Raw genomic sequence first — 55404 nt, 5'->3', positions numbered from 1 at the left:
CCCGCCCGCCAGGTCTACACGAAAACCCTTTGTATTTATCCGGCTACTATCCGAAAGGGTAAAATCTTTCTCGGTCTCCGGGGTTTCTTTTTTTTCTTTTTCGTCCATTGTTTTACTCAATTACACCGCAAACTTACCGCCCTCGAAACAGCTTGCAAAAAAGCTCTGTTATAATGGCATAACTTTTTTATTATCAGTATTTAAACCCTCAATTTTGCCCTATTAATTAATGTGCTGATGTGCCATGAAAATAATTTGCCGATAATTGGCAAATCGGCACATTAGCATATTGGCATATTGTAAACGATGGGTAAAACTTCAAAACAGGACACAAAAAAAAAGAACGCGAAAGCGCTCTTTCTTACAGGTCAGTATCAGCAAAAAGAAATCGCCGAGTTGGTGGGTGTAAACCCTAAAACAATTACACGCTGGGTAAATGCTGAAAAATGGGATTTAGAACTGGCGAGCCTGACAATAACCAAAGAAAAACAGCTCGCCCGATATTACGCTCAGATAAACGAAATAAACGATATTATCGCCAAACGAGACCCAGGGCAACGCTTCGCAAACAGCAAAGAGGCTGATGTACTCAACAAGCTATCCGCCGCCGCTCAGAAACTGGAAAGCGAAACGGGCATACGCGATATTGTCGACGTATCTATCGGCTTGCTTGAATGGGTGCGAGGTTTCGACGTAGACAAAGCAAAAGAGTTAAGCGACCTTTTCGACGGGTATATCAAAACTAAATTGTAGGTATGGCAAAAATAGCAGACAAACAAGCTTTTAGTAACTGGGAGACGTACCGCGAAGCACTCAAACGAGCTACAGTAATAGATATAGCCGAAACTTACGCCCAAAAGCAAGCCCGCATTAAACGCCTGGAGGCTGACCCCGAGGCATGGTTTGCCTATTACTTGCCTATGTACAACGCTTACGCGCCCGCCCCGTTTCACATACGCTCTACAAAGCGCATACAGGGAAACCCCGGGAGCGAGGTAAAAGGCGAAGCGCGTGAGCGTTGCATACGAGGCGAGTGGTTCGAAGTCGACGCCTGGGCGCGCGAGCTGGCAAAATCCACACAGGCTATGAAAAACGTTTTAATGCTGGTACTCACTGGTAAAAAACGTAACGTTATTATGGTCTCTAACTCCGAGGATAACGCTAAGCGGCTTTTAGAGCCTTACCGCGCCAACCTGGATAGCAACCAGCGTATTATAAACGATTATGGCGTACAGCGTTCATTTAAGTGGAAAGATACCGAATTTAAGACCCGTAAAGGCGCGTCTTTCCGTGCCGTTGGTGCAGACCAAAGCCCGCGCGGAACGCGGAACGATGCAGCCCGACCCGACGTTATCCTGATTGACGATATAGACACCGACCAGGATTGCCGCAACCCCGATATAATAACAAAACGGGTTAATTGGATTTTCGGAGCGTTAATACCTACGCGGGCGGTCAATGTGCCGCTGCTGGTGCTGGTATGTGGCAACATCATAGCTGAGTATTGCTGTGTTACTGAGTTAATGAAAAAAGCCGACTATGTGGATATAGTGAACATTCGCACAAACGGCAAGAGCTCATGGGAGGCGAAAAACAGCGAGGACGACATCGACCGCGTACTCAGTACTATATCGTACGCGGCGGCGCAAACCGAGTATTTCAATAACCCGCAAACCGAGGGGCGCGTATTTAAAAAATTAAACTGGGGCAAAGTGCCGGCACTTCGCCAGCTGGAGCAATTAATCGTTTATGCCGACCCAAGCCCCTCCAATGCCGACGTAAAAAACAATTCTTACAAAGTAGTCGCCCTGATGGGGCGCGACAAGCTCGGCGTAACATACGTTATAAAGGTGTTTTGCGAGCAAACCACTAACGCCCGCTTTGTACAATGGTTTTACGATATTTACGAGCTTACAAAGGGCGTGCAAGTGTATTACTACATCGAAAATAACAGCCTGCAAAACCCATTTTACGAGCAAGTATTTATACCGCTTTTTAAGGAGATAGGACGCACAAAGGGCTATATCGTGCCTATACGCCCCGACACACGCAAAAAACCCGAAAAATTTACCCGTATAGAGGGAACGCTTGAGCCCGCTAACCGCTTGGGCTTACTGGTATTCAACGAACGCGAAAAGGACAACCAACACATGCAAACGGTTGTAGAACAATTCGGGGTTGTTTCGCCAACCTACAAAGGAGCTATCGACGCACCCGACTGCATAGAGGGCGGATACAAAGTATTAGACGAAAACCTGGCGCGACGCCAGGGAACATACAGGACACAACAACGGGCAAACCGCCGTTTTTAAACAGTAAATAGCGAATAGCGAGAATAGAATTTATAGAATTTACGGAAGTTAAATGAAGTTAGTAAATTCTGTAACTTCTGTAACTTCCAGATAAATAGTAAATAGATAAATCGTAAATTAAAAAAGCATGTTTGTAGAAATTGACGAAATGCGCTCGGTAATGTACAGCTACCAAATGGGCGAAATAACCGAGGGCGACGATACAATAGTCGTGATGGCTATAAAATCGGCTGTGTCCGAAATAAAAAGCTATCTAAACCCGAGCAACCAAAAACAATGGCAAGATGGGCGACCGCTTTACGATGTTGCTAAAATTTTCGGAGCGGTGGGCGACGACCGCGACCCCCTTATTTTGGAGATTTGCAAAGATATAGCCTGTTACCGTGTTTGCCGCCTGGCAAATGTCGATATTATACACGAACACGTAAAGGAACGGTACGACCGCGCTATCGACTGGCTCGGCAAAGTAGCAGGGATAAACGGAGCGCCTACACTTACGCCCGATTTACCAACAATAGACCCCGACGCCCCGGGCGGCGACGCAAATAAGAAGCTTTTCCGCTATGGTAGTCGCCCAAAATTTAACCACGAGTAAAAAAAACAGTAGAAAGCAAAAAGGTAAAAGTATAAAGTACTTTTTCCTTTCTCTTTTTTCCTTTAAACTTAAAAGATATGAACTTTCACAACATAGCACTTCGCACCCTGGCAACACTCCAGGCTAAAATAAACAACGGGGCAAACTTACGGGACAAAAGAGGAAATTACGCCCCCATGACTGTACGCAAGTCGGTAAGCATGACACGGCGAGACATCGCCGACCTGCAACGGGCGCGCGAGCTGGCACTTACAGCCAATAACCCAAAGCAATATCTTTTACAAGATATTTTTACTATTGTTTCGGACGACCCGCACCTAACGTCGCAAATAAATAACCGAAAAGAACAAACCATCGCCGCGGGATTCGAGATGCGTACAGCCGACAAAAAAATCGACTCCAAAATGACCGATATACTTTCTGAGTTCGATTTTATACCCGATTTGTTAGGTTATATGCTGGATAGCGAAAATTTTGGCTATTCCCTGGTTGAGCTATCGGTCGAGGACAATCGCCCTAAAGTAGAACTAATACCGCGGCGCAATGTAGTTCCCGATTTCGGACGTTTCTATCCCGATGCGTCGTACGACAATTACCTGGAATATCGCCAGGCAAAAGAGTACAAACGCTGGTTGCTGGAATTTAATTCGGGACACTTAGGGATGCTAAACAAAGCCGTTCCCTATGTGCTGTTTAAAAAATTTGCTGAGAGTTGCTGGTCGGAACTGTGCGAGATTTACGGTATACCGCCCCGTGTGCTAAAAACAGACACGCGCGACCCGCAAATGCTGGATAACGCCGAGGCAATGATGCGAGACATAGGCGCGGCGGCGTGGTTTATTATCGACTCTACGGAGGAATTTCAGTTTGCCCAGGGAGTAAATACGAACGGAGACGTTTATAGCAATCTTATCGGACACGCCAAAAACGAGATAAGCATGTTATTCAACGGCGCTATCATAGGGCAAGACACAAAGAACGGCAACGAGTCGAAAGAAAAGGTAAGCATGGAAATAGCCGACCGGCTGGTACAAGCCGACCGCCGAATGTGCGAGATTTATATGAATAGTCTTGTTATACCCGCTTTGTATCGTATCGGCTGGATTCCGGCGACGACCTCGAAATTTAAGTTTACAGCCGCCGAGGATTTAGACAAGCTTTTCGATATGACGGTACGGGTTATGCCGCATAAGAAAGTATCGGACAAATTTATAAAGGAGAAATTCGGCATCGAAGTGGAGGGCGACCGTTTCGACACACCACAACCATCAGAACCAACAAAGGAGGATAAAAAACTAAATTTTCGCTAAGCCCCTCCCCTGCGGGGAGGATGGGAGGGGCTATTGCTGAGTATTATAATTGTACATGTCCCGATTGTGGAGGCTATAAGGAGCGTGTCGCATTGTCAGCAACCGAAAATAATAGGTTACTTAAGGCGTTTAACAAAATAGCGCGCTGGGCGTACACCGAAAAAAAAACCGTCATTACTGCAGACGACCTGGACAATAAACACATACAGGCATTAACCGGTGAGATAAACAGCATTTTACAGGGTGCAATTTCGGAGGGTATCGCTTACGAAATACCCGCGGCTATGCTACAGCACCTCAGGCAAAACGTCTATGTCTTTTCGGGATGTAAAACATTTGCCGAGCTGCGCGAGATAAGCGATTTGCTTGTAGACGATAAAGGCGAGATAAAGCCCTTTTCGCGCTTCTTTAAAGACACCCGCCGAGTGCACAACGATTATAACGGCGCATACCTCGAAAGCGAATACCTGTTTGCTACCCAGTCGGCGCAAATGGCGAGCAAATGGGCGGATTTTGAAAAAGACGGCGACGAATATAATTTACAGTACCGTACGGCAAACGACGACCGTGTACGTTATTCGCACCAACTGCTACACAATATAACCCTACCACCGAGCAACCCGTTTTGGTCTAAGTTTATGCCACCCAATGGGTGGCGATGCAGGTGCAATGTAGTACAAGTGCGAAAAGAGCGTTATCCTGTGTCTAATAGCGAAAACTCCGCCGACCTGGGAAATAAAGCAACGTACACCATAGGAGCTGGAGGAAAAAACACAAGCGAAATGTTTCGCTTTAACCCGGGAAAGAGAAAAACAATCTTTCCTGAGACACACCCGTATTTTAAGGCAGCAAGCGCACTTGTATTAAAAAAAATAGAGCAAAACGAGAAACGGGAAACACCCGACAAAATAGTAAGCAAGAAGTATAAAAGCGGGGGCGAAATACAACAACCCGAACACCTGATACAAAACAGCCAGGAACAAGAAAAAAACACAACGGCATACACTTACTTGGCTAAAAATTACGGGGCGAAATATCGCCTGCTAAGCGTAGTAAACAAACACGGGCTTAAAAATCCCGATGCGCTCAACCTGGTTACAAACAAGTTTTCAGATGCTAAAATACCAACGAGCCCGAGCGGCAAAAACGCAGTACAAAACGCCATCAAAGAAGCATCTAAACAAGGGGTATCGGAGGTATATATTTATCTCGAAAATGAGTACAAAATGCAGGAAATATGGGCGGGCTTGAAAGCCGCGTTACAGAAAGGACGCGCAAAGCCCATCGAAACCGTAATAATAAAAATGAAAAGCGGCGAGGTGAAAAAATACAAGGTAGAAAAACTCCGAAAGGTATTTAAAGGCTCAAAATAAAAAAAGGGGCAAACGCTGAGCGCCTGTCCCTTTCTGGGGGAGTGGCGTACTGACGCCTCTCCAATGTTGAGACAAATATACAACTTATTTTGATATGAACAAAGCAATAGATAAAATTTTGAGAAACGTAAGAGTTGATTTAACAGAGGCTTACGACCGCAACTTTGAACGTAAAGCGTTTTTTAGCGGTGCGCCCTGGCTACCAACCAAACGACCCGTATCGCGCGGCTCGCTATTACTACGCAGCTCAGCTATGCGTAATTCTATCAAATCGGAGGTAAGAGGCGAGAGCATCGTTTTTACTTCGTCCAAACCATATACCGAAATACACAACGAGGGCGGAACTATTAACATGCCTGCGCGTAAGCAAGTGATACATTTTAATCAAAAGGGACGCTTCAGTAAGAATAATAAAAAAGCTTCTTACGCACAAAAAGCAAGCGTAGGGGCTCATACTGTGAAAATGCCAAAGCGCCAGTTTATAGGAGACGCCCCCGAGGTGGAGCAAATTGTTAAAGAAAATATAGACGAAGTACTGCCAAGCTCAATAAACGACTTTATGACCAAAATATTCAATATATGATTGCTGATTTAATACAAGATTTTCAAACGCGCCTGATGGTGCAAGTACCCGAACTGTTATACATAGACGAGGACTGGGGGCAACTGGATTACTACGATAAGTTTCCGCTTGTAAAATTTCCGTGTGCGCTTATCGACATACAAAACGCCACCTTTACAAACGACGGCGAACTTGCCCAACGGGGCGTTTTAACGGTAGTGGTTAAGCTTTATTTGCTCCGCCTGAGCAACACCTCAAATGCAGCCCCGCAAAGCCAAAAAAACAACGCAAAAAAGGGCTGGGCAATATATGAGAAAGTAAACCGAGCCTTACATGGGCAAGACTTCTTGCCCGTGGGATTCGCCGCACCCATACGCCAAAGCATGCAACGCGTAAAGCGTGCCGACGGTGTGTACCAGCGCGATATAACTTACACCATCGGTTTCTCCGATAATACCACCGTACCCGTGCGCCCCATCACGCCAGCCCGACCAACAATTAAAGCAGCTATTGAAACAGTATAGCAACAGAAAAGCCCCGCTAATTTTAGTGGGGCTTTTCTGTGTTTAAACGGTGTTTAAGTATTACTTAACATATTCCTTGTAAGCAATAACCCATTTTGGCGAGTCTCCATAATTTTTATTATAAAACTGTATTGAACAATCTGTATTATCAGAATTTAGCCAAAAAAGCTCCTCGCTTTTTTTAGGTAGCTTATTTACAATTATTTCTTTACTCTCAGGCGTAACACCTAAATCTTTGCAAAACAACTCCCAAAAGACATATAAGTCCAAAAAAGTACCCTCTATTTCATTTATTCTAAACACTCTTTTACCAACAATACCTAAATCTTTGTTTGCTCCAATAGTTGGTTTAAAAAATGAGAATGATACAAAAGGGACATCAGAACCTCTTTCAAATTCATCAGGATAAAAGGCAACTATATAATGATTAGCTCTATTGCTGTAATTTTCTCTTATATAAGACTTGCTTAACACTGAAAATAAACTATCTGATAATTCATTGACTGTTTTATAGTCGGTATTTGAGAGTTTATTTAATACAGAGTTTGAAGCTAAATTATGATAATCTCTATTTTGTGCGTTAATACAAAATGAGACACATACAGTTATTAATAAAATTATCTTTTTCATATCTATTAAATTTTTATCCAAAAATACAAAAGCCCTGCATTTCTGCAAGGCTTTTGTTAAAATTTATTTTCTTTCGGCTTAATTAAAATCAATTGCCAGTTGCCCTTTCTGGGCTTCGTGCATTTCTTCTTTTACATTGATACTCATATAGCGCCAAAACGTCCGCTCACCCATTGGGTAAAGTTTGTTTATATGCTGACGGTACGCCTGAGCCCTGGACTTACTCTGATTGCCGGGTTCAAAATTTTCAGCTACTATACTCTGTATAATCTCAGCGCGTTTCAATACGTTCATACGGCGGCTTTCGCGTCTTTTTTCTATAGTTCCTTGCATAGTCCCGATTTTTTAGTTTATCTTTGTAACAGTCAGCTACAAAGCCTCTAATTGTTTCAGGACAATGCGAGGCTTTTATTTTTTTGTGTTAAAGTCTCCCATTACTTCGTCAGGCATCCAGCGTATAACAATGTTGGCACATAGCCGCCCGGTACCGTTACATCGGTGGCAATCCGTTATATCTATATCGTCGCCCGCCGAGCCGTGATACTCGTTATTTTTTGTAAAATATCCGCGCCCCTGGCACGATGGACACTTGAAAGCGTCATATCTAAATACTTCGCTGTCGCTCCTAAGCCCGGTAATTGGAGGCTTTATCCTTAATATCACTTCTTTTTTACTCATTTGTTAGCTCTTTTAAGTTGTTTTTCCAGTTTATCCAGTTGTTGGCGTGCCCGTTCGGGTGTTACATTGTCGCCCTTATCCCATACGCGGCTGTTTTGGCTCATATCAGCCGCCAGCTCGCACCGCTCATTAAAATAGGTGCGAAACCAGCTCATTATTTTAGGCATATCCAGACTTTCGTAAAACTCGCCCAGCTCGCCGTTCTTTGCCCTACGGAACACTACCTGCACATCGGCAATAGTCAGATTGCAATAGGTAGCCACCACCTCGCGGGCAATGTTGTCTACCTGGCTATCGCGTAGCGGGCGTTTCAGGTTTACGTTTTCGCAAAGGTCAATAATATGCAGTTTGATAACCGCCTCTACCTTTTCCGCTCCATAATCGCGGCGCAATACTGCCAGGCTCGGATATTTATCCCTATCGCCGGCGGCCATTGCCAGGGCGTCGCTTACCGTACGTACATGCACCAGCTCGCGCCCCAATACGTCAGGAGATAAGGTCTTTAAGGACGCGAGCTTTGTAGTCGTTTGTAATTCCTGTTTTTTCGCCATTTTTTCGTATGCTTGCTACTATTTCGTTAAACTTGTTGTTAATTACAGTAAGAGAGAAAGCATTTTGTTTGTACCACTCGGGCAAATTACCAATAAGCGCCTTAAAGGTTACGAGGCTTTCCGTATCGTTGCCATCGTGGGCGTTTCCTATCTTTTCTATAATGCAGGCTAACGCTCGCCCGTCTTTTGCTCCAAAAGAGTAATCTAATCCCGTATTAGCCTTATACGTTTTCAGGAACACGTCGCGGCACTCGGTAAAAATCGTTACCACTTTCTCGCGATTTGCCCGCTCATACCGTACGCCCAAAGCCGCGGCGAGCGCTTCGCGTAATTGCTCTTTGCTCGCCTTTGTGCTTTGTAGGGTTTTAAGTTGTTGTTCTCGTGTCATTCGTAAAACTCGTTTTTAATGTTTTCTACGTTTTGAGATAGAAAGTATAACAACATTTCCAAATCGCCGTCGTAATGGAATAGCGCACCATCTACATACGCCTCCCACATTCCGTTTCTTTGTTTTATTTCAATCATTGTCTTAAAAGGTTATTAATCTCTGATTATTTTTACAATAACTATAATTAGGTAAATTATAAAAAAGAAAGCCAAAGGCAACCAGATAGGAGAAAATACCCACCACCACGACCATTCGGCAACCGCCGAAACACCTACAAGCTTTAATACTAAAAATACGATGAAAATAGCGCCCAAAATACTAATGCCGCCACCTGTTGAACTTGATTTGTTACTCATTATTTAAATACTGTTTAAATGGTTATAATTCGCTTATTTTATTAAGCCTGTCGGCTTCGTTTTGCGCCTCTTTTCGTGTATGATAGCTACTTATTTTATTGCCGTAACTGCTTGACCCGATATATTCCATTTTGAATACACACCAAAGCCCGTTACACAGGTCGACAATATATTCAGGCTTATTCATTTTCCTTTTTCAACTCAATATAAAAAGCCTCGTCTTGCACCACCTCAATACCACATTCTCGCATCGTTTCAGCCATACCCTCTTTTTCTCGGTCTGCAATTAGTTTTTCTTTATCAACCTCCACCGTTTTGCGTACGTAATCAGGATTTAGTTTTTCCAAAATTTTGGCAACCGCTTTTAGGGTATAGCCTTTAAGCGTTTTTATTTTGGGAGTACCCATACGGAAACCGATAACCCCATGCGTAAGCTCCAGGCTCTTTTTCTTCGAAAATTGCGTTTCTTTATTTTCCAGGGCGTAAGCCTTTATTAGCTCAAAGGCTTCGCTTTTCTCTGCCTCCAGTTTTGCCAGCTCGTCAGCCTTTGAGTCGCGTAACTTGGTAAATTTAACGTCTAAATCGGCGTTTATCTTTACTATTTGCGCGTCAGCGTTTGCGTAAATGGTCAATGCCTCATTCATTTTTTCGTCCGAAATGTTTGTCATAATGGTTGCTTTTACTCTTTTTGCCATGTTTGTTATTTTTTAAATGATTAATTCAAGTTTACTTTATTGATTAAATTGTCTAAAAATGCTTTGTAATTCTTATGTGTGAACTTGTTGTAGAGATTTTTAAGTGAGCGCAACGTTATGTTGTTGAACTGTTTTACTTTAGCAGCACAGCAAGCCACCCGCTTAACGTAGTCCATGTCGGGCGTATATCCGTTGCCCTCCAGGCTGGCAAAAATTGCCGCTATTAGTCGTTTGCGTGCCTTGTCGAGTTCGCCGTCGTGCTTTTTTGTCTTTACCGACAAATCGTTACGCATACGCTTATACGCTTGCGGGTATTTCTCGTAAAGCTCCTTTAAGCTTTCCGTTTTATGATTGGAATACTCCAATATGATAGACTCTTTTATCACATCATCATATCCCAGCCCGTAGCCCTCTATCGTTTTGAGGTGGGCAAAAAACCAGGCATGAGGGTTAGTTGTTTTCATATTAATGGATTTTTGTAATTTCTATTATTTTGGACATGTGAGCTCCATCATCAATTTTTGAGGGCGTACCGTCTTTTTTTACTTTATAAAAGCAACTCCATACATCTAAACCATTGTGATAAACAGAGACTTTAAGATGACGAAAAAAGCCATAAAAGCTTTTGCCATCTACTGTTTTTACTTCATACATACAGCCGATTTTCAAATCGTATTTCTCTAGAAAGTCGACTAGAACAAAACCTATTGTTTTGTTTAAGTCTTGTAGTCTATTATAAAAATCGTGTTTATAATTTTTTTTCATATTTTAAAAATGTTATTCTTTTTCTTTCTTTTTTGCCATTGCCCAGTATTCTCGTGCTTTTTGTTCGCTTATGGTTATTTCGCCGGCACCGCCGTAACGCGTTTTTGTTACATTGGCGATAAAGCCCTGAACCCGGATACAGACAAAAGCGTCGTAATAAATTGCCTGAGCCAGTGCGCCTTTGGGTTCTCCATTTTTTTCGTGTGATATAAAAATGAATAGCTTGTTAGGAAAATCGTCTATAAGTTCTTTGTATTCTTTTGTTTTAAGATTTGTATATTGCACTGAGTCGATAATTATAACCTCGGGCGAACGGCGTTTTTTTAGCCGCTCTTTAAGCTCGCTTATCGGCTCTTTATCCAGTAGCAGGAATTTACCCGACACATCCGACATGCCTGTACGGAGAAAAGCATCGCGCATTGAGAGCGACAAACCCTCTTCAATAGAGTCGTAAGCCGTGCGCTTTCCCAACTGAGCAAAGTATTTACCTAATTTCAGCGCAAAGCTTGTTTTTCCGTGTCCCGAATCGCCGAAAACTATCCACGCACCCTTTAGCTCAGGCAACCCGATAGCCCCCCGCCATTCGCCCGTAAATGCTAATACCTCGGGTTTATAGGTCGCCACCTCGTTAGGCGAAAGGGCTCGTTTGTTTTTCCGTGGGGTTACCTCACTCATTATACACTGTTTAATTACTGTTTAAAATCGTTTTTAAGCCACTTTCTTTGTTTTCTTGATATTTGCCTTGGTTAGCTTCTTTACGCGCCTTAAATCGCATTCGCTATTGTCTATTATTTTCTCAATAGAGCGCGAATCATTCAAGCCGTTAGCCTGGCATATTGCCGCCTGGTCGTCGTAAGTATTACCCTGCAAAACAATGAAGCGGCGACCTATCCGGCTATAAATCTCATTATAACCCTTTCGTTTGTTTTGCACGCCTCGCTTAATGCGTTTTTCGAGGAAATCAGTAGCCAGCAACACAAGCCCGCAATAGTCCTCTAACTGGTTGTACATAGTGATAAAGAAATAAAGCACCTGGTCGCTCAGTTTGTCGGCTTCGTCCATGATGATAAGCGGGCATTGCTGGCTTTTTAGCTCTTTTACAATGTATCGCACCATCTCGTTAACCGTATAGCCCGACGAGTCCAAGCCCATAGCCTCCATAAGTTCCAGCAAAAAAGTTTTACGATTCCAATACTCGGAGCAAACCAGGTGATAAGCGTTTTTATTTTCGGCGGCGTATTTCTGAGCCGTTGCCGTTTTTCCACAGCCTGCGTGCCCTACAATGGCGTGTACTTCGCTTTCGCCTTGCTCGGTTGCCTGAGCATCGGCAAGTAAATGATACAGCGTGTTGCTTACACTAGTTTCGACAAATACCCAGCCCTCGTTCGCGAAACCGATTTGAGCCGCCACACGCCGCCACATCTCGTTGGCTATCAAATCCCAATTCCCGTTAAGTATCTGCGAAATAGTCGCACTCGACACATTTCTCAGGCTATTAGCAGCTTTATTTATACCCTTTTCTTGTGGTTTCAGTGGGTTTTTGTATCGGTTACAATACATCTGCAAGGCTTCTTTAATTTGTTGTTTAATTTGCTCGTTCATAGTGTTTTATTTTTATTGTTTTACATTAAATCGTATATCGTTTCTACTTTTTGTTTTTCAGTTTTTTTGTTTATTATCTCGGTGGGGCTTACCTTAGGCTTTCTGCCCGCGTCGATATTGCGGTTATCTTTGTGTTGCCCCCGGCTGTCAGTCAGCATCAGGCGGGCAAGCGTGCCGCTTAGTTGTCTCTCGCGCTCCTGTAGGAAGTCGCGCACCGTTTCGCCTGTATCGGCTCTGAAATCGGTTACATACTCCACCATTTCACAATTAAACTGGTTTACGCGGCTCAGCGCCTCGCCGTCGCCCGCCTGGCGGTCTTTCAGCGCCATAGGCTGTACATGCTTTTTCTCCAGTATAAAACGGAGTGTACCGTCGTCATTTATAGCCAGTATGCGCGTAGTGTCGTCAGGGTCAAACAGTACCGCCCATTGCACCGAGGCGTGTTTGCGAAAATTCAGGTCGAAACAATCAAAATGCTGCTTAATACCCCGTATTGTAACATTCATACCGTCGCCCTGCAACATATTTTTATAGCCTGTACTTTCGCCAAAATGATACAAATAGCTTTCGTACGACAATGGTATTTTGTCAGCCTCAGCGGTTTTGCTCCAAAGCTCCAGGTATTCGTCGCGTTTCTTTTGACGCTCCATTTCGATAACGAGCTCCACTTGCTCGCACACGCCCGCGAAGTCGGGAAAATGCGTTTTATATTTATTCAGAAATTCGCTGTTTGGCTGTTTGTCTTTGCCGGAGGTAATACCAAAGCCCGACCAGTTAGGCTGCGTTTGGCAGTATGTTTTATTGATATACCCAAAATACGGCTCAATAACCTTTGCCTTAGCGTTCTTTGCACGGGCTGGCGTTACGTGCTTACCCATAGCTGCATAAAGCGGCTCTAAGGTATTGTAGGCGTATCTGTCTGATTGTATTTGATGGGCTCGGTACATCGAGCCGAATAGCCGGGCGGTATGTTGCGCCGCGTTGCGCAAAGCCGCTTTTATCAATTCCGGCGTTTCGTGCGTGCCTACCGCATAGCCTATAGGATATTTACAACAAGGGTCGAGCACTACAACCACCGTGGGGCGGTTATGGTAGGTTATTGTTTTACCGTTGTGTTTTTGGTAGAGCAATTCTACATCCCAGCCGTCGAGCGTCCAGTAAAAAAGCGGGCTTGTGGGAGCTGAGCGCTTCACCTGCATAGCCTTTTTGTTTGAGAAAGCAACCGAACCACGCCTACCGGCGTATATCTCCATTTCGTAGCGGTCGCGCCAGTTTGCCACCGTTGCGCCTGTTATCTTACGCCAGCCCATCGGCTCGGCTATTTGGTTATACAAGCGTGCCACTTGCTCATTATCCAGGTTGCGCGGGTCGGCAAGCAATTCGATTACAAGGCTCTCTTTTACTTTGTCGTTTATGCTTGCCGCGTTTCTTATACCTTTCAGAAAATTAGCGTGTATTAGCCCTGTGTAGCTTTCAGCCTTGTATTTGTCATATTTGCGTTGTAGAGACTCCGAGTTTTCGGGCAAGGTGTGCGGGTACTGCGTGCGGTCGAGGCTTTGCACCGCCTCGCTTATGTACTTCCACGCACCGCCCGTTTTTTGCCCTTTTGCCTTGCGTGGTACCACCTGTGTAGCGATAAACACCCCAATAGCGTCCAGAACAATAGCATTTGCATAGTATTCGCGGCGCGTTTTTATAGGCAGGTACCGCCCGTCGCTTAGCTTGTAACCCTCAAAAAACACACTCGCCTCAGTGTTGTGCTCTATCAAACCCTCTAAAATGTTTTGTTTAGCCATTTTATAGGGGTCGCCGCCCATTTTTTCCACTATTGCTGCCTTAAATCGGTCGGGCAAACTATCATAAGCCACCAGTGCCGGAGTACCCCGGCTCGCACGGCGTACAACCTGTATTTGTTTGCGCTCTATGGCATGCTTGTATATACTAAAAGTACATATCTCATTATCAACCAACCAACCAGCCTCAAAGCAAAGTATATTATTAAAGTACTGCATAATCTGAAATGTTTTTTTGTTCCCGCCCGGGGCTCGAACCCGGGCGCTTGCCTATCGGAATAATTGATTAACTTTATACTGTCTAATTCTTAAAATCAATAATTATGGATTATATCGAAATTCTTAAAGCACAGCATCAACAAATAGAGGCTATACAGGCATCTATCGAATTACTGGAGGTGCGAGTTAAATTCTTCGAGAATTATTTAAAGGAGTCAAATTTCGAGTTGTGGGCTCAATATCAACGTTTTGTTTATAGCGAGACTCAGCGGCTTTTAAAAGATGCTCGCACCGCTCTCGGCAACTTGCCCGATTTTCCTGAACCCGTTGAATAACCGATTCATTATGTTTTGCAATATTCTTGTTGATTGCTATTTCGGAAATTTTGGCTTTGAATGGCGAACCGAAACTATCAACCTTTTCAAGTTTCTTTATTTCGACTTCGTTAAATGTGGTCTGAATTCTTACAAAGCCTATTATCTTACTCCACAAAGCACGGCGACGGGTGTCATAATATTTAAAAGGAGTTTTACCGAGGCTTCGACGGTATCTTGAAGCCTCACGCACTTCTATATATCCGTCGCAACAGTCTATTAAATTTGTACAGTTTTTTGCTATTGTATTAGTTGATAATTTCCCCATGATTTTATATTATTGATAATCTGATTAATAAATAGATAAGATAAGCACCTATTGGAGCAAGTATTGCCAGGCAAATACGTTCATTAAGCGGGTCGCTCAGTAGCTTATCAAAAAGCCAGTAGATAAATGCTTTCATATTGCTTTTTGAGTTTCCGAACGTTCTACTACTACACCGCCCATTTTTAGGGCTGCTTCTCTTATCCTGTAAGCAAGGGCGGTATTTGTTTTAAATGCTAATGCAGTACGCACTGTAGGATACGAGGTATTAAACAGCTTCTTTAGCTTCAACTTTTGACCATTGCCGACTAAAATCTCTTTTCTGACCATAATTTTTATTTTTAATTGTTTTATGTACCTTTATCGCGTCTTTCATTGTGAAAGGCAATGCAAATATAGAAAATATATTTTCGATAAACCAAATAAAATGATAATTAATTTGCGATGATAAAAGAAAGAATTATACAATTCATTGAATACAAGGGAATACCGAAAGAAGAATTTTATTTAAAAATTGGTATGACGTCAGCCAGCTTTAGAGGAAATGCAAAAAAAACGCCCCTGAATTCAAATGCTATCGAAAATATATTATCGGAAATACCCGATATTAATCCCGAGTGGCTGTTAACTGGAAAAGGCGAAATGATAAAGGGCGAAAATGAACTTGTTAAAACAAAGATAACGCCCTACAAGTTAAAGACGGACGGCGCAGGAATGGTTCATCAGGAAATACCACTTTATGAGTTAGAGGCAAGCGCAGGGCTTACCACACTATTCAGCTCTGATGTAAATCAAATACCCGTCGACTTTATCAGCGTACCGAATGCTCCCAAATGCGATGGGGCAATATTTGTGCGCGGTGATAGTATGTACCCAATACTTAAAGCTGGCGATATTGTTTGTTACAAAACAATACATAGCATAGAGAGTATATATTATGGAGAAATGTACCTAATTGATATAAATGTAGAGGGCGACCAGTATCTCACATTTAAGTATGTACAGAAGTCCGACAAAGGTGATGAATATTTATGTTTAGTAAGTCAGAACCCACACCATGCCCCTAAAGATATTTTTAAATCTGATATACGGGCTTTAGCAATAGTAAAATTATCAATTCGTTATAACACAAATGTGTAAAAACTATGACACAGGAGGAATTAGATAAACAAGGGCTTTTTAAAGGCAAATCAATAAGAGTATGTAAAAAATCTATTGGCGTTATGCTGGAGTCATTATTGCCCACTGAAAATGTTATTATAGCAATAAATTGTAATATTGGAAGCACAAACACCCCTGGAGTACTCACGCTTACCGACAAACGTCTTATATTTACATCTAAAGTACTATTTACAGTTGTAAGACACGATTTTCCACTAAAAAACATAACTTCTTTATCATTAGGAAGTGCATTTTCAAACAAGCTAATAATAGATAGTTTTAGTCTATCAATGACAATAACTGCTATAGATAGAAAGGTTGCGCAAGATATTATAAACCAGTTTCATTCGCTAACTTTATGATGTATTAATGTTTATATCAAAGATAAAGAGCTTATGAGTCAGTTAATAAGCATATTAAGCGACGCAAAAGACAAATAATTGTATAAATCCGGTAAGAAAAAACGTCGTTTTTCAATTAAATAACTGAAAATAAGGTATTTATACTGAAAACAAAGTGCTTTTTTGTGGCTTTATGGGGTATGTTAAGCCTGTTTTTGTGGCTTTTTCGTTGTTTTAATGGCTTTATGTATGTCGGTGGGCTCTCGAAAATGCCATCTTTTGACCGCCCATTTGACCGCCCATTTGACCGCCCAAAGGTAAAAAACAGGAAAAACGGGTTTTTGTGGCTTGCTGTTAACCGCTGTTTAAATAGCAGTTATGTGGTAATAAAACAGGGCTTAAATGGGGCGGTTTATGCTGTATTTATGGGGTTTTAGGGTATTCGCCACGCCATAATTAAAAAAAGGAGCTGTAAAAGCTCCCTTTATACCTGGTCAACGGACAATCAAGGGACATGTAATTCCCTTTTTCGATGATTCATTTTAATTTACTCTTACGCTTTTTTACTCGTAACTTGCTATATATCAAATAAATTATATGATTTTAAGAAAAACGCTTTTTCGATTTTTCTTTTTTACCCCCGTACATAGGCGCATACTCTTGTTCAGCTAGCCTATAGATTTTTTCCGATTCTTCTACAAGTTTTCGAATATCTTCATAAAATTCTTTTGTTATTTGCTTCTCATCCATTTATTATGATCATTTTTTGCGGATCAAAGGTTAAATGTTCATTATGTGAGACATAGCCCAACTGATTGGAAACACAATAGGTATTCCCTATCTGTTTGTCTATATTACGATGCGAATGTCCATAAATCCAATATTCTATTGGGCTGGATTCAATGTATTCTATTAGCTCGACTGTAAATGCTCCGTTTATTTTGCTTCCTGCAAAATCAGGAGATGCTAATTGAAATGATGGGACGTGATGGGTCACAACAATAATATGTTTTGCTATGCTTTTTGTTACTTCATCCTGAATAAAACGAAAACAGTTGTCGTGTTCGCGATTGAAATCGGCAAAAGTCAATATTTCTCCATTGAACAGAATACGATGAAAATCAGTAACACCACGCTCTGTTAGATAGGCTTCCTCTAATGGTATTTTTGCCCACAATGTTGAAACAATTATGTCGGTATCCTCTATGCTGATAACATCGTTATAGTAACACTTCACATTCTCTCGAATGGAACAAACCAACCCATGTGGCATCTTTGCCAAGTCGTAATACTTATACAACTCGTGGTTTCCTACAGCGACAATCACTTGCTTGAAATTCTCCGAAGCCCAATCCCAAAATGGATGCTTGCTGTAATTATCATCATTCAGGTATCCAATATCACCCGCAAGGATAAGAATATCACCTACCGGAATAAGTGGAGATTCCTTTAGAAACCTTGAATTATCATGAAATTCAAGATGTAAGTCGGATGCGTACTGTATTTTCATAATCCAAACACAGTCTTTAATTGAGTAGTAAACTCATCAATGGTAATTTCTGCTCCAAGTCCTAATTCTTTGGATAACCCGGTTGTTCCCAAACCATCTTCTTTTATCATTTCAAGAAATGTCCTTAAATCATTCTTTATAACTTCCGGGATTTCATATCTGTCACTTCCGGTAAAGGTTGAGGTAATACGAAAAATATCGTTTTTGTGTTTTGTAATATCCTCCGATCTTACCGACTCACCTCCTGCTTTACGCTTCGAGTTATTAATATATGCTATTGCCTTAAGTACAACAATGGCATCTTTATCCACGAAATTTAGATCATCTAAAACTACCGTATGAGATGTTGCATAGTGGTAATAGTCATCATCCAAAAGGATAGCAGAAAGACTTGATAAATCTTCTCCGACAGGAATTGGAGTCAAATGCGAGCCTTCCGGCACTTTAATCAGATCTGGTACTCTTGAAAAGAGTTCAATTTGTAAAGGAAAACCTTCTGATTTAGGTTTAATAAACCGGTAGAATTGTGTCTTTTCAGATATGGTTTGCCACAACTCATATTCTCCGGCTCTAATAAACTCCCAGAATCGTTTAACAAATTCATCACTTAATGCTTCCACAATCAGAATCGCATCAATATCCTTTGTTGCTCGTGGTTTCAGGCCTTCATCTTCGATAAGTTCACTGCATGCAGTTCCGCCAATAATCACATAATTGCCTGCATACCCCTTGAAATACTCCCGAAATATATCTAATCCTCTTACCATTTTTCTTTGTTTATTAGTTCTTTTAATTCAGCTTCCACACGCTCATTTGAATCTTCCCGATAACACAGATATAAAGATAGAGGATCTATATATCCATTATCACTTAATAAGCGAGGATTGTATTTCCATACTTCAACCTGCATATTTCCTTCCGTTTCATCTAAATACTCCCAAAAATCGTTTTTCCTTAACTCTTCAAATTCATTCTTATAGACGGCATACATTTCCTTTTTAGTATCTGTCAAAAAAGTGTAATGAGCTAAAGCTATATCTCCCGATTTGCAAAAAGCCAGACTCTCTTTTACGTTTGTAAAATAGGACTTAATAATCGGCGATTGCATTTGAGGTTCAGCTATCTGCCATAATAGTTTCCTATCAACCTCAAAAGCAACTCGTTTTTCTTTTGTTCCTGTGGTTTTGCATAACTTTTTTGCTTTCAGTTCTGATACAATCTTTGTTATTGTTTTAGGCGAGTAATTTAGCTTCTCTGCGATTTCTTTAAATGAGAATTCTTCTAAATGCTCCACCTGTAAATGATAGAGCAATAACATTTGAGCCGCAGGGCTTAACTGTTCCGGGAACGAATAGGTTTGCGGCTTATTCTCTTTCAGATAAATAAGTAAATCAGGCAGATATATTTGGTTTTCAGGTACTATAAAATTGAGCCGTTCTTTAACCATCCTATACCTCATTTGTGGACTTAGATTGTTCAACACAAAAACGACAGGCAATTCTGTATATTGATATATCGTTTTTACTTGCTTCTTTAGCTGACTTACAGTTTTAGGTGCTGTGTCAACATCTTCTGCAAGCAAAAGAGAATGGTCTTCCAATTCGAGTAAGCGATAATTATAGGTATGGCTCAAGTATAACGGAAGTTTCTTAATCAGCATGTCCGGCACTTTCTTTATAGTCCCAGATAAGCCAAGTATGTCTTGCAGATATTTTTGAACATCACTCATCACGATTACCTTAATTTATCATAATTACCCATAACAGGTAATTGTTGCAAATATAAGGTAATTATCTGAGGTAAACACAATAAAATACAATTATTTTCAATTTATTCCCTTTAGGTGCAGTTTCATTCTATGTTCCAGTTGTTAATGGTTGGTAGGACAGACTTCTTTATGCCCAATTCAAACTTAGTAAGTGGATTAAGACTCTGTTTTAGTTTGTTTGTACTTACTTGATTGTTAATATTTTCCAAGATAGCACCCAGTAGGGCTTTTACTCGTGGCGGATATGACAAAGCATATTTTATCATTTCAGCAATCTGCTTATCACTCAGTTTATTGATTAAACTACTTAAAATAACAATACTGTTGTCTGTCGAAGCATCGGGTATGCGTTTTATATCCTTGAGGGCATCGAGCAACTCCAACAATTTGTAATTGGTATCTGTCACATCAACGTAGCTTTTCACCGTATCAATTTTCAATGCACCTTTATTAACCGAAATACGCCTATCACGGCTAGCAATTTTAATTCGAAAAGCTACCTGTGTGGTCAACTTAAGTCTGTTATAAAGAGAATATCCGGTTTCGTATGCAACTCGCCTCCCATTCTCGAAAAGATAAGGACGTAACATCTCAGTATAATCCGGCTTTAGTTCTCCAAAAACAGTTTGTTGTGGCTTATAAAAAATACCTTTGGACATCTTTTTTATCAAACCTTCTTTTTGCAGACGTTCCAATGCCTTTGCAGCTGTAACATAATCTTCTTTAGCAATGAGTAAATCGGAGTAACCAAAGGTTTTACCCTCTGGGAATTTATTTATCCTTGTTCGTATTTCACTTGCTAATGACATGCTACAAAGATACAAACATTTTTTACAATGTCAAGTTTATCGCACTATAAACTTGACATTTATGCCGCGGAAAATTACATATGAATAGAAAGATGCCCCATATACACACGGTCAATTTCAGACAAATCATAATCTATTTTGAAATGGTTGAAGCAGGTAACGATTTAGAGACAAAACTATGCTTTTTGATTATTCATTTCTGAATCAACCGTTTGGCTCGGCTATAATTCAGAATAGGTAACGGATAAGTAACGAGATAACTTCATCAATTTGCCCCGCTTTGAGCAGGTTGATTAGCTTGACACAAAGTTAAGTAATTTTTCTGTATTTGCAAATTTTGGTCAAGGAGATGATCTCTTTCGCGTCTACAAATCATTTTCTACTATTTCGATAAACATCATACTGGGTCGATATAATTTCTGCTGTTTCATCTCTGAACCTTTTGGCTCTAAAATTTCAACATAAAAACAACTTACGATTACAAAGACAGGAAAAATTACTTAATAGAGAAAGCTATTGAAAGTTTTCTTCAAAAAAAACAAAATATCAGCTTTTTAAAATGCAAAATAGGGTACATATGAACTACATACATTCTGGCTTTTGCACATTTAGTATCAAAAATAGTTGTTCAACATCAAAATCAGATACCCCATTTTCTCTTGCTAATTGTAGCGTTTCTTCAAATGTTGGAGTTATGTTAAGATATTTTCGACTGAAATAATCATATTTAATATATGATAAAAAATAGTAGTATACACCTTTAGGTTCAATCATTATTGCAGCATTCAAATATTCTATTATTTTATCAATATTCGGACGAGGTGAAACAAAAGCTTTTTGTCCTTTTAACAAGCTTACTGCGGCATAAAAAAAGATCTCCGAATTATCAAAATTGTCTTCTATTGCTTTTTCGAAAGCAGGTAGAGCTTGATCATATAGCTTCAACTTTAGGTAGCACATCGCAATAGACGCGTTTAAGTCTTGATCATCAGGGTTTTCCGTCAATGCTTTACGATACGCTCCTGCATACTTATTTACTTCAGGCATCGGCATAGAATATACACTATTAAATGTTGATATTATAATCGGTTTGTAGCAATACATGCATTCACTTTGATTGGTAGTTACACGCGCCCCACAGCCGGGGCATGATAATTCGATTACTTGATGAGCCATATTTATTTACTATTAAACTTTAATTGTCGGTTTCTATTTTCTGCAAGCCTGTATATTTTGTTCGAAATTCGGGTTATTGAATCAGCGTCTCCACTTATTACAGCGTCCTGAAGATTGTCTATTTCATTTATAACATCTTGCTCTATTTGAAATACACTATAAGAAGACTGAGTAGGACTGCTATGAATGAGATCGTATACTTTTTCTACTTTTCTTCTTAATTCTTTGTCGGAAAGCTGCTTCATGATTGAATCTAGCGAAGTAGAAGCATTTTTTATATATTTCAATTCATTCTCTCTCTTTTCGATGCTGTCGGCAGTATGCTCATTGGCTATCATATTGGCAACCATTAAAATGATATATACTGCCATCAGAATCAACTGGATAGCCAAAGCCCACTTAAAATTGTCGGGAACAATCAATATGAAAGTGACACCGATTACCAATTCGAGGAAAAAATAGGAAGTGGATATTCCGAATAATGGGCGACGATAATTTTCCTGCCCACTCCCTTTGCGAACAAATAATGGTGTGAGTAAAAGCATTATGTATGCAAAGTGAATGAACCCGTAGGAAATCCAGACCGAAGCTGGATGTTCACTTCCTCCAATCAAGAAGAATAAAACATTAAACACTATCAAAAAAATAGCATCTAATATAATCCATAGTGTTGTTTTCATATTTTTAATCTTACATTCGATTAAGTATTTCTTGTTTCTTTGTATCAAATTCTTCTTGTGATATAGCACCAATATCAAGCATTTCTTTCAATTGTTTTATTTTCTCCACAGGGTTATCACTTGAAGCGGCATTCTCACTTTGGCTTTCATTTTTCTGCGTAAATCGTCCTGATGGTTGTTGAACAGGTTGCTGTTGTGCTGGCTGTTGTTGCATTGGATTGAATATTTGCTGAGCCATTCCTCCAAAAACACCTCCGGCAGCCATTCCCATACCTAACCCAGCTCCAGCGGAAGCAACACCTCCTGCTCCTGGATTGTTTGCTACATCAGACAAGATATTAGCAGCTTGTTGGCGCCCCCAGTCATCTCCTAAAACGCCAAAAACAGACTTATCAGCTTGAGCATTTATAACTTTCTCTCTTGCATCTAAATTCATTTGTTGAATTCGCATCTCATAATTCTGGCGTAATTCATCATCAACAAATCTCAATGTAGAAATTACGAATTCTTCTAATATCAACCCGTAATTGTCGACGATTTTTTGAAGGATAGGGCAAATAACATTTTCAGCCAGAAAAGCTTTTTTCTTGAAAGTACGAGTGATTTCTTCATCTGAACTCTCGATTGCTTCTTGAATGGAATCGGTAATGTGTTGAATAAATTGATTGAAAAAATATTTATTCATTCCTTCCTGGGTTTCGAAGAAAACATTGTTACCCAATAGTTTTTCCAGGAATTTTACGGAGTTATCTATTTTAATCTTAAATGAACCATGAGCCTGCACATTGGTCATCATCCCTAATAAAGGATCTCTGACCTGAATCGGAGCAGGCGTGCCCCAACCTATTTCTGCGCTATGTGCTTTCCTGACGAAATAGACTACACAGTTGAAAACGCTTATTCCTCCAGTAAAAGCATTTCTGATACGGCTTATGAAAGGATAATTGTCTGTCTTTAAGTTATATTTCCCGTTTTCCGAAACTGTTTCTACACGTCCGTCCTTAATGAAGATGGCCTCCTCACCAGGCATGACGATCAGGGTTGAATTGGTATTAAAGTCTTCTTCGGGTTGCTTCCATATCAAAAGTTCACCTGCTCCGGAATTCTTAATGACATCAGCCCAATGCTTTTTACCTCCAGTGTAATCTGCTTCATTCGGATTTTTATTGAAAAGTCCCATATTGCTGTAATTTTAAATTTATAACTATCGTTGCCTATCTCTGTTATAGTAAGGATTATAATTTGAATCTTGATTGTTTGAATCACTTTTGTTACGAGTGTCAGATTCGGACGAAATGCCTCGCAGCCTGTTGATTCGTTCGATCTCTTGGTTTCTTGTATTTTCTTCTTCCTGCTCTTCTTCTATTTTTTGCTGTTCTTCAGTTTCTTGCTCTTCAACGCTTTGTTTCTCAGATTCTTCTTCAGCCCTTTGCTCTTCTGCTTCTTCTTCTCTTTCCCTTTCCTGATCTTCCTCCAAATGTCGCAAGGAGTGATCTTTTTCATTGCTGAAAGAAGTTTCTTCCTCCTCTTCTATTACATCTTCTTCGGGAATTTCTTCTTCATAATATGGTCGTGATCCCCTTTCATTTTGGTAGTCGTCATCGGGTTTTATAAAAGAATCCTTTTTGCCTTCGTCATCGCCATCAGGTTCTTCCGGAGAAGTATCTCCAGTTTCTCCATCATCACCGTTACTATCGTTGCTTTGTTTCCTTCCTGACAATTCTGATAATTTATCTTTAGTTTGGTCGTCAACATTCGGATCTTCCAGTATATCATTTAATGACCTACTCTCCGGATTTTCTTCATCTTCATTGGTTTCCTTAGATTCTTCCGAGTCAGCATCTTCTTCTAAATCACTTTGGCTGTTGGTGTCATCTTGACTTTCTTCCTCCGAATCTACTATGGATTCATCATCTTCGGGAACCTCTGTTTCATTCTCAGAATCTTCTCCGGACTCTGTTTCTTCTGTTTCTGTATTTTCAGTTATTTCTTCTTCCTCGACGTCTTCCGTCGGCGATTCTTCAAAATCATCGTTTTCGAAATCTTCTTCAACTTCAGCGTCCGAAGCATCATCTCCGTTTTCTTCGTCAAAGTTATCGTCTTCTTCTATTTCGTCCGTATCTTCAGAAAGGACACTGTCATCCCACGTGTCATCTGATTCAAAATCTTCGGTTGCTGTATCTTCAGGGATATCCCCATCTTCGAAACTATTATCCGAGGTTTCAATATCGGAACTGTCCATATCCGACGATACGTCAGAGGTGTCTTCTGATTCGTTATATTCTTCGTCCATTGTTTATTTTTCTAAAGATTTTTGTATCTGAGTGTCACTTACTGGAATTTTTGTTCCGTACTTTATTTTCCGCCATAGTTGTGCTTTTACACATAATAGTAATTCCTTATTGAAGGGTTCATCATTTAGCTCTACTATAATCATTTTCGATATCTGTCCAAAAACTTTCTTTACAGGATCGAAATTAGAATCGTTTTGTTTGAAATTTCGGACAAATATTCTTCGGGATATTTCTTTTGCCAAAATGCGCCTTGAATAATCACATTTGGTAGAACAGTAACTCACATGTTGGCATTCTGGATAGGGACATAGCTTATCCGACTTATCATTCCAATATGTCGACAAAGATTTTATTCCTTCATCTGACAATGAAATGCTAATATTATTTTGTAATCGATAATCTTCTGTAACAATTTCTTCTGGTTCATCTAACTTATTAAAAAAGAAAAATGCTTCTCCTGGTTTTAACTTGGCTAATCTCTGTGCTTGCGTATCTGACATATTGGTGCTATCAGCAAGAATTTGTTTGTCGGTTGCCTCAACCAACCTAAAAGCTAGTTTCATATCCGTAAGGGCAACAACATCTACAGAAACTTTACGTGGCGATTGATCTGCAACAATTAACCCAACACCATAAGATCGAATTTCGGCAAGCATTCTTTTTACAAGTCCTTGTGCGATTGCACTTGGGTTTGCTTCTCCTTGCCCTGCATTAGTGTCTGCATCCAAAAGGACATGTGCCTCTTCCAATAAAATGACATTCTTTAAACCTCCTTCGCCGATATAATTTGCATTGACATAGGCAAGAATGGATAACAATAGGAGAGAAATAATCAATGCTTTTTGATCACTGTTTTCAATTGCTGCAAGCTCTATAATCGTAGGTTTTTGTAATAGATCTTCAATAGGAATAGAAAAGTAATTATCAAATAGATTTATTAAACTATTTAAGCGAACAATACCTGCACGGCCAATATTTTTAGCATCTCCTGTATAACCTATTTCATCAAATGTTTGTTGGAAACATTTAATGAAATCTGTTATATTGAAAATTTCACCTTTATCGTCGCTAGTGTAAGAATCAAGCCACCTGAAATCTGAATAACAATTATTTATTGCTTCTTCAAATATTTTATCAAGTGGTGTAGACATAGAAACAGCAGCTGCAAAGGCTGTTTTTAATGTTGACTTATAAGTTTCTAGTTTGACATTTTTTGGGGGAATAAATGGATTAAATATGAATGGAGAAATGAAATTCTTTCCGGGTGTGAACACCTGCAAATCAGGAATGCTTTGAATTAGAGCCCGATATTCATTCTTTGCAGGCTCAATAACCAAAAAGGGGATATTGTGTTGCTTCCATAAACGATCCAATAAGCTAACAGAAAAAGTTGTTTTCCCCGATCCGGGTGTTCCAACTATCAACATATGTTTAGCTAGATCTTTTAGAGAAAATCCTATTTTATCACCTTTTGATGAGGATTTAAGCATTCCGACTTCTATATCACCTGAATTTATTATATCATCGGTATATGTTTTACCTCTCTTGCTAGATTCGTTTACAACCAACCCTGCAGATATTTTATCATTGCCAAAAGGGAGTCTGAAAAATTCAGAAGCTTCTTCAAATGTGATAATATAGGGTAATTTGTAATAATTGGCAGAGATTTGTCCCCCATCCCATATATGATGTTCTCTTTCTGCTCCTAATAGCAATTCATTTATTGCCCAAGGAAGAGGATAGAAATTGTCATCCTTATTTACCTCATTGGGTAATAAATTTATGAATTTTAGACCTGCATTATTTATTGTTGATGCATTAAGTTGTCCATAAACACGAGTTGATATATTTGATACGGCATCTACATCTCCATAAATTAAGATATTAAAATAGAAAAGAGCATTTCCTTTATTTTGTGTATAATATTTATATATTTGAGCTTGTTTTTCAGCTAAAGAGAAGCTTATATTTCCGACTCCTTGCTCTGCGATACCTTTGTGTAGAGTATCAAGCATTTGAGTCATTCTGTCAATCTCTTGCGTTTCATTTAGAGTATAAGATGTTGGTATTAATTGAAATGATATTGCACAATTAGGATAATTAATCAATGTGTTGACTATCTTACTCAAATCTGTCTCACTATTAGGTATTTGATCAAAAGAATAGCAAACTGGTAATATCTGATTTTGAAGATTTTCTATTCTTTCTTCTTTTACTATTGCACAAATAGACTGGTCTTCAATATTATTGATGATTGGCACAAACTCTTCATAAGAAATTGTTTTATACTCATACTTTTGTATATCCAAGGTCGTTTTACATATCTCCAAAATAGAGTTTATATTTTTTTCAACAGAATAATTGTCATTTCCAATAGACCGCACCAATAAGAATATTTTTATATTCGCTTTATATGGCTGGTTAGAAACTGAATGAGTTGTCCACAGCACTTCCAGTGAAATATCATTGGGTAATCCATTTGTGATATTTAGCATTTTATAATACTGGTAAACCTCCACCAACAAATTACCCATTTCTTTTTTATATTCGATAGACATGGATTGTATATCAGAATATTTATTAGATAATATCGATATGCTAGGAATTGAAACTATTTCTATAACTCCTAAACCGATGCTTTCATTATTTGACAATAAAGTAGTGGACACCATGTTCTCTAAAAAATAAATCTATGGATAATCAATATAATAAGTCTCTCCTTTGCATTTTTTTGTTAAACGGATGTAGGTCTTATATAGTCCCTTAATTACACCATGCTTCTGCAATGCCAATAATGCGTATTCAGAACAAGTTGGCATTAGAAGGCATTTCCTACGCATTTCTTCAGGAGCATAATGCTGATATAATTCTATTATTAGAATAAGTATTCGTTTAAGAAATATCATTAGGAATAATAGACTAATAAGATTATATATATAAAATATATCCCTTCCAAAAAAAGAAGAGAAAGAAGCCCCGAAGTATCTCAAAATAAAACCTAGTACAAAAGTGGTTAGAATGATTCCTACTTCAAACCAAAACAACCAGATTAAGACCTTTTTTATATTAGTTTTAGGTCTGTAAAGAGGGCGATGTAAACAATATGATTTTGCAACATTTTGTTCTGATCCACTAGGGGTTCTTTCAACGATGGTGTGTTTTATCTTTCTTGATTTGAATATATTTACAACATCCACATCGTTATGAATTTTTCTTTTCTCTTAATTTTGCTTTCATGGCTTGGATAGCTCTTTCGGTATAATCATTCTGATCCATCGCACACCAGAGCTTATCACCGGGTACTGTAATTGCAAAACGACAAGAATCTATATTCTTCAGTATTTCTTTTTTCTGTTTAGGGTCGTAAACTGGAGATTCCTCCGTGTCTGAAGATGCCGAAAAATTAGTTATATCTTTATAGAAATACTCTTCTGTCTTCTCTTGTTTTCCATCCTCGTCCATGTTAAATGTATATTGATACAAATAAACTTGAGTATCGCTAAAAAAAAGCCAACTTACTTGGTAAGCAGAACTACGCCATTTATGGTCTTTGCCAAAACGAGCAAAATGTTTTTTGCCAAACAAATAGTTCTCAAAATGAACAGGATCTATTTCTTTTACTTGATCTTCATCTAAACCGATTTTATTAAGGGCTTTTTGTCTAAAATCCATTGAATTTAAAACTGATCTTACCATGCCATCATACTCTTCATCTTTCATCCTACTTGAAAAGCAACCATCATCATTACAAAAGTATCTGATAACTTTTTTTTGATTCTCAGGTCTCCCTTTAATTCGTTCTTTTACATATGGGGTATCATTCCCCTTTAAAAACTTAAATGCGATAAACGCACCAACACCAATAAGAATTACTAAAAAAAATCCCATAATTATTTATTTATTTGTTTAACATTTGGGTTCTGTTACTAAAAAATGAAGACGAACCCTTTATCTTCACTTTTTCCTATGTTATTTTATTTTCGTGGCTTTGCTATATTTTTCATTGATACCACTTCTTGTTTAGAGGTGGTACTATATAATATTTCTTGTATAATGTTGGTTACAAGCCAATTTTAGCGTTAGGTTTATTATATGTAAGTAGTTTTTCGAACGATTTTGCAAACAAAGAAGGAAAGGTTTGTGAGGTCGTTTTAGAGGACGCTCATTATCAGCTTCTTATCTTGCTTAGGAAGTTATTGGAAAGATATTTTTCAAACATTCATATAAACATGCTGATATACAGAGATATTATCGAAAAATACGGGTGCATATATGGTATATGTTAAAAACTTAACGTTTTCTGTTTCCTCTTTAGAAATACTTTTGTATCTTTGCGCGTGCGCGAATTTTAGTATAGTACCACCTCTAAACAAGAGGTGGTATCTTTTTTAGACGGTATTTATAGTGCGATTATCTGGGAATTTGCATCGTCTATAACAGATTGATCCAAAGAAGCTAAGTATATTCGGGTTGTCTTCTCGTTTTCATGCCCCATTCCTTCACTTATGACTTGTACGGAAATCCCTTTGCGTAGGGCTATCGTTGCCCAAGAATGCCGTGAGACATATGAACTCAACGGCTTTTCCAGATTAAGTAGTTCCGAAATTCGTTTGAGACGTTTGTTGTAAGTTCGTAAATGGCTGTTATAATCTCGGTTTTGAGAAGTGTATATAGGAAGAATATAGTCATCAATAGCAATTTCTTTGTATCGGTCTATTATTTCTTCAATACATTTTTCTACCTTGATACTCAGGGCTTGTTTGGTTTTACTACGGCAGTAGACGAGATAACCGTTCTTTAGATTGCTTTGCTTGAGATTAGCCATATCGACAAAGGACATACCTCGTGTGTAAAAACTAAACGTGAAAAGATCCCGTGCTAATAGTAAGTGGCTATATTCTGAAAGGTCAAGTTTTATTAGCTTGGTGATTATATCTTCATTTACAGCTCTTTTAGAGGTTTTGTATATGCCTGTATAAACATCTTTAAATGGGTTCTTTGAGATTGTCAAACCTTTTTGTACTGCCTGATTGTATGTAACTCTCAATGCTCGCATATAGCAAGAAATACTATTCTGTGAGACCCCATTATTTTTCAGATAAGTTTCGTACCGTTGCATCAATGAGCTGTCTATCTTGTCGATTCGAATATCTTCTCCATACCGGAAGCGGGAAAAACTTCTCCTTGCAGTTTCATATATTGATGCGGTTTTAGTTCGATTTTCAGATTTCAACTCCTTGATTTGATATTTTATGAAAGGAAAGAAGTAACCATTAAAAGAGTTATTGGCATAGTATTCAACCAGTTCCTTAGTGGTATAGTCGCCTCGTTTTTCAAGTATGGAGATTAAATCATAAATCTGCCTGACCTCTGATTCCAATCCGTCTTTTATGTTTTGTAAGTAAGACATCCTTTCGGAGTCTATGGTATTTGTTATTACTGTGGATGAACGATTATCCCACTCAAAAGAATGCAATCGAAACCTTGTCGTAATAAGCTTAGTTTCACGGCTATGAATTAATTGAATATAGAGGACTCCCTCCTTATTCTTTATAGTTGATTTTCTAAATTTTATCTTTACTGAAGTCATTTTTATCTGTTTTTACTTAATAAATTTGTTGTTAATATTCTCATCCCCTGTTTGGATTTACCTCTTTTGCCCTCTATTTTTCTTCTGAACGATGGGTTGCTTTGGCTTTTGCTCCTCCTTTTGAGTTTTCTGCAATCGTGGATCACTCCACGATTCTTTATATTGGGCATCTACTTTATTCTCTTTCCACAAGTAAGGGTTTGCATAGCTTCCCATGCCCCACCATTTTACTTTGGCTTTTGTGACATAGCCATTTTCTATGAGTATCTTATCTCGTATGCGCATTTCGTATTTGCCGTATTTGACAAACTCATCGGGATTCTTGTCGCTAAAAAAGGCTTTGCTCTTTTCGTCGTTAAGGAAAACATAGGAGGAGAATTTACCATCTCCATTGCTACGATTCATGTTTTCAAGATAAACATGCCCACCGTCTTTTAATATTTGCCATTGCTCAGACATCAATTCAGTACCACCAATAGATGGAAGTTTCGGCTTGCTTTGGGTTTGTTGTTTAGCTTTTTCATCGGTTTCTAGTTTAGTTCTTTGCTCCACCTGTTGTCGCAAGTATGTTTCTTCTATTTGCTTGTTTTCTTCCAAAAGATTTTTCTGGAACTCCTCTTTCAGATTTCCAAAGCTGTATTTTCTATCTACCTCAGAGCCTTTGAATGCTATATCTCCGTACCGGAATGATACTCCCTCAATCTCAGATGTTGTTCGTTTGTGCTTGTACTCAAGCTCTATCCCGAATTTTTGAAGATTATATCGCAGGTCATTAGGTGTTTTGCAATTCGGCAGAACGGTTTTAATCGCATCATGGATATAATATTTTGCCTTATCCGGATTCCTTAATTTCTCTCGCTTAACCCTTTCTTTGTCCTTGCCATAAGTCAATCCATGTTTGTCTTTTAGTTTCTTACAGACCTTGATATTCCGTTTGTAATCGTGGTTGACTGATATTAATTTCAGGTTATTGTCGATTCGGTTATAGACAATATGAATGTGTTCATTGTCGGTGTTGTAATGCCGGGCAATGATATATTGGGTGTTTTTAATACCCATTTCTTCCATGTATTCCTTAGCTAATTGTACCATAAAATCATTCGTCATTCTATCCTTATCTTCGGGAGCAAATGACAATGGAATGTGTCCGACAGGCTGCTTGATTTCCTTTCTGCCGGAACGTTGTATGGCAAAACTGCGGATAATATCCTGTTTACTTGAATCTAATACACCTTCAGCTTCAAGCAACTTGGCAGTATCGTTCATCACATATGATACACATCCCTTAAATGACTTTCCCTTGATATTCTTAGCGATCATCCAGTATCCTTTTAATTCTGATCATCATTCCCATTATATTAATGCTTTCCGCAATATATCCTGCCTGATTAGCTTTTTTTGCGATCTGGTTCAGGTTATTTGCTATACCTGAAAGTTTTCGCATAAGGTCAAGTTCCTCCAATGTAAAACGGGATTTGACACCTCCTTTAAGCACCATTTCCCGTGCATATTGTGTCGCTTTCATCCCTATTTTCTCCGCTTTCTCCTTGATTAAACCGAAGTCTTTCTCTGTCAATTTGAGATTGATTGAGCGATTTAACTTCTCTTTCTCCTTAGCCGGACGACCACGTTTGGGCTTCTCCTCTTTCTTATCTTCCATAACATATACATTCGAAGGTTATGGAATCTTTCTGGCTATTCAGATAGCCGGGCAAGCCAAAACGAAAGCGACCACCGGGAGATGAAATGAAGGCTTGCAAGACAACCTGACTAGCATGCGACCATCGGGAGAATAGCGGAAAGGTTGTCAGGCGAACCCAAACCAGCCGACCATCGGGAGCGGGTGCAGGAGTTCGCAGCCCCGCAGGGCAAGGTATGCACAGGAGGAACAAGAAAGAGCCACAGGCGAATTTCGGGTTACCCGTGCGATTACCTTGCTCCTTTGACGACGACAAAAAAATAAAGAGGCGTGAGGCTCTTTGTTTTTTGCTTCGGTGGCAACTATTACACACTATCCGGGGCATAAAACGTAGAAGCCCGGATTCTCTAACGCGACTTAAATTGGAGGTCGCCTTAAAATAATTTTCTTCATTCATCGGTCTGTCATTTTAATATTTCAGACCACGAAGAAAATTAATAATATCCGGTCAATATCAAAGCCGGATTGACATGTGTAACTCTGCTATATATTGCTTATTTGACCGGAAAGCAATCGGTGCGAATTGCCCCGATTTGCCAAATGTAAATTCCGACAAACCATTGAGAGATAAAAAAACATACTTGTCCTGCAATTATTCAAATAGCCTTCTTAACAGCAAGCCTTTGGCGCAAAACGCACCCTTTCAATGCATAAGAAACCGACATTGTATATTGACAAACAGAATGTTATACATTCGCGGCTGAAAGATTGGAAGGTTTAAAATTGGCAGTTTTTATAGACAGGATAATATACAAATTTCAATCTATCGATAAATTTTGAGACTTGGAAAATCTGCTGTTTTTCTGATTAGAAGTTTTTCAAGTTGGTTTTACATTTTGAAAACTTGAAAAATATCAAACATGAAAACTTGGCGGTTTGGTAATTTGAAAACAAGGAAACTTGAAAACAATAAAATAATAAAGCTTGAAAAACTTACAAATATCAATATGTGTAATTCTAAAAATTGAAAACAAGATGAAAAAAGAACCGTTATTTATCGCCTTCTCCACTCAAAAGGGTGGTGTCGGCAAAAGTACATTTACAGTACTCGTGGCAAGCTATCTGCATTACTTCAAAGAACTGAATGTTGCCGTAATGGATTGCGACTATCCGCAATGCAGTGTCTACGACATGCGTAAACGTGAAATCCGGCAGTTGGAAACCAACCTGCACTATCAGTCCAAAGCTATTGCCCTGTTTGATTCGCTGGGTAAACAGACCTATCCCATCGTATGCTCCAAACCGGAAGAAGCAATCCTGAAAGCCCGTGAGTTTTTGGCTAGCGAACCAGCCGACTATGATGTGGTATTTTTCGACCTGCCGGGAACCATCAACAACGATGGGGTAATTTCAACCTTTATGTCGATGGATTATGTTTTCGTGCCAATGGCTCCCTCTCGGATGTCAATGGAGAGTACACTCTCATTCATTGTTCCTGTAAAAGAAGTGTTGGGGGAATACAAAGACCTGAACCTGAAAGCCATCCATCTGTTTTGGAATCGTGTCGATGGACGTATCAAGAAAGACTGGCTCGAACACTACAAGAAACTTATCTGCCAATTTGGATTACCGCTGATGCAGACAGTTATCCCGCAATCCGTCCGCTACGACAAGGAACAGTCCATCGAGGGTAGCGATGCTGTTTTTCTATCCACAATCTTTCCTGCTGATAGGAATTTACTCAAAGGCAGCAACTTGGATTTGCTGGTTAATGAAATTATGGAGATTATTCACCTTAAACCTCAATTATAATGGCAACAGAAAATAAATTCGATAAACTCCGCTCAATGGTACATCAGGGTGTACCGTTGGAAAAGACTATGGAGAATACAGCACCGGAAGAAGTAAAGTCCGCCAGTGTGGATTCGGAAGTGATGGAGACAGAGATGAAGAAGAAAATAGCCGGACAAATTGTTGAGCCAACTGAAGAAATCGAGGAACTAGTGACTAATGTTGCCGAGCCTCCGGTAAAACCAACAGAGAGGAGAAAGCGCAAACCGCAGGCAGATTATCAAAGTTTGTTCTTCAACCGGATAGATTTCACACACCGGAAGCCGCTGTACATTACCGCCACAACCCACCGCCGGTTAATGCGAATTGTTCATCTGATGGATGAATCAAAAGCGACTATCAGCAGCTATGTGGAGAATATTATCCTGAACCATTTGGATACGTTCAAAGAAGAGATAGATACCATTTACCAAACGAATAATATAAACCCGACAGAATAATGAACAAAGTATTTATAAAATTCTATGTATTGGTTAGCCTGTGGTTTTGGGCGGGGATGCTTCTGAGTGGTCCGCTACGCAGGGCTTTTGGCGATATGCACCGTAGACTCTTGAAAAGAATCTATGATGCTACTTGGGGACAGGTGGTAAAAGCATATAAAAAAGTAACCGGTTCGATATTAAAGAGATTTAAAGACACCACGCTTTATGTGGAGAATCGTACTTATGAGCTACGTGTAAAGGTTGCCCGCTCGCTGGTAAGTAAAGAGCTACTCGAAGAATTGACAGAGAAAAACTTTGTAGCAGCAATTTCAAAAGCAAGACAAATAGGCACATGGGGGCATGGGACTTCTTTTGAGGAACTTCAGATGTTGGGCGGTCTGGCATCAGGCAGAACAGTTGACAGAGAGGAAAAGAAGGCTGCCTTAAATGTAGCATTTGAACTTTGTGATACTGACCTCTTCGAGCAGATAATAACACGGATACCCCGTGCGCAGGAACGTATATTGTTGGCTTTTGAACAGGCAGAAGGGAACGCTCCTTATGACTCCATCAAAAATGAGGAGTTCCGAAAATTTATACGGGAGTAATGGCTCGTGTAAAACGGGGCAGCCTTCGGATTGATTTTCGAGGGCTGTTTCCTTTTCTAAGAGAAAATTATTCCATTTCTGAAATGAGTTTGTCTCCGAAACCCCGGACAACCCCGGACAAATGCTGCCACAGCCTGATTCTTTGCTATTTAACCGATTTTTTGTATATATATTTGTGCTTCGATTGAAATTAATACTTAAAAAATAAAGATATGGAAATAATAAACATTGAAGCACAAACTTTCGAAAAAATGCTTTCCAAGTTTGAAGATTTTGCAAGCCGGATGGAGTATCTATGCCGCTTGCATGGAGACAGGGATATGAAAGAATGGTTGGATAATCAGGACGTATGCCAGCTTTTGAACATCTCGAAGCGGACACTTCAAACGTTACGGGATAACGGAACACTGGCATATACCCAAATCAGCCATAAAACTTATTACAAACCGGAAGACGTGGAAAAAATCGTTCCAGTGGTAGAAGAAAAACGCAAGCAAGCTAAATACAAAGGAAAACAGGTATGAGCAATCAATTAATTACATCAGAAAACGAAAGGGTAAAATCATTTTTCCTTTCACTCGAACGGCTATCTACTGCGATAGAGAAATTATTCACACCCCGCAAACCAACATTGAATGGGGAGAGTTTCTATACGGATGAGGAACTATCAAAGAAATTAAAGCTGAGTCGGAGGAGTCTACAGGATTATAGGAACGAGGGGCGTATTCCCTATATCAAACTGGGCGGCAAGATACTGTATCGGTCATCGGATGTAGAAAAACTGCTTAACGACGGATACCATGAAGCTTTCCGGAATCAACCCTAAACACAATATTATTTTTTCTTTTTTTCGGCAACTTTTATCGTACAGGAAGAGAATAAATTAGACAAACCTTTCCAAAGGAAACCCGCCAGGGCATTGGGTTTGGTGTTTTATTCTCTTCCTGTTCTTTTGTGAACGAAAAATAAGAAAAATCAATTTAGCATTGACTTATTGCTCCGAGAATTGCTAATTAAGAGCAGTTGGTGACCATTTTGAAATACTACTTTATTCATTAACCACTCCCGAAAGATTTCTGTATTCTTCGACTTAATCCGAAATGAAAGAGCCACAATCATTTCCAAACTATATTGTTCAACAAAATCACCATTCTTGTAATAATAAGTCCGACAAACATTGGTTTCATCAAATACGCTAGTTTTCAGAATGGCACGAATGTTTGCATTTATTTTGCTTACAAAACATTGGAACAAATCGGCTAGCTGGTGTTGTGTCATCCAGATTTCGGCTGATACCGGAACGGATACAATTCCATTTTCTATGGTTATTACATCTCGTTTCATAATTTATCCGATTGAAAATTTACCATTTATCCCTTCCATATCTCGCATAATGCTTTTATCCAATACTTTGGCATAATGGCGAGTCATCTTTGTATCGGAATGCCCCAGCATTTTAGCTACATTTTCAATTGAAACTCCATTGGCTAAGGCGACAGACGTTCCGAAGCTGTGCCTACCGGTGTGTGTTGAGACCTTCTTTGCAATTCCACATATATCAGCCAATTCTTTTAAATATGCGTTCATCTTCTGGTTGCAAAGAACAGGTAATAAAGTTCCTTTCTGAACACAAACAGGGTGGGTCTTATACTTTGCCAGTATCTGTTTTGGAACATCCAATAATGGGATATTACACATATTATTGGTCTTCTGTCGCTTTTTCCTAATCCACAATGCACCATTATTGTCGGTGGCGATATGTTCGGCTGTAAGTCCTTTCAAATCCGAAAAGGCGAGGCCGGTAAAAATTGAAAACACAAAAATATCACGTACCTGTGCCAGTCGCTCTATTGTTATCTCTTTATCTATAATTCGTTGAATTTCGGAGTCTTCCAAGAAATCCCGTTCCACCTCATCCAGTGTGAACTTAATATTGGCGAAAGGATCTTTGCTAATATAGTCGTTTGCCAAAGCAATACGAATAATTTTCTTGAAATTTTTCAGATACTTGGTTGCCGAATTATGAGAGCAGTTTCGTTCGGTTTTTAGATAAAACTCGTAATCCGTAATAAATTTGTGATTGACTTCCGTAATCGGAATGTCTTCTTTGTGGAAATTGAATTGGATAAAATTTGCTGTATGCTTCAACGAAGTTTCATAACGGGTAACTGTCGCCGGAGCCATATCTTTGCCTATTAGCTTTCGGCACCGCTCGTTGTGTTCTCGAAAAACATCGAGTAGCATTATTACTGGCTTGTCGTTTCTTCCCAAATACTGGTCGATAATCTTATGTGCAGTAATCTCTTTGCGGTCAAATTCCATCTCGCGATAGATTTGCATTATTCGCATGCGGATGGTGTCTAAACGGAAATTGATTTCTTGGTCTCCCCGATCGTCCCCGATTACCTTTTCAGCGATAGTATTCCACTTTTTGAAGTCAACTCTAAGGCTAATGGATGTTTCACATCGTTGTCCGTTGACTGTAACACGCAAATAAACAGGACTTTTCCCATCTTTTGCGACCCGTGATGCCTTTACGACAAACAGGATTTTGAAGGTCATTCTTTTCATACATTTCAATTTTTAATTGGGTTCGAAATATATGAAATATCAGTGGGAACAGAACTACGCAAAGAACGGCATTATGTTGAAAAACAACCCGTTAACCATAAATAGGGGAGCTTTTCCTATTTTTCTTGCTCCTCCCCGAATAAGTCTGAGAAAAGTACTCCAAATTGCTGTTTTCTGCTATTCTCTCAAAAACAAAAATCCCTGTAAACGTCTAATTTACAGGGATTATCTTGTTTTTGCTTTGCTTATTTGCGGAGAGAGAGGGATTCGAACCCCCGGAACCTCTCAGTTCAACGGTTTTCAAGACCGCCGCAATCGACCACTCTGCCATCTCTCCTAAAGTGGTTTTGCTCTAAATGCGGTGCAAAGATATGACTTTTTTATTAAATACCAAAAATCGTAAAAAATATTTTTCCTTAATTAAAAAATGATTTATGCTGGTTCCGGCTACTGAAAAAAGCATATCTTTGCTTTTGAAATTAACGCGTTTTTAATTCATCCCTGATTGGTGAAGAATATTTACAAAAATATTATTCCTGTATTTGCAACTTTGATACTTGTAGTGGTGTCATCTTTCTTCTTTTTCCGTGTCGACCTGACTTCGGATAAGAGGTATAGTATTGCTCCGCAAACAAAGCTGCTTATGCAGCGTGTGACAGAGCCAATGGAGGTAACCGTTTATTTAAATGGGAATCTGAATCCCGGTTTTTTGCGTTTGCGGAATGCCACAGTTGAGCTTCTTGAAGAACTTGCAATATATGCCAACAGGAATATCACAATCCGGTACGAAGATGTTTCGTTAATCGAATCGGTGGGGAAACGTCAAGAGAAATTTGCCGAACTTCAGGCTAAAGGATTGACGCCTGCTATGCTCAACGAGAGAGATAAGGATGGTAAAATAGTTCAAAGCATTATTTTTCCTTGGATTGTGTTAAGCTATAATAACCGTACGCTTCCTGTAAACCTGATTAAAGATGTTTATGGTGTATCGCGCGAAGAGAGCTTAAATATATCAATAGAGAATCTGGAATTTGAAGTGACTGATGCTATCCGCCAGTTGATATTGAATGACGTGAGAAAAATAGCTTTTATCGAAGGGCACGGAGAACTTTCGGAAGATGATACATTTGATATAAGCAAAACATTAAGCAAGTATTTTCAGGTTGACAGGGGTGTCTTGGGAGATGACGCTTCGGTGCTGAATCCTTACAAGGCTATAATTATAGCTAAACCTACAGCTCCATTCAGCGAATCTGATAAGTACATCATCGACCAATATATAATGAACGGAGGTAAAGTGCTGTGGCTTGTAGAGGGGGTGAAGATAGCGCGCGAAGAATTATCTGCTACTGGAGTATCACCTGCTATCGAGATGGATTTAAACCTAAATGACATGTTTTTTCGGTATGGGGTACGAATTAATCCAGTCTTGTTGCAAGATGTACAAAGTGTGAATATCCCTGTTAATGTAGCTCCTGCGGGGGAATCTCCTCAGTTTGAGCCCATGCCTTGGTTTTATGCTCCTTTGCTGCTTACGTCGTATGCACACCCTGTTACACGTAACATTGCGGAGGTTAAGGCCGATTTTTGTTCGGCGGTGGAACTTGTGGGCGAGAATGCTGGATTAAGTGCAAACCTGCTGTTGGCTACATCGGACAATACGCACGTAGTGAGAACTCCTGCAACTATTGATTTAAATGATTTGGCAGATGTAAATGAACCGGATTACTTCAATATGGGTTATATACCTGTAGCGGTTTCGTTGGAAGGTGTTTTTTCTTCAGCCTTTGCCAATCGTATGCAACCGAGGGGGGTGGGTAATTTGTTGCCTCAAAGAAGCCAAAGCGTAGCTACAAAGCAGATTATTGTTGCAGATGGTGATATTATCAGGAATGAGATTGCCGGGAATGAGATAATACCTTTAGGGTTCGACCGGTATATGAACCGGCAATTTGGCAATAAGGACTTTATCTGCAACTCAGTCCTTTATCTTACTGATGAAGATGGGTGGATGAACCTTCGTTCGCGGACAGTGACATTGGGTCTACTTAATAAGCAGTTGATAAAAAGCAAAAGCACTGTTATTCAGACACTTAACATTGTTTTACCAATTGTAGTGTTGCTTGTTTTTGGTTTTGTTTACCAATTGATAAGGAAGAGGAAATATACTTAAAAATGCTCGAAAGGGCTTGTTTATCAAGAAATTCATATTAACAAATAATAAAAATCGAAACAAGTTTTCATATTAAAACTAATTTTCGTACTTTTGCACGGTTTTGAAAATGGCTGGTAAAATGTCAAAATTTGAACAATACAATATCATTCTTAAAGGGCTTCCTGAGAGTCCTGTGGTAAAAGAATTTGTCCTTGACGATGTTTTTTTTAAGAAAATAGACAGTCCGGAGGTTCAAAAAGGGAATGTAAAAGCAAAGGTGACTATACGGAAAAAGGAAAATAACACCTTTGAGTTGTTGTTTGATTTGGACGGAGTTATCCTGATTCCGTGCGACCGCTGCTTGGACGATATGGAGCAGCCTATCACTTATAAGGAGAACTTATTGGTGAAGTTTGGCAATGCATTTTCGGAAGAGGACGAAATGGTGGTTGTGCCTGAGTTAGAAGGCGCGATAAACATTGCGTGGTTCCTGTATGAATTTATTATTCTGAACATACCGATAAAGCATGTGCACCAGCCCGGCTTATGTAACAAGTCGATGATAAGCAAGCTTAAAAAGCACATTGCCCGTAGTAGCGACGACGATGATGATGAAAATGCCTTATTGGAATTGGACGACGATGATATGGGAATAGATGAAATAGCAGAGGATTGACAATATATATAGTACAAGTTTTATTCTCTGATAATTTTAAAAAGCATATAACATTACTCATAGGATATTTAAAGTATAAAACAATTAAAAAATTAGATAAAAATGGCACATCCCAAGAGAAGACAATCGAAACAACGTTCTGCAAAAAGAAGAACTCATTATAAAGCAGAACTTCCTACATTAGCAGTATGCTCAAATTGTGGAGCTACTCATATTTATCATACTGTATGTGGCGAGTGTGGCTACTATAGAGGTAAATTAGCTATTGAAAAATTTGCTACAGTATAATTCGTAAATTATATTAATTTGGTAAAATTATGTGTAAGCCCAGAGTAAGACACTTCGGGCTTCATTCTTTTTTAATTTTAACCACTATCGAAAAGTTATGTCTAAAGTTCATGCTGTAATTACCGCTGTAGGAGGTTATCTTCCCGACTACATTCTGAATAATCATGAGTTGAGCACCATGATGGATACAAGCGATGAATGGATCACTACACGTATTGGTATTAAAGAACGCCGGATACTGAAGAAAGAAAATACAGGTACTTCTTATATGGCAGCCAAAGCCGTAGAAGAAATATTCGAGAAAACGGGTGTGAAGCCGGAAGAAATTGATGTTGTTATCTGTGCTACTTCGACCCCTGATTATATCTTTCCGGCTACTGCAGCAGTAGTTTGCGAAAGAGTTGGCATAAAAGGAGCACTGGCTTATGATTTACAGGCAGCTTGTTCCGGTTTTATTGTAGGGTTGACAAGTGCTACGGCTTTTGTTGAATCAGGACGGTTTAAAAAAGCCCTTGTTATAGGTGCCGAAAAAATGTCGTCAATCACAAATTACGAAGACCGTGCTACTGCTCCTATTTTTGGAGATGGTGCAGCTGCGGTTTTGGTTGAACCCACAAATGAAGAATTGGGTGTGATGGATGCTATACTTCATACAGATAGTACCGGGATAAAACATCTTCATATGAAAGCTGGAGGCTCTATGATGCCGGCTTCGCACGAAACAGTCGACAACAAACTTCACTATGTTTATCAGGAAGGGCAAGCTGTATTCAAAAATGCGGTGTATGATATGGCCGAAGTATCGGCCGAGATAATGGAACGTAACAACCTGACCGGTGACGATATAAGTTGGTTGATTCCTCATCAGGCCAACCTCCGTATTATCGATGCCGTACAGAAACGTACAGGAGTCGATCACGATAAAGTTCTTATTAATATTGAACATATCGGCAACACTTCGGCAGCAAGTATTCCTATCGGGCTGTGGGAGATGGAGAAAAAGTTTAAGAAAGGTGACAATATCATTCTTACTGCTTTTGGAGCCGGATTTACATGGGGAGCAATTTACCTGAAGTGGGGATATTGATAAAAAAATCGAGATAAATTATATGTTTNTGTCCAAAAAAGCGAATAAGTCAATTGTAGTATATTACAATTCGGAAAGTAAAATAAGGTAATAAGGACGGTTTACTCCTACTTGTGCAATTACTAAGATGTTTCAATAGAATAAGATGTTTGATAAAAGCCTTATTTTCAGCTAATAACCTTATTACCTTGTTTTGGACGGTAATAATTTGATAGTAGCAAAATTGATTATTTTATTTTTGAGACAGTTCCTTACATTTGTAATTATTGCTGTCCGGTAAAATATGTATTTTTGCCCTTGATTTCACTTTTTGGTGTGGTAACTACAAAGGATATCAAAAAAGGCTAAATCCCAAACGAGGGGTTCAGACTAAATTTTAGCACAAAGGAAAGTTTACCGGACAGCAATAATTGGCAAACTATGAGTTCCAAAATTCAAAATAACCTCGAACCATGTTTAAATCCTATTGACCACCTTCAATTTCATTGATATTATGTCTTAGCGAGTTCTAAAATATCCTGATTTGCCTTAATATAAGCTATCGCCGCATCATATCCTATCTGATAAATTTCCTGATAATTATCGAAGCTGAATTCATGGAATTTATTGAGCACAAGCGGCTCTATCAGATAGGTACAGATATCACGCCCTTCGCGTGAGTTCATGTGCTGCATGGCACGTATGGATGCCAACGCTATGTCGTAGGGACGCATCACGCCGGGAGCATTCAGTTTGGTATATGGAATAACATCAACGCCTATTGTTCTTTTAAATTCGCTCTCAAAACACTGGGCGGGCAAATTATTAGTCACTCCCCCATCCACATACAGTATGTCATTGTGCACTATAGGCTCAAAAACACCGGGTATGCTGGCCGATGTGCCTACCCACTTATCCAACTCGCCGCCTTCGCTGATTATTTTATACTGTGCTGCATGCATATCCGATACACAAACAAATAGTTTTTTAGGCAATCCTTCGAAACTGTTGTGAGGTATCAATTCGCGGATAAGCCCCTGCAAAGTGGTATGGTCGGACAGTCCGCGTTTTCTGAAAGGAGAATGTAAAGTAAGTAGATGGCTAATCTTATAGAGCTTATCATCCTTGATAAGTTGCAACATATATTTGGGCGAATATCCCGCTGCATAAATACAGCCCACTACAGCCCCCATACTCGTACCGGATATCCGATTGGGGAATATCCCGTGCTCTTCCAATGCCTGAATAACACCTATATGGGCAAATCCTAAAGCACCTCCACCGCTTAAACAAAGATTAATGTTCTTAATCTTTTTCTGAGAAGAAAATAACCGCCGTCGCATAAACTTCTGAAATTTTATGAGAGCCAAAAGTAAACATTATTTTCTGATAAGTAAAGTTACAAATTATTAAGAACAAATCCGACTCTCTTTTCCACACTATCTTTCGGAAGCTCTATTATACGATAACCATAACTGAGATACGTCTCTTTTATTTTATCGTAGGTAAGCATAGCTTCGTCCCAATCCTGTTTCCGCTCCTCATCCGTATGATATATTTCTTTCCAAGGCGGCAGCAAAAACACCTTCCGGTTACAGGAGTACGTTTCCACCATATTTTCCCACTCTTTGGTTATCTCCATACCCATCATTTCGGCATAACAAATGGCATCTAATATTCCCCTGTCGAAAAAGACCAGCTCCCTTTCGTCAGCGCTATTATATGTATCCAAATAGCTACGTACCGACTCTTCGAGCATCAAAAGGGTGTAAAGTTCCCTGTCTTTCCAAGGCAGGGCGTCACCACCGGTTTCAACTTGCTTCTTTATAACTTCGCGTGCAACTTCCGCCGCGCAATGAAAACCTTTTTGCCTCAATGCGTCAATCAGAGTGGTTTTGCCCATACCCGGCCCGCCTGTAATTATATAAAAGTTATCGCTATTATATTGAGAATCTATGTTCGTTTTCATAACTCGCTTTTTTAGCTATAAAATAATTGAGAAAACTAAAATCAAACTTCGGATACCCACTCATAACTGTAAATAAAATGAACTTTAATGACAGGTAAATTGTTTTAACAGAAACATTATTTAAACATATAATTTATCTATCATGAACATTTACATTGGAAATCTCAGCTACAGAATCAAAGAATCGGATTTGCGGGAGTTATTGGAAGAATATGGAGGTTTGTCTTCTGTAAGACTAATTGTCGACAAAGTATCGCACAGGTCGAAAGGATATGCATTTGCTGAAATTGACGACGAGACTGAAGCCCAACGGGCTATTAATGAACTGAACGGCAAAGAAAACGACGGCCGTCCTATGGTGGTAAAAGAAGCTCTCCCGAAAAAATAATATCAAAAAAACAGATAGAGATAGATAGTTGGTATATTCCGGCTATCTATTTTTTTTACCCAAGTAAATTCTAAAAAACGTCTTTTCAATGGCTTTTGCGGATGCCGGAGAATACAAACTCGACAATGCTGTTCTTGTTTTTCTCAAACTCGGTACTTATCCCCTGGCGGATATAAGGCACTTCGAGCCCTTTGAGCGAATAAAAAATAATCATAGCCGTAAGTTCGATATTTACACGTTTAAACACGCGCTTGGCAACCCCCTCTTCCAATATGCAGCGGATTAGCTCTATTTCCTTCACATCTATCTTGCGGCGCGTACGTTCCACCTCATAAATATCATGAAAAAAATCGGCACGCAACGAGCCATTGCGGCTTACAGCATCCTTTACAGCATCCAGGTGAGTTATTATGTGCTTGGTAAGTTTTTCTTCGGGCTCAGCGTTTTGCTCCGAAATAACGCAGAGCTTATCCAGAATAATAGACAGTTCGTTATCAATAACAGCGCGATATATATCTTCTTTGCTCTTGAAATAGGTATATAAAGTACGCCGCCCTTTTTTTGATGCTTCGGCAATATCGTTCATCGTAACATTCTTTTTGCCATGCTTCGCAAAAAGCTCCCTCGCCACTTCAATCAGTTTCTTTTTTGTTTTTGTGTTTTTTGATAACATTGCCAACATGCTTTACTCTTGCAAATATAAATAAAAAATAGCTTATTCCCGAACGGGATTTGCATTATTTATACAAAGTTTATCTGCCTGAGAATAAAAAAAATGACAACACAAAATCCCTCAGATTTTTACGATGACCCCAGTTTGGTTTACATAAACCCTCAAAAAAAACACCATTTCCCACACAAAAAAAGACATTCAAGATTTCTCCTAAATGTCTGATTTTGAAGTGACTCCGACAGGATTCAAACCTGTAACCTTCTGATCCGTAGTCAGATGCTCTATTCAGTTGAGCCACGGAGCCAATACTTTTGTTTTGCGGTTGCAAAGATAAGGTTATTTTCCGTTTTTACAAAACAAAAACAAAAAAGTTTTACAAAACAGGCTCAATTTATCTCCTAAATGCTACTTTTCCTCAGCAGGAGGGGTTTTCGACCTGCGGTCGAAAAACGGATTTTTAGAAGAACAGCTTATCGGGATTCCGTATATAGAGCTACAACCGGGCATCATACCCAACTCCTTAGCTACACGTCCTACCGAAAACATCACACGGCTGTCTACACGCCTATCAGTTGCCGCGGCACATGCCGAGCCTATGGCAATACCCACATCTACCGTGTTCAGAGCACAGGGGATATCCGCATGCTGAAGTTTCTCCACACAAGTATCAAAACCACAGTAGCCGCAATTCAGACCATGTACCTTCTCTTTCGTTCCGATAAGAACAATGGCTTCCGCCTGCAATATATTCTCCGCGTCGCGGGTAATAAATTTCAATCCGGTTATTTCGCTATATTGCAGCATCGCTTTCGACAGGTCGTCAATCGTATCGTCGGTTACCACAGCTATCTCAATTATATCGAAGCCCTTGCCTTTAGGCGCAGTACGGGCAGCCGTTATCATATCGTTTGCCACCTGTAGCAAACGTTCTCTACGGGTTTCTCTTTCGTTTATCAACATGTTTATCTAACGAAATGGGGTTAATAAAGGTTCAATCGCTTAAAAAATAAAGAAAACACCGCTCGACACTTCGCTTGGCGGAGCCAAGAATTTACGCTGATTACTTTGTCTCATCGGAGTTTAATATCCTATGAGACAAAATAATTTGCGTAATCAGCGTAATTTGCGTTCAAAAGCCTTTTTCTAACACACGCAAGACGGCTTTATTTGTTTGAAAAAGTCATTTCCCTTGTCATCCACCAATATAAAAGCAGGGAAATCTTCTACCTCTATTTTCCAGATAGCCTCCATACCCAGCTCTGGATACTCAAGACATTCTACCTTTTTGATATTCTGTTGTGCAAGAATTGCAGCAGGTCCACCGATAGAGCCTAAATAGAAACCGCCGTATTTATTACAAGCATCAGTTACCTGCCGGCTACGGTTTCCTTTTGCAATCATAACCATGCTTCCGCCATGCGATTGGAACAGGTCGACATACGAATCCATTCTTCCGGCAGTAGTAGGCCCAAACGAGCCCGAAGGCATGCCTTTAGGCGTTTTGGCAGGGCCGGCGTAATATATCGGATGGTCTTTCACATATTGCGGCAAATCCTTACCCGCATCCAGCAACTCTTTTAATTTAGCATGGGCAATATCGCGCCCCACTATAATAGTTCCGTTCAGCGACAAACGGGTTGCCACCGGATACTTAGTCAGTTCAGCCAGAATATCCTTCATCGGTTGGTTCAAATCTATTTTTACAGCATCACCTTCACCTGCTTCGCGTAGCGATTCGGGGATATATTTTCCCGGATTATCTTCCAGCTTTTCAACCCAGATTCCGTCTTTATTTATTTTACCTTTAATATTACGGTCGGCCGAGCACGACACAGCCATTCCCACAAAGCACGATGCTCCATGACGCGGCAAACGTACGATACGAATATCGTGGGCAAAGTACTTTCCTCCGAATTGAGCACCATAGCCCGATTCCTGTGCTGCTTTCAATATCTTAGCCTCCATTTCCAAATCGCGGAATGCTTGCCCAAGTTCATTGCCTGTAGTGGGCAGGGTGTCATAATACTTGGTCGAAGCCAGTTTTACCGTTTTCATACAAACATCGGCCGATGTACCCCCTATCACAAATGCAATATGATAAGGCGGACAGGCAGCAGTACCCAGCGTTTTCATCTTTTCGGTCAGGAATTTTTCCAATGTCACAGGATTCAACAGGGCTTTAGTCTCCTGAAACAGATACGACTTGTTGGAAGAGCCGCCACCCTTAGCCATAAACAGGAATTTATACTCATTACCGTCTACCGCCATTATATCGATTTGGGCAGGCAGGTTTGTTCCCGTATTCACTTCATCATACATATTCAACGGGGCATTTTGCGAATAGCGTAGATTTTCCTGTGTATAAGTTTCGTACACTCCTTTCGAAAGCGCTTCTTCATCACCTCCGCCGGTCCATACATTTTGACCTTTCTTAGCAATTATGGTAGCAGTACCCGTGTCCTGACAAAAAGGAAGCACTCCTTTTGCTGAAATCTCTGCATTGCGAAGCATGGTCAGAGCCACGTATTTATCATTTTCACTCGCTTCGGGGTCGTCCAGTATGGCAGCAACCTGACGCTGATGCTCAGGACGAAGCAGAAATGCACAATCGCGCATAGCAACCCGCGAGAGTTCGGTAAGCCCCTCCGGCTCTACTTTCAAAATTTCATTTCCTTCAAAATTAGAAACCGAAACGTAATCCTTTGTAAGCAAATAATACTCCGTATTATCTTTCCCCATCGGAAAAGGCTCCTGATATTTAAATTCCTTAGCCATAAACAGTTGTATAAATTAGTATTTCTTTTGTATTTTTATTTCAAGCAACAGAGATACAAAAATACTGCTTTTTAATATTATAAGATAGTCTTAAATTGATAATTTTCAATAAAAAGAACAATCAAGCTTCATCTTACCTAATTCAAACTTCCCCTCGTTTATAACGAGAGGAAGGGTTACAGCTTATAAGGCAAAATAAGGTNAAAATAAGGTAATAAGGTAGGTTTACCCTTAATTGTGGAGTTATTAAGGTTTATCAACAAAACAAAGTACTTGATAAAAACCTTATTTCCGAACAATAACCTTAGTAACTTACACGCCCGACAACAATAACCTTATTGCCTTATCCTGGGCGGTAATAATTTGGGATGTATTTTAAAAAAGTATGCTGACTTTCAGGCAGAAGCATACTTTGTAAAACACCTCCAAAGAACAATCAAGCTTCATCTTACCTAATTCAAACTTCCCCTCGTTTATAACGAGAGGTAGGGTTACAGCTTATAAGGCAAAATAAGGTAATAAGGTAGGTTTACCCTTAATTGTGGAGTTATTAAGGTTTATCAACAAAATAAGATACTTGATAAAAAACTTATTTCCGAACAATAACCTTAGTAACTTACACAACCCGACAATAATAACCTTATTACCTTATCTTGGGCGGTAATAACTTGATAGTAGCACATAGCTTATATGTAATTTCTACTGTGTTTCTATGTGTTTTCGTATGTGTACTATGTGAGCTACCAATTAACCTCCCATTGCAAAAATCGAAGGTTACCAGACTTTGCTCTCTATAGCAATCTTCCCCCCTACCTCTCATAAAAAATTATCCACAAGCGGATTCGCCTGTGGATAACTGAATATAAAAAAATTACAAACTTCAAATTAGCGGTTGGTCTTTTGCACTGCCGAATAATTAATCCGAAGTGCATAAGCCCGTCTCAATGCCTGTTTCACATCAGTTACAACACCCATACGGGTATCTTTGTCTGCTTTTATCGACACAGTCATCAAGTTCTGGTCTTCTTCTTTCATCGAGCTACGTTCGGTCACAATATAGTCCTCCAATTGAGCTACATCAGCAAAAGCATCACCCAACTGGATACGTGTTTCTGTACCAAAGGTTTTTTGCCATTCCTGAGTAGGTTTTCCGATATATACGTAACGCACCAATGATTTATTCTCCAGTTTTGTAAGTTCAGTTGCCTGAACCGGAGATATCTGCACCTTATAAGTAACCTCTTTCATTGTGGTAATCATCATAAAGAAGAACAAGAACATGAAGATGATATCAGGCAACGAAGATGTACTCATCTCGGGGGTTTCCCTTTGCTGGTCTTTTCTTATCTTTGCCATAATTTAATTTCCTCCATAATTTTTAGGTTCTGCTTCTGATATCTTCTGTGGATAAACCTTTTGTACCGATTTCTGCAATTCGACAGGCAACTCGTCATACAAACGTCCGAAACGGTTTTGAGAATATTCATTTCTCAATTCGTTATAAGCTGCAATCAGCTCATTCTGAACGTCGATATATGTCTGATATTGAGTATCCACATCATTCTGCAACGATATAACGTGGTTTTTTGTCACCGCAACATCCCCAAGGTATTCTATGTTTTCCATAACTACTTCAGGAAGATTGGGATCTTCAGCCTCGTTTTTGATAAACTCTTTCGCTTTTGCCTTAAGGTCTCTGATATCCAATATATCTCCTTGTACAAGCAATTGATTCATACTGTTCACCTTCACCACAAAGATATTACGCTTTTTAATATCGATATCCTCAATTGGTTGATCAGGTGGAAGTGGAGCCGGAAGCCTTCTCGACAACCCCTTGTTTGAATCCATACTTGTGGTTACAAGGAAAAAAATAAGAAGGATAAACGAGATGTCGGCCATCGAACTCGAATTTAATCCTGGAACTTTTCTTTTCTTTGCCATATTAATTATTTACATATTGTGAATATATAAAATCCACACGTATGTATTATTTTAATTTTACGTAAATTCTGCTACCAACGATTGCTAATATAACAATAGCAAATAATGTGTAACATGCATATATAATCATATCGGTGAATTGTGCCCAAAAGCCTTCGTTCTGATTTCCTTCGTAACCAAAAATAGACATTTTTTCAGGCGACCCTACATTCCATGCTACTATGAATATCAAGGCGAAGACAGCAAGAGTAGCAATTGTTTTTATTCCGCTTTTAGGATTTACAATAATATTCTTTACAAACTTATAAATTGCAAATCCTATAGCAACAGCGGCTGTTGCTATGAGCAATGCATAACACCAGTATATCAAAGTGTCTGTTGCGACCGGCACATTGTACGTATCGCCACCAGCAGTTTCTATTGCGCCGGCACTTGGGCCTAAATACATTATCCCTACAAGGATAATTGAAACAGCGAGCAGAACAACTGCAATGATACTGGTTATTCTTGTTAATATTTTTTCATTCATATCTTAAGTTTATTTTAAAATAAATCCGGTATTATTTTTTTGAATGTTTCACAATGATATCAAGCAATGAGATAGAAGAATCTTCCATGTCATTTGTCAAACCTTCAACCAAAGTAAGGATATAGTTGAAGAATACTTGAAGAATCATCGCTACAATAAGACCGAATACTGTTGTCAAAAGTGCAACTTTCATACCACCTGCAACAACTGTAGGAGAGATATCACCCACTTGTTGGATTTTGTCGAAAGCCTGAATCATACCAATCACAGTACCCAAGAAACCTAAACTAGGTGCAATAGCAATAAACAACGAAATCCATGTCAGGTTCTTTTCTAGCATACCTAACTGAACACCACCATAAGAAGCTACTGTTTTTTCTACTACATCAAGACCTTCGTCGTAACGTGAAAGACCTTGGTAAAAAATAGAAGCTACCGGACCACGTGTGTTACGGCAAACATCCATAGCTGCATTAACACCACCTTTGTCCCAAGCTGCATCAATATTGTTTAATAGCTTTTTTGTGTTAGTTGACGAAAGGCTCAAATAAATGATACGCTCGATACATAGTGACAAACCTAATATCAAACACAAAGCTACCGGACTCATCCATATAGCATCTCCTTCAATAAATTTTTGCTTCAATGTTTTGTGCAAGCCACCACCTTCTTCCATATCGGCAGGCGTTGTAGTTTCTATTGTAACTGCAGTTTCAGCTACTGCCGGAGTTTCAGCATATTCCTCTGTAGAAGCAACGTCCTGAGCTAAAACACTTACAGGAATTCCATAACTGCAAATTGCTACGATTGATAAAATTGCAAATAACTTTTTCATTTTTTCTGCTTTTTTAGTTTCTAATTTTTTTGTGTTTTTATTATTTATTCTTTCATTAAAATTGCTTTTCATTAAGCATAAAATTTATGCGGAGAGGAAGAGATTCGAACTCTCGATACGGTTTCACGCCGCATACACGCTTTCCAGGCGTGCCTCTTCAACCACTCGAGCACCTCTCCGAATTGGGGCGCAAGTTAAAAAAAAAATATGAATTACAAGTACATTTGATTCTTTTTTATGTTTCTAAAACCGTTATTTACCCACTTTTTGCATCTCGTTAAGTTTGTTTCACAGTTTTTTAAGAAACTAAACAATATTCGTCCCATATCAAGACCGAATGACCTCGCCTCACCTCCATTCAAAACCCGCGTATTTATATATAACGGAACTTACTACACAAAAGTATTTCAGGCATCCAAGACATTCAGACAAAGACACAACAAACACAAAAACACGCCAACTGCCTGAACAGCCGGACTAAAAACAGAAACACTTACCTAGAAGGCAATTCACGCCAATTTTTCAAAATCTTTTAACTCCCCATTCGCATTAATTAACAAAAACTGTTTTATCGGTAGATTTGCCAGCCAATAGAAATGTTTATCTTTGCGGTTGATTTTATTAAATATACATTATCAACAAAAGATGAGAAATAAAATTATCTATTTCATATTAGCTACCCTACTTGCAACAACTGCTTATAGCTGTAAAGACAAAATTACAGCCGATTTCTCGTACGACCCGGCACAACCCAAGATAGGAGAGCAAGTTGCATTCACTAACTTATCATCGGGTGGCGACGATTTTGAATGGACATTTAAGAACCTCAACACCGGCTCAATTTCCCGTTCGCTCCATAAAAGCCCCAAAATAACATTCACACGTCCCGGCGACTATGATATTACCCTACGCGTAGATTCCAACAACAACTATGTAAGGACAAAATCGTTTTACGTTTACGACAGTATTCCGCACATTACACGTAATACGCAAAACGTAAATTTTTATAAAAGTGTAAAATACAGTACTCTGGCGTACAACCCTTTCGGCCGGACAAAAACATACCAATGGTTCTTTTCTGAAAATGCACGCGGTGAAAGCCTGCGCGACACTTTAGATAACATGCAAGTCTCTTACGAGGAAGAGCCGGTTGTCTTTTTTACAAAAAGAGGTGTGGAAGAAACCGTCTCTCTACGTATGACAATAGGAGACTCCGTTTATACTATCGACCAGATAAAGAAAGACGTGTTCACCGTAAGCGACACCCTGACACGCAGCTTGCTCATTGCGCGCAAAAACAACCAAAACATACTGCGCCAGCGAATATTCGACAATGGCATCGAAGAGGCTACTGAAACCAATATACCATCGGGGAAGCATGCCTTTAATATAATGACATCAAACAAACAACTGTTTGTTTTTGATGCGGGAACACACGTAACAGAGGACAATACTGTGGGAGATGGAAACATCCGAATTGTGAACCTTGAAAACGACCAGATAAAGACCATTATCAAAAACGAGGGAACAAACTCTTACAATGGATTCTACAATGGATATGTAGATAGCAAATATGTATATTGGAGTGATTACAGCGACTTTGTTTATAAAATAGACCGGACTAAAACCGACCAGACTTTCCAATGGCTGGGCGACGACCAATACAAATCCCCATACTATGTAGCACGTGTGGATTCGTTAGGGCACTTTGGGAGCGGCTTAGCTAAAGGACAATTCAGCGGAGGAGTTTACCTGCACGACAGAGACGGCGTATTTTACTGGGCAAAAGGCGGTACCGGAAAAGGAATCTATCGTTTCAAACAAAGCAACATAAAAGAAAAAATCGACCCGGTACTTTTCCCGGACTACTCAATCCGTGCATTTGCCGTAGACAGGGCTAATAATCAGATTTATTTCTCAGTTACAGCACCTGCTAACAAAGTGGGGCTTTGGGTTGCAAACATTGATGGCACACACGAACGTCAGATAGACAATTCGCCAATGGCTAACCCATTATTCTACATTACGGGAATTGTGGTAGACAATACGTCGAACAATGTATTCTGGGCATATACCGCCCCTGAGAATCTGGGAGAAGCATATTTCGAGGAAAACCCAACCCACCGTTCGGGTATAAAGCAAATCAAACGCTTAACCAGCAACATAGCCGTACCTGATACAATAATATACTTCAACAATAAAATAACCGATGCTTACGGAATAGCTTTGGACGATGTTCCTAAATATGGGAAATAACGTGAGCCGAATATAATATTATAAAAGGTATACATATTTTAAAAAAAAGTAAAAAGCAACCACCTGACAATCAGATGGTTGCTTTTTTAATCTTTATACCAAACATCTAAACAATTCAGTATCAACACATTAAAACCATTTACTCCAACATCAGGTTCATGCAAGGAGAATGGGGCTGGAAATGCGTTACAATATCGCCGGACAACTGCTCCAAGTGGAACCCAAAAAGCAAGCGGCAAAGCTGCCGAACGGTTAGTTTTTCATCAAACTGTGCACCTTTATCAAACTTCATAAGCCCGTTGCCTTCTATATGAAAAACCCCGTTGTTATCGGGAATTGCGCTGTCTTGCAGTTCGAACGAAAAAGGATTACCCCTGTAGCCTTTCGCATACATGCCAATTAGTTTTTCCGCATCAATCACACGGGCCATGCCCGACAAATCAGATTTAGGAGGAAAGCCATCCAGCTCCGCATCTTTCACAATAGCCGTAAAATCGGTTTTCGTTTTTTGCACACAAAAATCCTTGTTCCTGAAAAGGCTATCGAACTGTAAATAAGCTTTATCCATATTCCCACCCGATGCCGAAATTATCTCTTTCAGAGGAATAAACTCCTCGTCTTTTTCGAAAACAGCGGCATATCCATACCGAGCATAATAGCCATAAAGCCAATCCTCGGCCGGAATAAGAATAGAAAGAGGGATGTGTTTTTTGCGCATCGCACCGAAAGCCTCCGACAGCAACTTACCCATATAACCACGGTTGCGCCATTCGGGCAAAGTACAGGCTCCCGAAATATACAGAGACGACACTTCCTCGCCATAAAAAGAGAATTGGTACGGAATCATCTGCAACGAAGCTACAGCCGCTCCCCCTTCCGAATAAAGCAGGGTATTCTCATTCCTGTATTTTTCAGAAAAATAGAAATCCACAAACGCAGGAGAATCGTCAAAACAAGCCTCCCACATCCGGCGAATTTCCGGCTCTGTCGTTTTATCAGCAAACCGAATCATAATTAAGCAGTTGCGAGTTACGAGTTAGAGATAAGAAGTAAGGAGTAAGGAGTAAGAGGCAAGTAAGTAACTTTATACTTTTTCCTTTCACCTTTTTCCTCATTCTTATTTCTTATTTCTTTTATCTTGATTCTTGACTCTTGATTCTATAAAAGCATAATTGACGCAAGTCTGTGACTTGTGTCGATGTTTCTTCTGTAGTTTAAAACTACATTTATTTTCGGCACAAGTTACGCTACGCTAAACTTGCGCCAGTCAGAGGTTTATTAACTGCGGATTTTAAATCCGCAGTTAGAATATCATCGGATTGCCGCTCGAACTTGTTCGCACCGCAAAGCGGATTGTTCCATTGGCTTGCCAAGAAATCCGATGAGACAAACAGTTACAAGTAGAGATAAGGAGCAAGAAGCAAGCAAGTAACTTTATACTTTTTCCTTTCACCTTTTTCCTCATTCTTATTTCTTATTTCTTATTTCTTTTATCTTGATTCTTGGTTCTTGATTCTTGGCTCTTGACTCTATAAAAAGCCCTGTTTTTTCAGAACCTCCAAAAACTTATCCGAAAACACTTCGTTGTTTTTTCGGGGATAACGAATATCGGTGAAAACCTGAGCCAGAGTTTCCTTATTATTTTCGGCAACAAAGTTTTTATAAAAAGCGCTGTTTTCTTTTTCGGCATACAGGCTATTTATATCCTCAGTCGTATAATCCTTATATTGTTCATAATGCACTACCGCATCCAATGGCAGGCGGTCGGTCTGCTCCGGAATTTCGGCAGGGTAACCCACTGTAATAGTGGTTATAGGAACAACCAACTTAGGAAGTTTCAGAATATCTATAATTTCACCCGCATTATAAGTAGTAGTGCCAAGGTAGCAGATTCCCAAGCCTTCGGCCTCTGCCGCAATGGCAAATGTCTGCGACGCCAGCAAAACATCAATAGCCGTTGTCATAAACGACTGAAAATTATCATATCCGGCATCAGCCCGACGCATCCCGCACCATTTGGTAAAGCGGTTGAAATCGGCACAAAACGTAAGCACGGCAGGTGCCTGTACCACCATAGGCTGGTTGAAATGTGTGGGTGCAAGCTGACGTTTTATTTCATCGCCGGTAGTTACTACTACGCTGTAAGCCTGCATATTTCCCGTATTGGAAGTACGGCAGGCAGCTTCAAGCAGTTGGTTCATCAAACCTGCGTCTATTACTTTATCCGTATATTTACGGATACTGCGGTGTTGGTTCAAAAAATCTAACATAGTCCTAATATTTTTATACACAAAGGTAGTATTTATTGGAGATTATATTCAATAAAAAATGAATGTATTTTAAAAGCATGCTAACTTGAAAAGTCAGATTTTCATATGGAACAGTCCGATGTATCGGACACCGCAGGCATGTGGCCTGCGGAGGAAAGATAAAAAGCA

Annotated in this window: 66 protein-coding genes and 3 tRNA genes (1 of these 69 only partly in view); 20 read left to right on the top strand and 49 right to left on the bottom strand. The window is 39.5% G+C overall.

Going from position 1 to position 55404, the window contains the following annotated elements; genetic code table 11:
* Window positions 1-108: the start of an HK97 family phage prohead protease gene (locus D0T49_RS00340; RefSeq protein WP_163628532.1), read on the bottom strand. 852 nt of this gene lie to the left of the window's left edge; only the first 108 of its 960 coding nucleotides appear in the window; the start codon lies at window positions 106-108; its stop codon lies beyond the left edge, outside the window.
* A gap of 198 nt (window positions 109-306) precedes the next feature.
* Between D0T49_RS00340 and D0T49_RS00335 the strand changes: the two genes are divergently transcribed.
* The 7 genes from D0T49_RS00335 (at window position 307) to D0T49_RS00305 (ending at window position 6676) form a co-directional block, all read left to right on the top strand.
* On the top strand, window positions 307-753 hold the full coding sequence (locus tag D0T49_RS00335; protein WP_163628530.1) for a DDE transposase family protein: 447 nt from the start codon (window positions 307-309) through the stop codon (window positions 751-753).
* A 2-nt stretch (window positions 754-755) separates the two neighbouring features.
* Window positions 756-2312, top strand: coding sequence for a hypothetical protein (locus D0T49_RS00330; RefSeq protein ID WP_163628528.1), 1557 nt, complete (start codon window positions 756-758; stop codon window positions 2310-2312).
* A 127-nt stretch (window positions 2313-2439) separates the two neighbouring features.
* On the top strand, window positions 2440-2907 hold the full coding sequence (locus tag D0T49_RS00325; RefSeq protein ID WP_163628526.1) for a phage protein Gp36 family protein: 468 nt from the start codon (window positions 2440-2442) through the stop codon (window positions 2905-2907).
* 77 nt (window positions 2908-2984) lie between these two features.
* Entirely contained in the window at window positions 2985-4217 is a 1233-nt protein-coding gene (locus D0T49_RS00320) for a DUF935 family protein (protein WP_163628524.1), read from the top strand.
* Between the two features lie 20 nt (window positions 4218-4237).
* The gene (locus tag D0T49_RS00315) at window positions 4238-5590 is read left to right on the top strand and encodes a phage minor head protein (protein WP_163628522.1); all 1353 of its coding nucleotides are present in this window, start codon (window positions 4238-4240) and stop codon (window positions 5588-5590) included.
* Window positions 5591-5684: 94 nt separating this feature from the next.
* A complete protein-coding gene (locus D0T49_RS00310) occupies window positions 5685-6173 on the top strand; it encodes a phage virion morphogenesis protein (protein WP_163628520.1) in 489 nt (162 codons plus the stop codon).
* Window positions 6170-6676, top strand: coding sequence for a hypothetical protein (locus D0T49_RS00305; RefSeq protein ID WP_163628518.1), 507 nt, complete (start codon window positions 6170-6172; stop codon window positions 6674-6676). The genes D0T49_RS00310 and D0T49_RS00305 overlap by 4 nt, the downstream gene beginning before the upstream one ends.
* 60 nt (window positions 6677-6736) lie before the next feature.
* Here the strand turns inward: D0T49_RS00305 and D0T49_RS00300 are convergent, their stop codons facing one another.
* The 17 genes from D0T49_RS00300 to D0T49_RS00225 all read right to left on the bottom strand — a co-directional run bounded on the left by D0T49_RS00300 (window position 6737) and on the right by D0T49_RS00225 (window position 15322).
* Window positions 6737-7306 (bottom strand): hypothetical protein, encoded by a 570-nt coding sequence (locus D0T49_RS00300; RefSeq protein ID WP_163628516.1) that lies wholly within the window; start codon window positions 7304-7306, stop codon window positions 6737-6739.
* 78 nt (window positions 7307-7384) lie between these two features.
* Entirely contained in the window at window positions 7385-7639 is a 255-nt protein-coding gene (locus D0T49_RS00295; protein ID WP_163628514.1) for a hypothetical protein, read from the bottom strand.
* Between the two features lie 75 nt (window positions 7640-7714).
* Window positions 7715-7984 (bottom strand): hypothetical protein, encoded by a 270-nt coding sequence (locus D0T49_RS00290; RefSeq protein ID WP_163628511.1) that lies wholly within the window; start codon window positions 7982-7984, stop codon window positions 7715-7717.
* On the bottom strand, window positions 7981-8535 hold the full coding sequence (locus tag D0T49_RS00285) for a hypothetical protein (protein ID WP_163628509.1): 555 nt from the start codon (window positions 8533-8535) through the stop codon (window positions 7981-7983). Before D0T49_RS00285 ends, D0T49_RS00290 begins: the two co-directional genes overlap by 4 nt.
* Entirely contained in the window at window positions 8471-8923 is a 453-nt protein-coding gene (locus D0T49_RS00280; RefSeq protein WP_163628507.1) for a hypothetical protein, read from the bottom strand. The genes D0T49_RS00285 and D0T49_RS00280 overlap by 65 nt, the downstream gene beginning before the upstream one ends.
* Window positions 8920-9060 carry a hypothetical protein gene (locus tag D0T49_RS00275; protein ID WP_163628505.1) on the bottom strand — a complete coding sequence of 47 codons (141 nt, stop codon included), beginning with the start codon at window positions 9058-9060 and terminating at the stop codon, window positions 8920-8922. Before D0T49_RS00275 ends, D0T49_RS00280 begins: the two co-directional genes overlap by 4 nt.
* A 15-nt stretch (window positions 9061-9075) precedes the next feature.
* On the bottom strand, window positions 9076-9279 hold the full coding sequence (locus D0T49_RS00270) for a hypothetical protein (protein ID WP_163628503.1): 204 nt from the start codon (window positions 9277-9279) through the stop codon (window positions 9076-9078).
* Window positions 9280-9301: 22 nt separating this feature from the next.
* Window positions 9302-9466: a hypothetical protein gene (locus tag D0T49_RS00265; protein WP_163628501.1), complete on the bottom strand. Its 165-nt coding sequence runs from the start codon at window positions 9464-9466 to the stop codon at window positions 9302-9304.
* A complete protein-coding gene (locus D0T49_RS00260; RefSeq protein ID WP_163628499.1) occupies window positions 9459-9974 on the bottom strand; it encodes a host-nuclease inhibitor Gam family protein in 516 nt (171 codons plus the stop codon). Before D0T49_RS00260 ends, D0T49_RS00265 begins: the two co-directional genes overlap by 8 nt.
* A gap of 20 nt (window positions 9975-9994) precedes the next feature.
* Window positions 9995-10438 (bottom strand): hypothetical protein, encoded by a 444-nt coding sequence (locus tag D0T49_RS00255; protein WP_163628497.1) that lies wholly within the window; start codon window positions 10436-10438, stop codon window positions 9995-9997.
* A gap of 1 nt (window position 10439) precedes the next feature.
* The gene (locus D0T49_RS00250) at window positions 10440-10739 is read right to left on the bottom strand and encodes a hypothetical protein (RefSeq protein WP_163628495.1); all 300 of its coding nucleotides are present in this window, start codon (window positions 10737-10739) and stop codon (window positions 10440-10442) included.
* A gap of 12 nt (window positions 10740-10751) precedes the next feature.
* Window positions 10752-11414: an ATP-dependent serine protease gene (locus D0T49_RS00245; RefSeq protein ID WP_163628492.1), complete on the bottom strand. Its 663-nt coding sequence runs from the start codon at window positions 11412-11414 to the stop codon at window positions 10752-10754.
* Window positions 11415-11447: 33 nt separating this feature from the next.
* A complete protein-coding gene (locus D0T49_RS00240) occupies window positions 11448-12341 on the bottom strand; it encodes an AAA family ATPase (RefSeq protein ID WP_163628491.1) in 894 nt (297 codons plus the stop codon).
* A gap of 20 nt (window positions 12342-12361) precedes the next feature.
* Window positions 12362-14353: a hypothetical protein gene (locus D0T49_RS00235; protein WP_163628489.1), complete on the bottom strand. Its 1992-nt coding sequence runs from the start codon at window positions 14351-14353 to the stop codon at window positions 12362-12364.
* A 186-nt stretch (window positions 14354-14539) separates the two neighbouring features.
* A complete protein-coding gene (locus tag D0T49_RS00230) occupies window positions 14540-14995 on the bottom strand; it encodes a hypothetical protein (RefSeq protein ID WP_163628487.1) in 456 nt (151 codons plus the stop codon).
* A 4-nt stretch (window positions 14996-14999) separates the two neighbouring features.
* The gene (locus D0T49_RS13105) at window positions 15000-15131 is read right to left on the bottom strand and encodes a hypothetical protein (RefSeq protein ID WP_255495846.1); all 132 of its coding nucleotides are present in this window, start codon (window positions 15129-15131) and stop codon (window positions 15000-15002) included.
* Entirely contained in the window at window positions 15128-15322 is a 195-nt protein-coding gene (locus D0T49_RS00225) for a hypothetical protein (RefSeq protein ID WP_163628485.1), read from the bottom strand. Before D0T49_RS00225 ends, D0T49_RS13105 begins: the two co-directional genes overlap by 4 nt.
* A gap of 114 nt (window positions 15323-15436) precedes the next feature.
* Here D0T49_RS00225 and D0T49_RS00220 point away from each other — a divergent pair, with 114 nt between their 5' ends.
* Together D0T49_RS00220 and D0T49_RS00215 are read left to right on the top strand one after the other, a co-directional pair.
* Window positions 15437-16132, top strand: a complete 696-nt coding sequence (locus tag D0T49_RS00220; RefSeq protein WP_163628483.1) for a S24 family peptidase — start codon at window positions 15437-15439, stop codon at window positions 16130-16132.
* A gap of 5 nt (window positions 16133-16137) precedes the next feature.
* Window positions 16138-16515: a PH domain-containing protein gene (locus tag D0T49_RS00215; RefSeq protein WP_163628481.1), complete on the top strand. Its 378-nt coding sequence runs from the start codon at window positions 16138-16140 to the stop codon at window positions 16513-16515.
* A 582-nt stretch (window positions 16516-17097) separates the two neighbouring features.
* On the opposite strand, the gene D0T49_RS00210 is transcribed toward D0T49_RS00215, so the two are convergent.
* From D0T49_RS00210 to D0T49_RS00140, 15 genes are all read right to left on the bottom strand, one after another.
* Window positions 17098-17244, bottom strand: coding sequence for a hypothetical protein (locus D0T49_RS00210; RefSeq protein ID WP_163628480.1), 147 nt, complete (start codon window positions 17242-17244; stop codon window positions 17098-17100).
* A complete protein-coding gene (locus tag D0T49_RS00205; protein WP_163628478.1) occupies window positions 17237-18004 on the bottom strand; it encodes a metallophosphoesterase in 768 nt (255 codons plus the stop codon). Before D0T49_RS00205 ends, D0T49_RS00210 begins: the two co-directional genes overlap by 8 nt.
* On the bottom strand, window positions 18001-18771 hold the full coding sequence (locus tag D0T49_RS00200; RefSeq protein WP_163628476.1) for a hypothetical protein: 771 nt from the start codon (window positions 18769-18771) through the stop codon (window positions 18001-18003). The genes D0T49_RS00205 and D0T49_RS00200 overlap by 4 nt, the downstream gene beginning before the upstream one ends.
* Window positions 18765-19733, bottom strand: coding sequence for a hypothetical protein (locus tag D0T49_RS00195; protein ID WP_163628474.1), 969 nt, complete (start codon window positions 19731-19733; stop codon window positions 18765-18767). The genes D0T49_RS00200 and D0T49_RS00195 overlap by 7 nt, the downstream gene beginning before the upstream one ends.
* Window positions 19734-19855: 122 nt before the next feature.
* Entirely contained in the window at window positions 19856-20581 is a 726-nt protein-coding gene (locus D0T49_RS00190; protein WP_163628472.1) for a DUF6088 family protein, read from the bottom strand.
* A 582-nt stretch (window positions 20582-21163) separates the two neighbouring features.
* Window positions 21164-21757: a tetratricopeptide repeat protein gene (locus D0T49_RS00185; RefSeq protein ID WP_163628470.1), complete on the bottom strand. Its 594-nt coding sequence runs from the start codon at window positions 21755-21757 to the stop codon at window positions 21164-21166.
* Between the two features lie 2 nt (window positions 21758-21759).
* The gene (locus D0T49_RS00180; protein ID WP_163628468.1) at window positions 21760-22437 is read right to left on the bottom strand and encodes a hypothetical protein; all 678 of its coding nucleotides are present in this window, start codon (window positions 22435-22437) and stop codon (window positions 21760-21762) included.
* Between the two features lie 10 nt (window positions 22438-22447).
* Window positions 22448-23617 (bottom strand): SPFH domain-containing protein, encoded by a 1170-nt coding sequence (locus tag D0T49_RS00175; protein WP_163628588.1) that lies wholly within the window; start codon window positions 23615-23617, stop codon window positions 22448-22450.
* Between the two features lie 24 nt (window positions 23618-23641).
* Window positions 23642-24730 carry a hypothetical protein gene (locus D0T49_RS00170; RefSeq protein ID WP_163628466.1) on the bottom strand — a complete coding sequence of 363 codons (1089 nt, stop codon included), beginning with the start codon at window positions 24728-24730 and terminating at the stop codon, window positions 23642-23644.
* Between the two features lie 3 nt (window positions 24731-24733).
* Complete coding sequence (locus D0T49_RS00165; protein WP_163628464.1) at window positions 24734-27403, bottom strand: ATP-binding protein; 2670 nt, start codon at window positions 27401-27403, stop codon at window positions 24734-24736.
* A gap of 18 nt (window positions 27404-27421) precedes the next feature.
* Window positions 27422-27637 carry a membrane protein insertion efficiency factor YidD gene (yidD, locus tag D0T49_RS13165; protein WP_163628586.1) on the bottom strand — a complete coding sequence of 72 codons (216 nt, stop codon included), beginning with the start codon at window positions 27635-27637 and terminating at the stop codon, window positions 27422-27424.
* 295 nt (window positions 27638-27932) lie between these two features.
* The gene (locus D0T49_RS00155; protein WP_163628462.1) at window positions 27933-28619 is read right to left on the bottom strand and encodes a hypothetical protein; all 687 of its coding nucleotides are present in this window, start codon (window positions 28617-28619) and stop codon (window positions 27933-27935) included.
* A 511-nt stretch (window positions 28620-29130) separates the two neighbouring features.
* A complete protein-coding gene (locus D0T49_RS00150) occupies window positions 29131-30321 on the bottom strand; it encodes a site-specific integrase (RefSeq protein ID WP_163628460.1) in 1191 nt (396 codons plus the stop codon).
* Window positions 30322-30378: 57 nt separating this feature from the next.
* Entirely contained in the window at window positions 30379-31641 is a 1263-nt protein-coding gene (locus tag D0T49_RS00145) for a relaxase/mobilization nuclease domain-containing protein (protein WP_163628458.1), read from the bottom strand.
* The gene (locus tag D0T49_RS00140; RefSeq protein WP_163628456.1) at window positions 31631-31981 is read right to left on the bottom strand and encodes a MobC family plasmid mobilization relaxosome protein; all 351 of its coding nucleotides are present in this window, start codon (window positions 31979-31981) and stop codon (window positions 31631-31633) included. Before D0T49_RS00140 ends, D0T49_RS00145 begins: the two co-directional genes overlap by 11 nt.
* Window positions 31982-32995: 1014 nt before the next feature.
* Between D0T49_RS00140 and D0T49_RS00135 the strand changes: the two genes are divergently transcribed.
* From D0T49_RS00135 to D0T49_RS00115, 5 genes are all read left to right on the top strand, one after another.
* Window positions 32996-33772 (top strand): ParA family protein, encoded by a 777-nt coding sequence (locus D0T49_RS00135; RefSeq protein ID WP_163628454.1) that lies wholly within the window; start codon window positions 32996-32998, stop codon window positions 33770-33772.
* Window positions 33772-34251, top strand: a complete 480-nt coding sequence (locus D0T49_RS00130) for a DUF3408 domain-containing protein (RefSeq protein ID WP_163628452.1) — start codon at window positions 33772-33774, stop codon at window positions 34249-34251. The genes D0T49_RS00135 and D0T49_RS00130 overlap by 1 nt, the downstream gene beginning before the upstream one ends.
* Window positions 34251-34841 (top strand): hypothetical protein, encoded by a 591-nt coding sequence (locus D0T49_RS00125; RefSeq protein WP_163628450.1) that lies wholly within the window; start codon window positions 34251-34253, stop codon window positions 34839-34841. The genes D0T49_RS00130 and D0T49_RS00125 overlap by 1 nt, the downstream gene beginning before the upstream one ends.
* 212 nt (window positions 34842-35053) lie before the next feature.
* The gene (locus tag D0T49_RS00120; RefSeq protein WP_163628448.1) at window positions 35054-35365 is read left to right on the top strand and encodes a helix-turn-helix domain-containing protein; all 312 of its coding nucleotides are present in this window, start codon (window positions 35054-35056) and stop codon (window positions 35363-35365) included.
* Window positions 35362-35667 carry a helix-turn-helix domain-containing protein gene (locus tag D0T49_RS00115; RefSeq protein ID WP_163628446.1) on the top strand — a complete coding sequence of 102 codons (306 nt, stop codon included), beginning with the start codon at window positions 35362-35364 and terminating at the stop codon, window positions 35665-35667. Before D0T49_RS00120 ends, D0T49_RS00115 begins: the two co-directional genes overlap by 4 nt.
* A 149-nt stretch (window positions 35668-35816) precedes the next feature.
* Here D0T49_RS00115 and D0T49_RS00110 read toward each other — a convergent pair whose 3' ends face one another.
* The 3 genes from D0T49_RS00110 to D0T49_RS00100 form a co-directional block, all read right to left on the bottom strand.
* A complete protein-coding gene (locus tag D0T49_RS00110; RefSeq protein WP_203583393.1) occupies window positions 35817-36185 on the bottom strand; it encodes a protein-tyrosine kinase in 369 nt (122 codons plus the stop codon).
* 3 nt (window positions 36186-36188) lie between these two features.
* Window positions 36189-37412, bottom strand: coding sequence for a site-specific integrase (locus D0T49_RS00105; protein ID WP_163628444.1), 1224 nt, complete (start codon window positions 37410-37412; stop codon window positions 36189-36191).
* A 252-nt stretch (window positions 37413-37664) separates the two neighbouring features.
* Window positions 37665-37749 (bottom strand) — tRNA-Ser (locus D0T49_RS00100).
* Window positions 37750-37920: 171 nt separating this feature from the next.
* On the opposite strand from D0T49_RS00100, the gene gldG reads away from it, so the two are divergent.
* The 4 genes from gldG to D0T49_RS00080 all read left to right on the top strand — a co-directional run bounded on the left by gldG (window position 37921) and on the right by D0T49_RS00080 (window position 41618).
* A complete protein-coding gene (gene gldG, locus D0T49_RS00095) occupies window positions 37921-39585 on the top strand; it encodes a gliding motility-associated ABC transporter substrate-binding protein GldG (protein ID WP_163628442.1) in 1665 nt (554 codons plus the stop codon).
* A gap of 121 nt (window positions 39586-39706) precedes the next feature.
* Window positions 39707-40243 (top strand): DUF177 domain-containing protein, encoded by a 537-nt coding sequence (locus D0T49_RS00090; protein WP_163628440.1) that lies wholly within the window; start codon window positions 39707-39709, stop codon window positions 40241-40243.
* 102 nt (window positions 40244-40345) lie between these two features.
* Entirely contained in the window at window positions 40346-40531 is a 186-nt protein-coding gene (rpmF, locus tag D0T49_RS00085; protein ID WP_163628438.1) for a 50S ribosomal protein L32, read from the top strand.
* Between the two features lie 97 nt (window positions 40532-40628).
* A complete protein-coding gene (locus D0T49_RS00080) occupies window positions 40629-41618 on the top strand; it encodes a beta-ketoacyl-ACP synthase III (RefSeq protein ID WP_163628436.1) in 990 nt (329 codons plus the stop codon).
* 491 nt (window positions 41619-42109) lie between these two features.
* Here D0T49_RS00080 and D0T49_RS00075 read toward each other — a convergent pair whose 3' ends face one another.
* Together D0T49_RS00075 and D0T49_RS00070 are read right to left on the bottom strand one after the other, a co-directional pair.
* A complete protein-coding gene (locus D0T49_RS00075) occupies window positions 42110-42940 on the bottom strand; it encodes a patatin-like phospholipase family protein (RefSeq protein WP_163628433.1) in 831 nt (276 codons plus the stop codon).
* Between the two features lie 56 nt (window positions 42941-42996).
* Entirely contained in the window at window positions 42997-43566 is a 570-nt protein-coding gene (locus D0T49_RS00070; protein WP_163628431.1) for an AAA family ATPase, read from the bottom strand.
* 142 nt (window positions 43567-43708) lie between these two features.
* On the opposite strand from D0T49_RS00070, the gene D0T49_RS00065 reads away from it, so the two are divergent.
* Window positions 43709-43954, top strand: a complete 246-nt coding sequence (locus D0T49_RS00065; RefSeq protein WP_163628429.1) for an RNA-binding protein — start codon at window positions 43709-43711, stop codon at window positions 43952-43954.
* Window positions 43955-44039: 85 nt separating this feature from the next.
* Here the strand turns inward: D0T49_RS00065 and D0T49_RS00060 are convergent, their stop codons facing one another.
* The 9 genes from D0T49_RS00060 to D0T49_RS00020 form a co-directional block, all read right to left on the bottom strand.
* Entirely contained in the window at window positions 44040-44627 is a 588-nt protein-coding gene (locus D0T49_RS00060; RefSeq protein ID WP_163628427.1) for a TetR/AcrR family transcriptional regulator, read from the bottom strand.
* A 230-nt stretch (window positions 44628-44857) separates the two neighbouring features.
* Window positions 44858-44931 (bottom strand) — tRNA-Arg (locus D0T49_RS00055).
* 101 nt (window positions 44932-45032) lie between these two features.
* The gene (locus tag D0T49_RS00050; RefSeq protein WP_163628425.1) at window positions 45033-45587 is read right to left on the bottom strand and encodes a ferredoxin domain-containing protein; all 555 of its coding nucleotides are present in this window, start codon (window positions 45585-45587) and stop codon (window positions 45033-45035) included.
* 183 nt (window positions 45588-45770) lie between these two features.
* The gene (locus tag D0T49_RS00045) at window positions 45771-47402 is read right to left on the bottom strand and encodes a fumarate hydratase (protein ID WP_163628423.1); all 1632 of its coding nucleotides are present in this window, start codon (window positions 47400-47402) and stop codon (window positions 45771-45773) included.
* A gap of 885 nt (window positions 47403-48287) precedes the next feature.
* The gene (locus D0T49_RS00040; protein ID WP_163628421.1) at window positions 48288-48758 is read right to left on the bottom strand and encodes a biopolymer transporter ExbD; all 471 of its coding nucleotides are present in this window, start codon (window positions 48756-48758) and stop codon (window positions 48288-48290) included.
* Window positions 48759-48761: 3 nt separating this feature from the next.
* Complete coding sequence (locus D0T49_RS00035; RefSeq protein ID WP_163628419.1) at window positions 48762-49346, bottom strand: biopolymer transporter ExbD; 585 nt, start codon at window positions 49344-49346, stop codon at window positions 48762-48764.
* 46 nt (window positions 49347-49392) lie between these two features.
* On the bottom strand, window positions 49393-49875 hold the full coding sequence (locus D0T49_RS00030; protein WP_163628418.1) for a hypothetical protein: 483 nt from the start codon (window positions 49873-49875) through the stop codon (window positions 49393-49395).
* A gap of 31 nt (window positions 49876-49906) precedes the next feature.
* The gene (locus D0T49_RS00025; RefSeq protein ID WP_163628416.1) at window positions 49907-50710 is read right to left on the bottom strand and encodes a MotA/TolQ/ExbB proton channel family protein; all 804 of its coding nucleotides are present in this window, start codon (window positions 50708-50710) and stop codon (window positions 49907-49909) included.
* An 89-nt stretch (window positions 50711-50799) separates the two neighbouring features.
* Window positions 50800-50889, bottom strand: a tRNA-Ser gene (locus tag D0T49_RS00020).
* A 466-nt stretch (window positions 50890-51355) separates the two neighbouring features.
* On the opposite strand from D0T49_RS00020, the gene D0T49_RS00015 reads away from it, so the two are divergent.
* Window positions 51356-52966, top strand: a complete 1611-nt coding sequence (locus tag D0T49_RS00015; protein WP_163628414.1) for a PKD domain-containing protein — start codon at window positions 51356-51358, stop codon at window positions 52964-52966.
* 139 nt (window positions 52967-53105) lie between these two features.
* Here the strand turns inward: D0T49_RS00015 and D0T49_RS00010 are convergent, their stop codons facing one another.
* Together D0T49_RS00010 and D0T49_RS00005 are read right to left on the bottom strand one after the other, a co-directional pair.
* Window positions 53106-53978 carry a GNAT family N-acetyltransferase gene (locus D0T49_RS00010; RefSeq protein WP_163628412.1) on the bottom strand — a complete coding sequence of 291 codons (873 nt, stop codon included), beginning with the start codon at window positions 53976-53978 and terminating at the stop codon, window positions 53106-53108.
* Between the two features lie 517 nt (window positions 53979-54495).
* Window positions 54496-55236, bottom strand: a complete 741-nt coding sequence (locus D0T49_RS00005; protein WP_163628410.1) for an NADPH-dependent oxidoreductase — start codon at window positions 55234-55236, stop codon at window positions 54496-54498.
* Window positions 55237-55404 lie beyond the last annotated feature (168 nt).

It is taken from the genome of Paludibacter sp. 221 (assembly GCF_010501035.1).
GTDB lineage: Bacteria > Bacteroidota > Bacteroidia > Bacteroidales > Paludibacteraceae > QVMH01.
The sequence above is the reverse complement of the archived record's forward strand: the minus strand, read 5'-3'. Positions and strand labels throughout refer to the sequence as shown.

What these genes read in the sequence shown, in the direction of transcription:
- D0T49_RS00335 (WP_163628530.1), top strand. Translation starts at nt 307, where the DNA reads ATGGGTAAAACTTCAAAACAGGACACAAAAAAAAAGAACGCGAAAGCG.
- D0T49_RS00330 (WP_163628528.1), top strand. Translation starts at nt 756, where the DNA reads ATGGCAAAAATAGCAGACAAACAAGCTTTTAGTAACTGGGAGACGTAC.
- D0T49_RS00325 (WP_163628526.1), top strand. Translation starts at nt 2,440, where the DNA reads ATGTTTGTAGAAATTGACGAAATGCGCTCGGTAATGTACAGCTACCAA.
- D0T49_RS00320 (WP_163628524.1), top strand. Translation starts at nt 2,985, where the DNA reads ATGAACTTTCACAACATAGCACTTCGCACCCTGGCAACACTCCAGGCT.
- D0T49_RS00315 (WP_163628522.1), top strand. Translation starts at nt 4,238, where the DNA reads ATGGGAGGGGCTATTGCTGAGTATTATAATTGTACATGTCCCGATTGT.
- D0T49_RS00310 (WP_163628520.1), top strand. Translation starts at nt 5,685, where the DNA reads ATGAACAAAGCAATAGATAAAATTTTGAGAAACGTAAGAGTTGATTTA.
- D0T49_RS00305 (WP_163628518.1), top strand. Translation starts at nt 6,170, where the DNA reads ATGATTGCTGATTTAATACAAGATTTTCAAACGCGCCTGATGGTGCAA.
- D0T49_RS00300 (WP_163628516.1), bottom strand. Translation starts at nt 7,306, where the DNA reads ATGAAAAAGATAATTTTATTAATAACTGTATGTGTCTCATTTTGTATT.
- D0T49_RS00295 (WP_163628514.1), bottom strand. Translation starts at nt 7,639, where the DNA reads ATGCAAGGAACTATAGAAAAAAGACGCGAAAGCCGCCGTATGAACGTA.
- D0T49_RS00290 (WP_163628511.1), bottom strand. Translation starts at nt 7,984, where the DNA reads ATGAGTAAAAAAGAAGTGATATTAAGGATAAAGCCTCCAATTACCGGG.
- D0T49_RS00285 (WP_163628509.1), bottom strand. Translation starts at nt 8,535, where the DNA reads ATGGCGAAAAAACAGGAATTACAAACGACTACAAAGCTCGCGTCCTTA.
- D0T49_RS00280 (WP_163628507.1), bottom strand. Translation starts at nt 8,923, where the DNA reads ATGACACGAGAACAACAACTTAAAACCCTACAAAGCACAAAGGCGAGC.
- D0T49_RS00275 (WP_163628505.1), bottom strand. Translation starts at nt 9,060, where the DNA reads ATGATTGAAATAAAACAAAGAAACGGAATGTGGGAGGCGTATGTAGAT.
- D0T49_RS00270 (WP_163628503.1), bottom strand. Translation starts at nt 9,279, where the DNA reads ATGAGTAACAAATCAAGTTCAACAGGTGGCGGCATTAGTATTTTGGGC.
- D0T49_RS00265 (WP_163628501.1), bottom strand. Translation starts at nt 9,466, where the DNA reads ATGAATAAGCCTGAATATATTGTCGACCTGTGTAACGGGCTTTGGTGT.
- D0T49_RS00260 (WP_163628499.1), bottom strand. Translation starts at nt 9,974, where the DNA reads ATGGCAAAAAGAGTAAAAGCAACCATTATGACAAACATTTCGGACGAA.
- D0T49_RS00255 (WP_163628497.1), bottom strand. Translation starts at nt 10,438, where the DNA reads ATGAAAACAACTAACCCTCATGCCTGGTTTTTTGCCCACCTCAAAACG.
- D0T49_RS00250 (WP_163628495.1), bottom strand. Translation starts at nt 10,739, where the DNA reads ATGAAAAAAAATTATAAACACGATTTTTATAATAGACTACAAGACTTA.
- D0T49_RS00245 (WP_163628492.1), bottom strand. Translation starts at nt 11,414, where the DNA reads ATGAGTGAGGTAACCCCACGGAAAAACAAACGAGCCCTTTCGCCTAAC.
- D0T49_RS00240 (WP_163628491.1), bottom strand. Translation starts at nt 12,341, where the DNA reads ATGAACGAGCAAATTAAACAACAAATTAAAGAAGCCTTGCAGATGTAT.
- D0T49_RS00235 (WP_163628489.1), bottom strand. Translation starts at nt 14,353, where the DNA reads ATGCAGTACTTTAATAATATACTTTGCTTTGAGGCTGGTTGGTTGGTT.
- D0T49_RS00230 (WP_163628487.1), bottom strand. Translation starts at nt 14,995, where the DNA reads ATGGGGAAATTATCAACTAATACAATAGCAAAAAACTGTACAAATTTA.
- D0T49_RS13105 (WP_255495846.1), bottom strand. Translation starts at nt 15,131, where the DNA reads ATGAAAGCATTTATCTACTGGCTTTTTGATAAGCTACTGAGCGACCCG.
- D0T49_RS00225 (WP_163628485.1), bottom strand. Translation starts at nt 15,322, where the DNA reads ATGGTCAGAAAAGAGATTTTAGTCGGCAATGGTCAAAAGTTGAAGCTA.
- D0T49_RS00220 (WP_163628483.1), top strand. Translation starts at nt 15,437, where the DNA reads ATGATAAAAGAAAGAATTATACAATTCATTGAATACAAGGGAATACCG.
- D0T49_RS00215 (WP_163628481.1), top strand. Translation starts at nt 16,138, where the DNA reads ATGACACAGGAGGAATTAGATAAACAAGGGCTTTTTAAAGGCAAATCA.
- D0T49_RS00210 (WP_163628480.1), bottom strand. Translation starts at nt 17,244, where the DNA reads ATGGATGAGAAGCAAATAACAAAAGAATTTTATGAAGATATTCGAAAA.
- D0T49_RS00205 (WP_163628478.1), bottom strand. Translation starts at nt 18,004, where the DNA reads ATGAAAATACAGTACGCATCCGACTTACATCTTGAATTTCATGATAAT.
- D0T49_RS00200 (WP_163628476.1), bottom strand. Translation starts at nt 18,771, where the DNA reads ATGGTAAGAGGATTAGATATATTTCGGGAGTATTTCAAGGGGTATGCA.
- D0T49_RS00195 (WP_163628474.1), bottom strand. Translation starts at nt 19,733, where the DNA reads ATGAGTGATGTTCAAAAATATCTGCAAGACATACTTGGCTTATCTGGG.
- D0T49_RS00190 (WP_163628472.1), bottom strand. Translation starts at nt 20,581, where the DNA reads ATGTCATTAGCAAGTGAAATACGAACAAGGATAAATAAATTCCCAGAG.
- D0T49_RS00185 (WP_163628470.1), bottom strand. Translation starts at nt 21,757, where the DNA reads ATGGCTCATCAAGTAATCGAATTATCATGCCCCGGCTGTGGGGCGCGT.
- D0T49_RS00180 (WP_163628468.1), bottom strand. Translation starts at nt 22,437, where the DNA reads ATGAAAACAACACTATGGATTATATTAGATGCTATTTTTTTGATAGTG.
- D0T49_RS00175 (WP_163628588.1), bottom strand. Translation starts at nt 23,617, where the DNA reads ATGGGACTTTTCAATAAAAATCCGAATGAAGCAGATTACACTGGAGGT.
- D0T49_RS00170 (WP_163628466.1), bottom strand. Translation starts at nt 24,730, where the DNA reads ATGGACGAAGAATATAACGAATCAGAAGACACCTCTGACGTATCGTCG.
- D0T49_RS00165 (WP_163628464.1), bottom strand. Translation starts at nt 27,403, where the DNA reads ATGGTGTCCACTACTTTATTGTCAAATAATGAAAGCATCGGTTTAGGA.
- yidD (WP_163628586.1), bottom strand. Translation starts at nt 27,637, where the DNA reads ATGATATTTCTTAAACGAATACTTATTCTAATAATAGAATTATATCAG.
- D0T49_RS00155 (WP_163628462.1), bottom strand. Translation starts at nt 28,619, where the DNA reads ATGGGATTTTTTTTAGTAATTCTTATTGGTGTTGGTGCGTTTATCGCA.
- D0T49_RS00150 (WP_163628460.1), bottom strand. Translation starts at nt 30,321, where the DNA reads ATGACTTCAGTAAAGATAAAATTTAGAAAATCAACTATAAAGAATAAG.
- D0T49_RS00145 (WP_163628458.1), bottom strand. Translation starts at nt 31,641, where the DNA reads ATGATCGCTAAGAATATCAAGGGAAAGTCATTTAAGGGATGTGTATCA.
- D0T49_RS00140 (WP_163628456.1), bottom strand. Translation starts at nt 31,981, where the DNA reads ATGGAAGATAAGAAAGAGGAGAAGCCCAAACGTGGTCGTCCGGCTAAG.
- D0T49_RS00135 (WP_163628454.1), top strand. Translation starts at nt 32,996, where the DNA reads ATGAAAAAAGAACCGTTATTTATCGCCTTCTCCACTCAAAAGGGTGGT.
- D0T49_RS00130 (WP_163628452.1), top strand. Translation starts at nt 33,772, where the DNA reads ATGGCAACAGAAAATAAATTCGATAAACTCCGCTCAATGGTACATCAG.
- D0T49_RS00125 (WP_163628450.1), top strand. Translation starts at nt 34,251, where the DNA reads ATGAACAAAGTATTTATAAAATTCTATGTATTGGTTAGCCTGTGGTTT.
- D0T49_RS00120 (WP_163628448.1), top strand. Translation starts at nt 35,054, where the DNA reads ATGGAAATAATAAACATTGAAGCACAAACTTTCGAAAAAATGCTTTCC.
- D0T49_RS00115 (WP_163628446.1), top strand. Translation starts at nt 35,362, where the DNA reads ATGAGCAATCAATTAATTACATCAGAAAACGAAAGGGTAAAATCATTT.
- D0T49_RS00110 (WP_203583393.1), bottom strand. Translation starts at nt 36,185, where the DNA reads ATGAAACGAGATGTAATAACCATAGAAAATGGAATTGTATCCGTTCCG.
- D0T49_RS00105 (WP_163628444.1), bottom strand. Translation starts at nt 37,412, where the DNA reads ATGAAAAGAATGACCTTCAAAATCCTGTTTGTCGTAAAGGCATCACGG.
- D0T49_RS00090 (WP_163628440.1), top strand. Translation starts at nt 39,707, where the DNA reads ATGTCAAAATTTGAACAATACAATATCATTCTTAAAGGGCTTCCTGAG.
- rpmF (WP_163628438.1), top strand. Translation starts at nt 40,346, where the DNA reads ATGGCACATCCCAAGAGAAGACAATCGAAACAACGTTCTGCAAAAAGA.
- D0T49_RS00080 (WP_163628436.1), top strand. Translation starts at nt 40,629, where the DNA reads ATGTCTAAAGTTCATGCTGTAATTACCGCTGTAGGAGGTTATCTTCCC.
- D0T49_RS00075 (WP_163628433.1), bottom strand. Translation starts at nt 42,940, where the DNA reads ATGCGACGGCGGTTATTTTCTTCTCAGAAAAAGATTAAGAACATTAAT.
- D0T49_RS00070 (WP_163628431.1), bottom strand. Translation starts at nt 43,566, where the DNA reads ATGAAAACGAACATAGATTCTCAATATAATAGCGATAACTTTTATATA.
- D0T49_RS00065 (WP_163628429.1), top strand. Translation starts at nt 43,709, where the DNA reads ATGAACATTTACATTGGAAATCTCAGCTACAGAATCAAAGAATCGGAT.
- D0T49_RS00060 (WP_163628427.1), bottom strand. Translation starts at nt 44,627, where the DNA reads ATGTTATCAAAAAACACAAAAACAAAAAAGAAACTGATTGAAGTGGCG.
- D0T49_RS00050 (WP_163628425.1), bottom strand. Translation starts at nt 45,587, where the DNA reads ATGTTGATAAACGAAAGAGAAACCCGTAGAGAACGTTTGCTACAGGTG.
- D0T49_RS00045 (WP_163628423.1), bottom strand. Translation starts at nt 47,402, where the DNA reads ATGGCTAAGGAATTTAAATATCAGGAGCCTTTTCCGATGGGGAAAGAT.
- D0T49_RS00040 (WP_163628421.1), bottom strand. Translation starts at nt 48,758, where the DNA reads ATGGCAAAGATAAGAAAAGACCAGCAAAGGGAAACCCCCGAGATGAGT.
- D0T49_RS00035 (WP_163628419.1), bottom strand. Translation starts at nt 49,346, where the DNA reads ATGGCAAAGAAAAGAAAAGTTCCAGGATTAAATTCGAGTTCGATGGCC.
- D0T49_RS00030 (WP_163628418.1), bottom strand. Translation starts at nt 49,875, where the DNA reads ATGAATGAAAAAATATTAACAAGAATAACCAGTATCATTGCAGTTGTT.
- D0T49_RS00025 (WP_163628416.1), bottom strand. Translation starts at nt 50,710, where the DNA reads ATGAAAAAGTTATTTGCAATTTTATCAATCGTAGCAATTTGCAGTTAT.
- D0T49_RS00015 (WP_163628414.1), top strand. Translation starts at nt 51,356, where the DNA reads ATGAGAAATAAAATTATCTATTTCATATTAGCTACCCTACTTGCAACA.
- D0T49_RS00010 (WP_163628412.1), bottom strand. Translation starts at nt 53,978, where the DNA reads ATGATTCGGTTTGCTGATAAAACGACAGAGCCGGAAATTCGCCGGATG.
- D0T49_RS00005 (WP_163628410.1), bottom strand. Translation starts at nt 55,236, where the DNA reads ATGTTAGATTTTTTGAACCAACACCGCAGTATCCGTAAATATACGGAT.